The 55,199-nt window shown below is 68.4% G+C and carries 56 protein-coding genes (2 of these 56 cut by a window edge); 21 read left to right on the forward strand and 35 right to left on the reverse strand.

Features of this window, described 5'->3' with window-relative positions; translation table 11 throughout:
- A protein-coding gene (locus NBE95_RS18915; RefSeq protein WP_289896008.1) for an ankyrin repeat domain-containing protein crosses the window boundary here: on the reverse strand, positions 1–255 show its 5' portion. Its footprint begins 435 nt before the window's first position; only the first 255 of its 690 coding nucleotides appear in the window; its start codon is at positions 253–255; its stop codon lies beyond the left edge, outside the window.
- A gap of 97 nt (positions 256–352) precedes the next feature.
- Entirely contained in the window at positions 353–1,495 is a 1,143-nt protein-coding gene (locus NBE95_RS18920) for an alpha-D-ribose 1-methylphosphonate 5-triphosphate diphosphatase (RefSeq protein WP_289896009.1), read from the reverse strand.
- 92 nt (positions 1,496–1,587) lie between these two features.
- On the opposite strand from NBE95_RS18920, the gene NBE95_RS18925 reads away from it, so the two are divergent.
- Positions 1,588–2,283: a DUF1045 domain-containing protein gene (locus NBE95_RS18925; RefSeq protein WP_289896010.1), complete on the forward strand. Its 696-nt coding sequence runs from the start codon at positions 1,588–1,590 to the stop codon at positions 2,281–2,283.
- Here NBE95_RS18925 and phnN read toward each other — a convergent pair.
- The 7 genes from phnN to phnG all read right to left on the reverse strand — a co-directional run bounded on the left by phnN (position 2,250) and on the right by phnG (position 7,317).
- Complete coding sequence (gene phnN, locus NBE95_RS18930; protein ID WP_289896011.1) at positions 2,250–2,798, reverse strand: phosphonate metabolism protein/1,5-bisphosphokinase (PRPP-forming) PhnN; 549 nt, start codon at positions 2,796–2,798, stop codon at positions 2,250–2,252. The genes NBE95_RS18925 and phnN overlap by 34 nt on opposite strands.
- Positions 2,795–3,478, reverse strand: coding sequence for a phosphonate C-P lyase system protein PhnL (phnL, locus tag NBE95_RS18935; RefSeq protein WP_289896012.1), 684 nt, complete (start codon positions 3,476–3,478; stop codon positions 2,795–2,797). The genes phnN and phnL overlap by 4 nt, the downstream gene beginning before the upstream one ends.
- Before the next feature lie 4 nt (positions 3,479–3,482).
- Positions 3,483–4,256 carry a phosphonate C-P lyase system protein PhnK gene (phnK, locus tag NBE95_RS18940; RefSeq protein WP_289896013.1) on the reverse strand — a complete coding sequence of 258 codons (774 nt, stop codon included), beginning with the start codon at positions 4,254–4,256 and terminating at the stop codon, positions 3,483–3,485.
- Positions 4,256–5,119: an alpha-D-ribose 1-methylphosphonate 5-phosphate C-P-lyase PhnJ gene (locus NBE95_RS18945; RefSeq protein ID WP_289896014.1), complete on the reverse strand. Its 864-nt coding sequence runs from the start codon at positions 5,117–5,119 to the stop codon at positions 4,256–4,258. The genes phnK and NBE95_RS18945 overlap by 1 nt, the downstream gene beginning before the upstream one ends.
- A gap of 85 nt (positions 5,120–5,204) precedes the next feature.
- Positions 5,205–6,287 (reverse strand): carbon-phosphorus lyase complex subunit PhnI, encoded by a 1,083-nt coding sequence (locus NBE95_RS18950; RefSeq protein WP_289896015.1) that lies wholly within the window; start codon positions 6,285–6,287, stop codon positions 5,205–5,207.
- Positions 6,287–6,862, reverse strand: a complete 576-nt coding sequence (gene phnH / locus NBE95_RS18955) for a phosphonate C-P lyase system protein PhnH (RefSeq protein ID WP_289896016.1) — start codon at positions 6,860–6,862, stop codon at positions 6,287–6,289. Before phnH ends, NBE95_RS18950 begins: the two co-directional genes overlap by 1 nt.
- Complete coding sequence (phnG, locus tag NBE95_RS18960) at positions 6,859–7,317, reverse strand: phosphonate C-P lyase system protein PhnG (protein ID WP_289896017.1); 459 nt, start codon at positions 7,315–7,317, stop codon at positions 6,859–6,861. Before phnG ends, phnH begins: the two co-directional genes overlap by 4 nt.
- Positions 7,318–7,404: 87 nt before the next feature.
- Between phnG and phnF the strand changes: the two genes are divergently transcribed.
- Positions 7,405–8,121 carry a phosphonate metabolism transcriptional regulator PhnF gene (gene phnF, locus NBE95_RS18965; protein ID WP_289896018.1) on the forward strand — a complete coding sequence of 239 codons (717 nt, stop codon included), beginning with the start codon at positions 7,405–7,407 and terminating at the stop codon, positions 8,119–8,121.
- A gap of 9 nt (positions 8,122–8,130) precedes the next feature.
- Here the strand turns inward: phnF and phnE (NBE95_RS18970) are convergent, their stop codons facing one another.
- The 4 genes from phnE (NBE95_RS18970) to phnC all read right to left on the reverse strand — a co-directional run bounded on the left by phnE (NBE95_RS18970) (position 8,131) and on the right by phnC (position 12,178).
- Positions 8,131–9,462 carry a phosphonate ABC transporter, permease protein PhnE gene (gene phnE / locus NBE95_RS18970; protein ID WP_289896019.1) on the reverse strand — a complete coding sequence of 444 codons (1,332 nt, stop codon included), beginning with the start codon at positions 9,460–9,462 and terminating at the stop codon, positions 8,131–8,133.
- Positions 9,459–10,337 carry a phosphonate ABC transporter, permease protein PhnE gene (gene phnE / locus NBE95_RS18975; protein WP_289896020.1) on the reverse strand — a complete coding sequence of 293 codons (879 nt, stop codon included), beginning with the start codon at positions 10,335–10,337 and terminating at the stop codon, positions 9,459–9,461. Before phnE (NBE95_RS18975) ends, phnE (NBE95_RS18970) begins: the two co-directional genes overlap by 4 nt.
- A gap of 71 nt (positions 10,338–10,408) precedes the next feature.
- Entirely contained in the window at positions 10,409–11,311 is a 903-nt protein-coding gene (gene phnD, locus NBE95_RS18980; protein ID WP_289896021.1) for a phosphonate ABC transporter substrate-binding protein, read from the reverse strand.
- A gap of 48 nt (positions 11,312–11,359) precedes the next feature.
- Positions 11,360–12,178 (reverse strand): phosphonate ABC transporter ATP-binding protein, encoded by an 819-nt coding sequence (gene phnC / locus NBE95_RS18985; RefSeq protein ID WP_289896532.1) that lies wholly within the window; start codon positions 12,176–12,178, stop codon positions 11,360–11,362.
- Positions 12,179–12,410: 232 nt separating this feature from the next.
- Here phnC and NBE95_RS18990 point away from each other — a divergent pair, with 232 nt between their 5' ends.
- Complete coding sequence (locus NBE95_RS18990) at positions 12,411–12,650, forward strand: hypothetical protein (protein WP_289896022.1); 240 nt, start codon at positions 12,411–12,413, stop codon at positions 12,648–12,650.
- 91 nt (positions 12,651–12,741) lie between these two features.
- Here NBE95_RS18990 and NBE95_RS18995 read toward each other — a convergent pair whose 3' ends face one another.
- The 5 genes from NBE95_RS18995 to NBE95_RS19015 all read right to left on the reverse strand — a co-directional run bounded on the left by NBE95_RS18995 (position 12,742) and on the right by NBE95_RS19015 (position 17,251).
- Positions 12,742–12,894 carry a hypothetical protein gene (locus tag NBE95_RS18995; protein ID WP_289896023.1) on the reverse strand — a complete coding sequence of 51 codons (153 nt, stop codon included), beginning with the start codon at positions 12,892–12,894 and terminating at the stop codon, positions 12,742–12,744.
- A 131-nt stretch (positions 12,895–13,025) separates the two neighbouring features.
- Positions 13,026–14,543, reverse strand: coding sequence for a tripartite tricarboxylate transporter permease (locus tag NBE95_RS19000; RefSeq protein ID WP_289896024.1), 1,518 nt, complete (start codon positions 14,541–14,543; stop codon positions 13,026–13,028).
- 3 nt (positions 14,544–14,546) lie between these two features.
- Positions 14,547–15,041 carry a tripartite tricarboxylate transporter TctB family protein gene (locus NBE95_RS19005; RefSeq protein ID WP_289896025.1) on the reverse strand — a complete coding sequence of 165 codons (495 nt, stop codon included), beginning with the start codon at positions 15,039–15,041 and terminating at the stop codon, positions 14,547–14,549.
- Complete coding sequence (locus NBE95_RS19010; protein WP_289896026.1) at positions 15,038–15,979, reverse strand: tripartite tricarboxylate transporter substrate binding protein; 942 nt, start codon at positions 15,977–15,979, stop codon at positions 15,038–15,040. Before NBE95_RS19010 ends, NBE95_RS19005 begins: the two co-directional genes overlap by 4 nt.
- Positions 15,980–16,162: 183 nt before the next feature.
- Positions 16,163–17,251, reverse strand: coding sequence for an ABC transporter substrate-binding protein (locus tag NBE95_RS19015; RefSeq protein WP_289896027.1), 1,089 nt, complete (start codon positions 17,249–17,251; stop codon positions 16,163–16,165).
- Positions 17,252–17,375: 124 nt separating this feature from the next.
- On the opposite strand from NBE95_RS19015, the gene NBE95_RS19020 reads away from it, so the two are divergent.
- From NBE95_RS19020 to NBE95_RS19085, 14 genes are all read left to right on the forward strand, one after another.
- Positions 17,376–18,047 (forward strand): response regulator transcription factor, encoded by a 672-nt coding sequence (locus tag NBE95_RS19020; protein ID WP_289896028.1) that lies wholly within the window; start codon positions 17,376–17,378, stop codon positions 18,045–18,047.
- The gene (locus NBE95_RS19025) at positions 18,044–19,456 is read left to right on the forward strand and encodes a sensor histidine kinase (protein ID WP_289896029.1); all 1,413 of its coding nucleotides are present in this window, start codon (positions 18,044–18,046) and stop codon (positions 19,454–19,456) included. Before NBE95_RS19020 ends, NBE95_RS19025 begins: the two co-directional genes overlap by 4 nt.
- A gap of 73 nt (positions 19,457–19,529) precedes the next feature.
- Complete coding sequence (locus NBE95_RS19030; protein WP_289896030.1) at positions 19,530–20,372, forward strand: LysR family transcriptional regulator; 843 nt, start codon at positions 19,530–19,532, stop codon at positions 20,370–20,372.
- A gap of 261 nt (positions 20,373–20,633) precedes the next feature.
- A complete protein-coding gene (locus NBE95_RS19035; RefSeq protein WP_289896031.1) occupies positions 20,634–21,470 on the forward strand; it encodes a methylamine utilization protein MauF in 837 nt (278 codons plus the stop codon).
- 175 nt (positions 21,471–21,645) lie between these two features.
- A complete protein-coding gene (mauB, locus tag NBE95_RS19040; protein WP_354670377.1) occupies positions 21,646–22,848 on the forward strand; it encodes a methylamine dehydrogenase (amicyanin) large subunit in 1,203 nt (400 codons plus the stop codon).
- A 1-nt stretch (position 22,849) separates the two neighbouring features.
- Positions 22,850–23,410, forward strand: a complete 561-nt coding sequence (locus NBE95_RS19045) for a MauE/DoxX family redox-associated membrane protein (RefSeq protein ID WP_354670378.1) — start codon at positions 22,850–22,852, stop codon at positions 23,408–23,410.
- A gap of 1 nt (position 23,411) precedes the next feature.
- Complete coding sequence (gene mauD / locus NBE95_RS19050; protein ID WP_289896034.1) at positions 23,412–24,011, forward strand: methylamine dehydrogenase accessory protein MauD; 600 nt, start codon at positions 23,412–23,414, stop codon at positions 24,009–24,011.
- 43 nt (positions 24,012–24,054) lie between these two features.
- Entirely contained in the window at positions 24,055–24,621 is a 567-nt protein-coding gene (gene mauA / locus NBE95_RS19055) for a methylamine dehydrogenase (amicyanin) small subunit (protein ID WP_289896035.1), read from the forward strand.
- Between the two features lie 77 nt (positions 24,622–24,698).
- Positions 24,699–25,097, forward strand: a complete 399-nt coding sequence (locus NBE95_RS19060) for an amicyanin (protein ID WP_289896036.1) — start codon at positions 24,699–24,701, stop codon at positions 25,095–25,097.
- Positions 25,098–25,118: 21 nt separating this feature from the next.
- A complete protein-coding gene (gene mauJ, locus NBE95_RS19065) occupies positions 25,119–26,015 on the forward strand; it encodes a methylamine utilization protein MauJ (RefSeq protein ID WP_289896037.1) in 897 nt (298 codons plus the stop codon).
- A gap of 5 nt (positions 26,016–26,020) precedes the next feature.
- Positions 26,021–27,235 (forward strand): cytochrome c peroxidase, encoded by a 1,215-nt coding sequence (locus tag NBE95_RS19070; protein ID WP_289896038.1) that lies wholly within the window; start codon positions 26,021–26,023, stop codon positions 27,233–27,235.
- A 19-nt stretch (positions 27,236–27,254) separates the two neighbouring features.
- Positions 27,255–27,920 (forward strand): ferredoxin-type protein NapG, encoded by a 666-nt coding sequence (gene napG / locus NBE95_RS19075; RefSeq protein ID WP_289896039.1) that lies wholly within the window; start codon positions 27,255–27,257, stop codon positions 27,918–27,920.
- Positions 27,917–28,810, forward strand: coding sequence for a quinol dehydrogenase ferredoxin subunit NapH (gene napH, locus NBE95_RS19080; protein ID WP_289896040.1), 894 nt, complete (start codon positions 27,917–27,919; stop codon positions 28,808–28,810). Before napG ends, napH begins: the two co-directional genes overlap by 4 nt.
- 110 nt (positions 28,811–28,920) lie before the next feature.
- Complete coding sequence (locus NBE95_RS19085) at positions 28,921–29,607, forward strand: fumarylacetoacetate hydrolase family protein (RefSeq protein ID WP_289896041.1); 687 nt, start codon at positions 28,921–28,923, stop codon at positions 29,605–29,607.
- A gap of 123 nt (positions 29,608–29,730) precedes the next feature.
- Here the strand turns inward: NBE95_RS19085 and NBE95_RS19090 are convergent, their stop codons facing one another.
- From NBE95_RS19090 to NBE95_RS19120, 7 genes are all read right to left on the reverse strand, one after another.
- Positions 29,731–30,909 carry a Hint domain-containing protein gene (locus tag NBE95_RS19090; protein WP_289896042.1) on the reverse strand — a complete coding sequence of 393 codons (1,179 nt, stop codon included), beginning with the start codon at positions 30,907–30,909 and terminating at the stop codon, positions 29,731–29,733.
- 393 nt (positions 30,910–31,302) lie between these two features.
- Complete coding sequence (locus NBE95_RS19095; RefSeq protein WP_289896043.1) at positions 31,303–32,901, reverse strand: GMC family oxidoreductase N-terminal domain-containing protein; 1,599 nt, start codon at positions 32,899–32,901, stop codon at positions 31,303–31,305.
- Positions 32,902–32,947: 46 nt separating this feature from the next.
- The gene (locus tag NBE95_RS19100; RefSeq protein WP_289896044.1) at positions 32,948–33,946 is read right to left on the reverse strand and encodes a branched-chain amino acid ABC transporter permease; all 999 of its coding nucleotides are present in this window, start codon (positions 33,944–33,946) and stop codon (positions 32,948–32,950) included.
- Position 33,947: 1 nt separating this feature from the next.
- Positions 33,948–34,835: a branched-chain amino acid ABC transporter permease gene (locus tag NBE95_RS19105; RefSeq protein WP_019352514.1), complete on the reverse strand. Its 888-nt coding sequence runs from the start codon at positions 34,833–34,835 to the stop codon at positions 33,948–33,950.
- A gap of 1 nt (position 34,836) precedes the next feature.
- The gene (locus NBE95_RS19110; RefSeq protein ID WP_289896045.1) at positions 34,837–35,541 is read right to left on the reverse strand and encodes an ABC transporter ATP-binding protein; all 705 of its coding nucleotides are present in this window, start codon (positions 35,539–35,541) and stop codon (positions 34,837–34,839) included.
- Positions 35,538–36,314: an ABC transporter ATP-binding protein gene (locus tag NBE95_RS19115; protein WP_289896046.1), complete on the reverse strand. Its 777-nt coding sequence runs from the start codon at positions 36,312–36,314 to the stop codon at positions 35,538–35,540. The genes NBE95_RS19110 and NBE95_RS19115 overlap by 4 nt, the downstream gene beginning before the upstream one ends.
- Positions 36,314–37,513, reverse strand: coding sequence for an ABC transporter substrate-binding protein (locus tag NBE95_RS19120; protein WP_289896047.1), 1,200 nt, complete (start codon positions 37,511–37,513; stop codon positions 36,314–36,316). Before NBE95_RS19120 ends, NBE95_RS19115 begins: the two co-directional genes overlap by 1 nt.
- Before the next feature lie 183 nt (positions 37,514–37,696).
- On the opposite strand from NBE95_RS19120, the gene NBE95_RS19125 reads away from it, so the two are divergent.
- Positions 37,697–38,602, forward strand: a complete 906-nt coding sequence (locus NBE95_RS19125; RefSeq protein ID WP_289896048.1) for a LysR family transcriptional regulator — start codon at positions 37,697–37,699, stop codon at positions 38,600–38,602.
- 139 nt (positions 38,603–38,741) lie between these two features.
- Here the strand turns inward: NBE95_RS19125 and NBE95_RS19130 are convergent, their stop codons facing one another.
- The 5 genes from NBE95_RS19130 to NBE95_RS19150 form a co-directional block, all read right to left on the reverse strand.
- The gene (locus NBE95_RS19130; RefSeq protein WP_289896049.1) at positions 38,742–39,755 is read right to left on the reverse strand and encodes a GSU2403 family nucleotidyltransferase fold protein; all 1,014 of its coding nucleotides are present in this window, start codon (positions 39,753–39,755) and stop codon (positions 38,742–38,744) included.
- Between the two features lie 147 nt (positions 39,756–39,902).
- Positions 39,903–40,178: a cell division topological specificity factor MinE gene (minE, locus tag NBE95_RS19135; RefSeq protein ID WP_019352063.1), complete on the reverse strand. Its 276-nt coding sequence runs from the start codon at positions 40,176–40,178 to the stop codon at positions 39,903–39,905.
- 2 nt (positions 40,179–40,180) lie between these two features.
- A complete protein-coding gene (gene minD / locus NBE95_RS19140; protein WP_019352062.1) occupies positions 40,181–41,002 on the reverse strand; it encodes a septum site-determining protein MinD in 822 nt (273 codons plus the stop codon).
- 23 nt (positions 41,003–41,025) lie between these two features.
- The gene (gene minC, locus NBE95_RS19145; RefSeq protein ID WP_354670374.1) at positions 41,026–41,733 is read right to left on the reverse strand and encodes a septum site-determining protein MinC; all 708 of its coding nucleotides are present in this window, start codon (positions 41,731–41,733) and stop codon (positions 41,026–41,028) included.
- A 622-nt stretch (positions 41,734–42,355) separates the two neighbouring features.
- Positions 42,356–43,216 (reverse strand): DMT family transporter, encoded by an 861-nt coding sequence (locus tag NBE95_RS19150; protein ID WP_289896051.1) that lies wholly within the window; start codon positions 43,214–43,216, stop codon positions 42,356–42,358.
- A 124-nt stretch (positions 43,217–43,340) separates the two neighbouring features.
- On the opposite strand from NBE95_RS19150, the gene NBE95_RS19155 reads away from it, so the two are divergent.
- The gene (locus NBE95_RS19155) at positions 43,341–44,738 is read left to right on the forward strand and encodes a PLP-dependent aminotransferase family protein (RefSeq protein ID WP_289896052.1); all 1,398 of its coding nucleotides are present in this window, start codon (positions 43,341–43,343) and stop codon (positions 44,736–44,738) included.
- Positions 44,739–44,934: 196 nt separating this feature from the next.
- Here NBE95_RS19155 and NBE95_RS19160 read toward each other — a convergent pair whose 3' ends face one another.
- Together NBE95_RS19160 and NBE95_RS19165 are read right to left on the reverse strand one after the other, a co-directional pair.
- Complete coding sequence (locus NBE95_RS19160; protein ID WP_289896053.1) at positions 44,935–46,713, reverse strand: amidohydrolase; 1,779 nt, start codon at positions 46,711–46,713, stop codon at positions 44,935–44,937.
- Positions 46,714–47,292: 579 nt separating this feature from the next.
- Positions 47,293–47,973: a TetR/AcrR family transcriptional regulator gene (locus NBE95_RS19165; protein ID WP_289896054.1), complete on the reverse strand. Its 681-nt coding sequence runs from the start codon at positions 47,971–47,973 to the stop codon at positions 47,293–47,295.
- Positions 47,974–48,200: 227 nt separating this feature from the next.
- Between NBE95_RS19165 and NBE95_RS19170 the strand changes: the two genes are divergently transcribed.
- Both NBE95_RS19170 and NBE95_RS19175 read left to right on the forward strand, forming a co-directional pair.
- Positions 48,201–49,421 carry an HlyD family secretion protein gene (locus NBE95_RS19170; RefSeq protein WP_289896055.1) on the forward strand — a complete coding sequence of 407 codons (1,221 nt, stop codon included), beginning with the start codon at positions 48,201–48,203 and terminating at the stop codon, positions 49,419–49,421.
- A gap of 3 nt (positions 49,422–49,424) precedes the next feature.
- Complete coding sequence (locus NBE95_RS19175; protein WP_289896056.1) at positions 49,425–51,011, forward strand: DHA2 family efflux MFS transporter permease subunit; 1,587 nt, start codon at positions 49,425–49,427, stop codon at positions 51,009–51,011.
- A 3-nt stretch (positions 51,012–51,014) separates the two neighbouring features.
- Here NBE95_RS19175 and NBE95_RS19180 read toward each other — a convergent pair whose 3' ends face one another.
- The 3 genes in view from NBE95_RS19180 to NBE95_RS19190 are tightly spaced (at most 55 nt apart) and all read right to left on the reverse strand, a layout consistent with a single transcriptional unit that may run on beyond the window.
- On the reverse strand, positions 51,015–52,280 hold the full coding sequence (locus NBE95_RS19180) for an MgtC/SapB family protein (RefSeq protein ID WP_289896057.1): 1,266 nt from the start codon (positions 52,278–52,280) through the stop codon (positions 51,015–51,017).
- A 55-nt stretch (positions 52,281–52,335) separates the two neighbouring features.
- Positions 52,336–53,466 (reverse strand): DJ-1/PfpI family protein, encoded by a 1,131-nt coding sequence (locus NBE95_RS19185; protein ID WP_289896058.1) that lies wholly within the window; start codon positions 53,464–53,466, stop codon positions 52,336–52,338.
- 24 nt (positions 53,467–53,490) lie between these two features.
- A protein-coding gene (locus tag NBE95_RS19190; protein ID WP_289896059.1) for a glucoamylase family protein crosses the window boundary here: on the reverse strand, positions 53,491–55,199 show its 3' end. 6,634 nt of this gene lie beyond the right edge of the window; only the last 1,709 of its 8,343 coding nucleotides appear in the window; its start codon lies beyond the right edge, outside the window; the stop codon is at positions 53,491–53,493.

Consider the following 55,199-nt stretch of genomic DNA (forward strand, 5'->3'; position numbering starts at 1 on the left):
CGCGCGGGCCGCATCGACGGCATTGGCATGGGTCGCAGAGAGCAGCGGCGTCGCGCCGCTGGCGTCGCGCGCCTCGATCGGCGCACCTGCCGCCAGCAGCCGGGCGATCCCGGCGGCATCGTTGCGGCCGGCCGCCCGGTGCAAGGCCGTCCCGCCCGTGACCTCGGCCTTCGCCGGCCGGGGCAGGTTCGTCAGCAGCAGCAGCGCGGCGGCGCCTGCCAGGATCGGACGTCGAGCGATGCGCACCTTTTCCATCATCCTTTCGAGATAAGGCCGCAAGGCAGCGTTTGAAAATCAAATATGCGCGGGCCGCCTTCCGCCGCGGTGGCGACGCGGCGGAAGGCCGCCGCGCTCAGGCGATGCGGTTGCCCTGCACCCAGACGCCGCGCACCGCGCTGGCATTGCCCAGCCGCGCCACCCGGATGACGTCGGCCCGGGCCCCGGGCCGCAGCGCGCCGCGGTCGGTCAGCCCCGCCGCCGTCGCCGGGGCCGAGGTGACGGTCGCCACGCCGCGCGGCATGTCGTCCCACAGGTCGCCCAGCATCAGCGCCGCCGTCAGCAGCGACGAGGGCACGTAATCCGAGGACAGGATGTCCAGCAACCCGGCCTCGGCCAGGACATGCGCGGCGACATTGCCGGAATGCGAGCCGCCGCGGATCAGGTTCGGCGCGCCCATCATCACGGCAATGCCCTGGTCGCGGCAGGCCTGGGCGGCTTCGGAGGTGGTCGGGAACTCGGCCAGACGGGCACCGTGCCGGGCCGAGACCGCCACCTGCCCGGCGGTGGTATCGTCATGGCTGGCCAGCACCGCGCCATAGCGGCGCGCCTCGGCCACGGCGGTCGCCTCGTGCAGGGCGCCCAGCCGGTCGCGCAGCGCCTGCTGGCTTTCGACATGGGCGTCGAATTCCGCATCCGACAGGCCGCGCTTGCCCATCACGTAGTCGCGCAGCTTGCCGATGTCGCGGAACTGGCGCTGGCCCGGCGTGTGATCCATCAGGCTGACGATGCCGACGCGATCCTCGGGGCCGAATTTCGCCATCTCCTCGACCAGGGTTTCCGAGCAGATCTCGGCCCGCAGGTGCAGGAAATGGCTGATGCGCAGCGCGCCCTGCGCCCGCAGCTGCAAGACCTCGGTCGCCAGCGCCCGGGCATATTCGCCATAGCCGACATTCGGGCTGGTGAAGACCGAACCCACGCGCAGCGCGTCAAACACCGTGGTGATCCCGGTCGAGGCCAGCTCGGCATCATGGGCGACGATGGCGGCCTGATGCGGCCATTCGACCTTGGGGCGCGGCTGCAGGTGCCGCTCCAGATTGTCAGTATGCAGCTCGACCAGACCCGGCAGGACCAGATCGCCCCCGCAGTCGATGGCCCCGGCGGGAAGCGAGGCGTCCTCGGCGATCTCGGCGATGCGGCCGTCCGCCAGATGGATCCGGCCGCGGAGGACCTGGTCGGGCAGGATCAGCGTGGCGTTGGCGAGTATGGTCTGGGTCATCGGTCGATCCTGTCTTTCTGTCCGGTCCGTGGGCGGGCTGATTGCCACCGGGCTGTCACAGGAGTGTGACAGTCCGGCTCTAAAGAGGCGCGATGTTGGATATGAAACGCTTCGCCGTCTATTACGCGCCGCCGCCCGGCGCATTCGCCGATCTTGCGGCCCGCTGGCTGGGCTGGGATGCCGTCAGCGGCCAGGCCTGCGCGCCGCCCGATCTGGACTTGCCCGTGGCCGAGATTACCGCGGAACCGCGCCGCTACGGCTTTCACGGCACCGTCAAGCCGCCCTTCCGGCTGGCGCCCGGCGCGACGCCCGGCGATCTGGACGCCGCGATGAAGGGGCTTGCCGCCCGGCTGGCGCCGGTCCTGCTGCCCGGCCTGCGGCTTGCGTCCCTGGACGGCTTCCTGGCGCTTGTGCCCGAGGGGGACACGACGCCCTTGCAGCGCCTGGCGGCGACGGTGGTGCGCGATCTGGACCCGCTGCGCGCGCCGCTGATCGAGGCCGAGATCGCCCGCCGCCGGCCCGAGCGGCTGACGCCGCCCCAGCGCGCATTGCTGGAGCGCTGGGGCTATCCCCATGTGATGGAGGAGTTCCGCTTTCACCTGACCCTGACCGACCGGCTGCCGGTCGGGATGGCTGGGCGGGCGCAGGCGGCGCTGGCGGCGCATTTCGCGCCGGTGCTGCCGCGCCCCTTCGTCATCGACGCGCTGTGCCTGTTCGGCGAGCCAAAGGATGGGGGGTTCCGGCTGCTGCATCGCTACGACCTTGCCGGCAGGGACGTGGCGGGCTGAAGCGCCGCCAGGAACCGCGCCAGCCCGATTTCGGCGCTGGCGTCGTTGATCACGGTTTGATGGGCGATGCCCTCGGGCAGGGCGAAACCGGCCCGGACCAGACGCCGCTCGCGGTCCGCGGCGTCCTCGCGGCCGCGCTCGGCCAGCCGGGCTGCCAGAACCGGTGCAGGGGCGGTGACCAGCAGAACGGTCAGGCCGGGCAGGCGCGCGGCGGCCTCGGCCAGGATGGCGCGGCTGGCATTGAACAGCACCGTGCCCGGCCCGGCGAGTTCGCCGGCCGGGATGCCGTAATCCAGCCCATGCGCGTGCCAGTGCAGGGCGAATTCGCCGGCAGCCTGGCGGCGGGCGAATTCGGCCGGGGTCACGCCGTCGAAATCCTCGCCGCCGGCATCGGCGGGGCGGGTGATGACCCGGCGGGTGGCGCGAATCCGGTCGGGCTGGGCGGCACAGGCCATCGCCATCAGCGTGTCCTTGCCGGCGCCCGAGGGGCCGACGACGGCGACCAGCCGGGTCATGCCGCGGCCCCGGGCGTGAAGCCGGTGACATCGACCAGCCGGTCGCAGACCCGGACCCGCGCCGCCTCGTCATGGAAGATGCCCAGGATGGCGGCGCCGCGGGCCTTGGCCTCCTCGATCAGCGACAGGACCACCTCGCGGTTGGCGGCATCCAGGCTGGCGGTGGGTTCGTCCAGCAGCAGCACCGGAAAGGGATGGGCAAAGCCGCGGGCGATGTTCACCCGCTGTTGTTCGCCGCCCGAGAAGGTGGTGGGCGACAGGCCCCACAGCCGTTCCGGGATGTTCAGCCGCGCCAGCAGCGCGGCGGCGCGGGCGCGGGCCTCGGCCTCGGGGGTGCCGAGCCGGCGCAGCGGTTCGGCCACGACCTCGATGGTGGGCACGCGGGGGACGACGCGCAGGAACTGGCTGACATAGCCCAGCCGGTCGCGGCGCAGGGCGATGATCTGGCGCGGCTGGGCCGTGACCACATCCAGCCCCGCCACCCGGATCGAGCCCGAGGCGGCCAGGTAATTGCCATGGATCATCCGCATCAGCGTGGATTTCCCGGCCCCCGACTGCCCGGTCAGCCCGACGCATTCGCCGGCCTCCACGGTCAGGTTCGCGCCTTCCATCAACCGCAGGACGGCGCCGGCCTGATTGTGCAGGGTAAAGGTCTTGGACAGATTCTCGATGCGGATCATGGGATTACACCTGCAGGACAGAGGATACGAGAAGCTGGGTATAGGCGTGCTGCGGATCGTCCAGCACCTGGTCGGTCAGCCCGGTTTCCACGACGCGGCCCGATTTCATCACCATCAGCCGGTCGGCCAGCAGCCGCACCACCGCCAGGTCATGGGTGACGATCACCACCGACAGGCCAAGATCGCGCACCAGTCCGCGCAACAGGTCCAGCAGCCGCGCCTGCACGCTGACATCCAGCCCGCCGGTCGGCTCGTCCATGAAGACCAGCCGCGGGCCGGTGACCAGGTTGCGGGCGATCTGCAGCCGTTGCTGCATCCCGCCGGAAAAGGCCGAGGGCCGGTCGTCGATGCGTTCGGCGGCGATCTCGACCCGGCCCAGCCAGTCGGTCGCCGTGTCGCGGATGGCGCCGTAATGGCGCTGACCCACGGCCATCAGGCGTTCGCCGACATTGCCGCCGGCACTGACGCCCATGCGCAGCCCGTCGCGCGGGTTCTGGTGGACATAGGCCCAGTCGCCGCGCAGCAAGCGGCGGCGCTCGGCCTCGGAAAAGCCCAGCACGTCGCGACCTTCCCACAGGATCGCGCCCTCGTCGGGCCGCTGCATGCCCGCCAGGCAGGACAGCAGCGTCGATTTGCCCGAGCCGCTTTCGCCGACGATGCCCAGCACCTCGCCCGGCCACAGCTCGAATGCGACCTCGGCGCAGCCGATGCGCGGGCCGTAGCGTTTCGTCAGCCCCTGCACCGACAGAAGCGGCATGGTCAGGTTCGCGCCATCCATCACGCCACCTCCTGCGCGGACAGCCGACCACGATGGCCGTCCTCCTGCCGCGAATTGCAGAAATCCGTGTCCGAGCAGACGAACATCCGGCTGCCGCGGTCGTCGGTGATCACCTCGTCCAGATAGCTGCCGGAGGCCCCGCACAGGTCGCAGTCGTGATCGGCCTTGGAGGCCATGAAGGGATGATCCTCGAAATCCAGGCTGACCACCTGGCTATAGGGCGGTACGGCATAGATGCGGCTTTCGCGGCCGGCGCCGAACAACTGGATCGCCGGATTGTCCGCCAGCTTGGGATTGTCGAATTTCGGGATCGGCGAAGGGTCCATGACATAGCGCCCCTCGACCTTCACCGGATAGGCGTAGCTGGTGGCGATCTCGCCATGGCGGGCGATGTCTTCGTAAAGTTTGACGTGCATCAGCCCGTATTCCTCAAGCTCGTGCATCTTGCGGGTCTCGGTCTCGCGCGGCTCCAGGAAGCGCAGCGGTTCGGGGATCGGCACCTGGTAGACCAGGATCTGCGCCTCGGTCAGCGGCTGTTCGGGGATGCGGTGGCGGGTCTGGATCAGCGTGGCCTCGGCGGTGCGCTCGGTGACCTCGACCCCGGCGGTGCGCTGGAAGAAGCGGCGGATCGAGACGGCGTTGGTGGTGTCGTCGGCGCCCTGGTCGATGACCTTCAGCCGGTCCTCGGGCGTCAGGCAGGCCGCGGTCACCTGCACGCCGCCGGTGCCCCAGCCGTAAGGCATCGGCATCTCGCGGCTGGCGAAGGGCACCTGATAGCCGGGGATGGCCAGCGCCTTCAGCAGCGCGCGGCGGATCATGCGCTTGGTCTGTTCGTCCAGATAGGCGAAGTTGTAATCGCTCACAGCGGCCCCCTTTCGGTCAGGGTGGTTTCCGGGGCGCGCCGCCCGGTCGTGCGGCGGCGCGGCGCGTGACGGGTGCGAGGGGCGCTCATTCGGCGGCCTCGTGCAGGGCCGTGGCCTCGGCGCGCAGGCGGCGCACCAGTTCCAGCTCGGACTGGAAATCGACGTAATGCGGCAGCTTGATATGTTCCAGGAAGCCGGTTGCCTGCACGTTGTCGCAATGCGACAGCACGAATTCCTGGTCCTGCGCCGGGGCGCCGGTGAAATCCTCGCCCAGTTCCTGCCAGCGCAGAGCGCGGTCCACCAGGCTCATCGAGATGGCCTTGCGTTCCGACTGGCCCATGACCAGACCATAGCCGCGGGTGAATTGCGGCGGCTCGGTCTTCGAGCCCTTGAACTGGTTCACCGTCTCGCATTCGGTCAGCTCGACCTCGCCGATCTCGACGGCGAAGCCCAGCTCGGGCAGATCGACCTCGACCGCGACGCGGCCGATGCGCAGCTCGCCCACGAAGGCATGGGTGCGGCCATAGCCGCGCTGCGTGGAATAGGCCAGGGACAGCACGAAGCCCTCGTCCCCGCGGGTCAGCGCCTGCAGGCGCAGCGCCCGGTCGGCCGGCAGTTCCAGCGGCGTCCGGGTCAGGTCGGCGGGCGCGTCGTCGCCGGGCGGCTCGGCCTCGATCAGCCCGTCGCGGTCCAGAAGCCCGGTGACATGCGGCACCGGCTCGGCCGCCGCCGCGGCGGTCGGGGCGGGCGGCACCTCGCTCTCGGCCATCAGGGCGAAATCCAGCAGCCGGTGGGTATAGTCGAAGGTCGGCCCCAGCACCTGCCCGCCGGGCAGATCCTTGAAGGTCGCCGAGACGCGGCGGTCCACCGCCATCGCCGCCGTGTCCACCGGCTGCGACGCGCCGAAGCGCGGCAGCGTCGTGCGATAGGCGCGGATCAGGAACACCGCCTCGATCAGGTCGCCGCGGGCCTGCTTGATCGCCAGCGCTGCCAGGTCGGGATCGTAGAGCGAGCCCTCGGCCATCACCCGGTTCACCGCCAGCGCCATCTGTTCGCGGATCTGGGCGACGGTCAGTTCGGGGATGGCGGGATCGCCGCGGCGCTCCTCGGCCAGCCAGGCGTGGGCGGCGTCGATGGCGCGTTCGCCACCCTTGACGGCGACATACATCAGCAATCCTCCACGATGGTGCTGCGGGGCAGGGCGGCCAGCCGGTCGCCGCAGGTCAGGATGGTGTCGAAGCCCAGCGGAAACAGCGCCCGGTTCGCCCGGAAGGCGGCGGTTTCCGGCAGCGACAGCCGGGCGGCGTCGCGGATGCCGGGGCCGGTCAGCCGCGCACCGTCGACCTCCAGCCGCTCGACCTCGACGATCAGCGTGGCCGAGCGGTCGGGAAAGGCGGGCTCGCCGATGCGGAAGCGCGTCACCGGCTGCAGATCGGGCCAGCGGCCGAGCGCGAAACCGGCATCCGCCGCGGCGGCCTGCGGCGCGCCGGTGTGAAAGGCGATCCAGCGCCGCAACGCGTCGTTGTCGAGGGCGCCGGCCAGGTGCAGGGGCGTCGTGGCATCGGTCAGCGTCAGCAGCACCGTGGCCGCCGCCGCCGACAGGCCGGGCGCGGCGGCGCCGGTCACGGCATGGATGCGTCCGGGGCGGGCCATCGCGTCCAGCACGGCGCGGAAGGCATGGGCGGCATCGCGGGCGGGATCGGCGAAGCCGCCGGCAAGCGGCGTGGTCAGCGGGGCGTTCATTGGTCCTCTCCGCGCAGCATGGTGAAGAATTCGACCCGGGTGGCCGCGGCCTTTTCGGCGCGGGTGCCGCGGCGGGCCTGCGCTTCGGCGCGCAGCGGGGCCATGACCTGAGCCTCGATCCGGGCGGCCTGCTCGCCCTGCATCAGCGCGTCCAGTACCGCGGCGCGACGGGCATGGTCGCGGTCGCGGCCCTGCACCCAGGCATGGCCCACCGCATCGCCCAGCCGGACCGAGCAGCGCGTCACCGTCATCTCGCCCAGGTTGAAGCGGTTGCCGGTGCCGCCGACCCGTCCCTCCAGCATGACGGCGCCGATCTCGGGCGCGCGCAGCAGCTCATGGGCCGGCAGGTCGGGGGCCAGGGCGGCAAGCCGGGCGGCCGGCGCCTTGGCAAGAAGCGACATCCAGTCGCGGCGGAGGGCGGTTTCTTCGATCTGCGACATTGCGTGCCTCGACATCTTGCCAGCTTGTCTAGTTTCCTATACAACTAGACAAGTGATAACCCGCCGGCGCCCCCGGCTCAAGCCCCGAGTTGTGAATTTTCGATGACGACCAAGCAGCCGATCTGGAAATCCATCGCCGCCACGCTGGCGGCCGAGATCGCCGACGGGCATTACCGCCCCGGCGACAAACTGCCGTCGGAAGCCGAGCTGGCCGTCCGGTTTGGCGTCAACCGCCACACGGTGCGCCATGCCCTGGCCGCGCTGGCCGAGGCGGGGACGGTGCGCAGCCGGCGCGGCGCCGGCGTGTTCGTCGCCTTGGTGCCGACCGATTATCCGCTGGGGCGGCGGGTCCGTTTCCACCAGAACGTCGCGGCTTCCGGGCGGGCGGCCTCGCGCCGGCTGACGCTGCTGGACACCCGCGGCGCCGATGCGAAAGAGGCCGAGGCGCTGGCGCTTGCCGCCGGCGCCCCCGTGCATGTCATCGAGGGCGTGTCGCTGGTGGACGGCCAGCCGCTGGCGGTGTTCCGTTCGGTCTTCGATGCCGGGCGCTTTCCCGGGCTGCTGGCGCAGCTCGAGGCGCATCCCTCGGTCACGCGCGCGCTGGCGGAATGCGGGCTTTGCGACTATACGCGGGCCTCGACCCGGCTGACGGCGAAGATCGCGCCGGCCACCATGGCGCTGATGCTGGAACTGCCGCAGGGCGCGCCGGTGTTGCGCTCGGTGGCGATCAATGTCGATGCCGAGGGGCGGCCGGTCGAGTTCGGCACCACCTGGTTCGCGGGCGACCGGGTGACGCTGACCGTCGCGCCCGAGGGCTGAGGGCGCGGCTTACGCGCCCCTGATCAGCTTGCGGCGCAGCCAGCCCGACAGGCTGTCCATGGCGATCACGGTCAGCACGATCAGCACCATGTAATAGGCCACGTCCTCCCAGTCCTTCTGGGTCTGGATGGCCTGGGTCAGCAGCAGGCCGATGCCGCCGCCGACGATGGCGCCGATCACCGTGGCGCCGCGGGTGTTGGATTCCAGGAAATACAGCACCTGCGACAGCAGCACCGGCGTCACCTGCGGGATCACCCCGAAGCGCGCCCGCTGCAGCGCGTTGCCGCCGGTCGAGCGGATGCCCTCGACCTGCTTCTCGTCGATGTTCTCCAGCGCCTCCGAGAACAGCTTGCCGAAGCTGCCGGTATCGGTCAGCAGGATCGCCAGCGCGCCGGTCATCGGGCCGGGGCCGAAGGCGCGCGCCAGCACGATGGTCCAGATCAGCGCGTCCACGCCGCGGATGAAGTCGAAGATCCGGCGCAGGCCGAAGCGCAGCACGCCGAAGGGGTTCATGTTCGAGGCCGCCATGAAGGCCAGCGGCAGCGAGATGATCGCCGCGCCGAAGGTGCCCAGGAAGGCCATCAGCACCGTCTCGAACATGGCCCAGATCACGTCGCCATGCCGCCACATGCTGTTGGTCCAGAAGTCATGGGCCATGGCGGTGATGTTCGGCCGGCCGGGATCGAGCCGTTCCTCCCACAGCGCCGAGGCGGCCAGCTCCGGCCAGCTCATATGCGCGAACGGGCTGTCCAGCGTGAAGAAGAACAGCGGCCAGCCGGCCGAATAGCGGAAGGTTTCGACCTTGCTGCGCGTATAGGCGAAGCGCCCGGCCGGGGTGGTGATGCTGACGCGGCTGTCCGAGGCGTTGATCCAGTCGGGCAGCGGCTGCGGCGCATCCAGCAGCAGCCGGTCGCCGTCCGGGCGGATGGCGATGGTGCCGGCGTCGGGGTGGATATAGCGCGCGCCCTGGCCGTCATAGATCACACGATGGCCCTGGCCCAGGTCGATGGTGGTGGTGTCGCCGGCGCTGGCAACGAAATCGGGCAGCCGGCCCTCGGGCCAGATGCCCTTGGCCTCGCCCTCGACGGCGACGGTCAGCTTGCCGCTGCGGTTGTCGCGGGTGACATGGGTCTTGTGGCGCCAGAAATCCGACATCAGCACCGCGGCATTGTCCATCCGCGCCCGGCCCGCCAGTCCCGCCAGGTCGAAGGCGACGGCGGCATAGGCCAGATAGGCCAGGATGGCCAGCGGCACCGCGAAAGAGATCGTCCGGCGGCGCGCGAAACCCGCCAGGATCGGCGCGGCGGGATGGGTCGCGGGCATCAGGGTTGCATCGGTCATGCGTTGCGGCCTTTCACCAGGCGGGCGCGGGCGTGGTCGGACAGCCGGTCGATGGCCACGATGGTCACGAACAGCAAAAGGAAGATCGCCACCACCTCGTCATAGCGGCCCTGGCCCCATTGCATGGCGATCTTCAGGTCATAGCCGATGCCGCCCGAACCGACGAAGCCCAGGATGGCGCTGGCCCGCACGTTGATCTCGAACCGCATCAGCGCATAGGACAGCCAGTTCGGCGCCACCTGCGGCAGGACGCCCAGCCACATCCGCTGTCCCCAGGTGGCGCCGACCGAGGCCAGGCCCTCGACCGGCTTCGGATCGGCATTCTCGGCCACCTCGGAAAACAGCTTGCCGAGCGCGCCCCCGGTATGCAGGGCGATGGCGGCGACCGCCGGCACCGGCCCGCCGCCCAGAATGTAGATCAGCATCAGCGCGATGACGATTTCCGGAATGGCGCGGGTCGCGTCCATCATCCGCCGGAACAGCGGCGTCAGCCGCGGCCAGCGGGCCAGTCCGCGCGTCGAAAGCAGTGCCAGCAGCATCGCCGCCAGCCCGCCCAGCAGCGTCGAGACGGCGGCGATGTTCACCGTCTCGACCAGCGAGGGCAAGTGTTCGAGGAACATGCGGGGCAGGTTGGCGCGGTTGCGCCAGGCCTCGGACAAAACCTCGGCCGGAAAAGACAGCAGCATCGGCAGCCCGTCGATGAAGCCGCCGGCATTGCGCGACTCGGCCAGCCGGAAGCCGGACGCCATCAGCGCCACGAACAGGATCAGCAGGATGCCGCCATACATGCGCCGCCGGCGCGTCAGCTCCAGATAGGCGGTCTCGACCTGGCCGAGCCGGGGGTCGGGCGGCGGTCCGAAGGCGGTGTCGGCCATGTGTTCCTCGGGGTCGGAAAGCGGATGGCCGCGCCCGGTGCCGGACGCGGCCAGGGGACGGAAAGGGCCGGTCAGCTGTTCGATTCTTCCAGCTTGCGGGCGGCGACGACGCCCTCGAAGGCGCTGTGATCGACCGGCACGAAATCCTTGGCCTCACCATGGGCGACACCGAAGGCGCAGGTCTTGTCGGTCTCGTGCAGGTCGGCGGTCAGCTGGATCACCTTGTCCTTGACCTCTTGCGGCAGGGCGTTGCGCACCACCATCGGGCCTTCCGGGATCAGCTTGGACTTCCAGATCTCGACCATGTCGTTCATGTCGATCAGCCCAGCATCGGCGGCCTTGCGCAGCGCGCCGGAATTGTAGCCGTCCTCCCAGTCGCCCAGGCCGTCGGCCCAGGTCACGCCGGCGTCGAAATCGCCATTGGCGACGCCGACGATGGTCTGCTCATGCCCGCCCGAGAAGCGCACCTCGCTGAAATATTCGTCCAGCGGGCCGTATTGCCCGGTCAGCTCGGCGCCCGGCACCAGGTAGCCCGAGGTCGAGTTCGGATCGGCAAAGGCGAAGCGCTTGCCCTTGGCATCGGCGATCGAGGTGATGCCGCTGTCCTTGCGCGCCAGGCCGATCGAGTAATAGCCGGTCGAACCGTCGATGTTCTGCTTGGTCAGCACCGGCGTCACGGCCTGCGGATCGGTCAGGTAGATCTTGGCATAGCCCGAGGCGCCCATCCAGGCCAGGTCCAGCGTGCCGCCCAGCAGGCCCTGGATCACGCCGTCGTAATCGGCCGGGGTGAAGACCTTGACCGGGACGCCCAGGGCCTGCTCGATGGCGGCGCGGTAGCATTCGTTCGAGCTCATGCGGTCCTGGGCGTTCTCGCCGCCCAGGATGCCGATGTTGAATTGCTTGATCTCCTGCGCGGCGGCGGCGATCGGGGTCAGGGCGGTGGCGGCGGCAAGCGCCAAGGCAAGGGTTTTCATGGTCTCTCCATGGGGTGGTGGTACCGCGGCCGGCTGGCCGGGGCGGATTCAGGCCAGCATTCGCGCCGCATAGGCGTCGTCCGGGGCCATGTCGGCGGGGATCGAGGTCGAGGTGGCGTCCTCGTTGAAACTGTCATCGGCGCCGTAGATGTCGCGTGCCACGCCGGTCGAAAGCTGGTCGGGCGTGCCGTCGAAGACGATGCGGCCGTCGCGCATGCCGATCACCCGGTCGCAATAGCGCCGGGCGGTGTCCAGCGTGTGCAGGTTCGCCAGCACCATGCGGCCGTCCTCGACATTGATGCGTTTCAGCGTGTCCATCACCACCTGCGCATTCATCGGGTCGAGGCTGGCGATGGGTTCGTCGGCCAGGATGATCCGCGGGTCCTGCATCAGCGCCCGGGCGATGGCGACGCGTTGCTGCTGACCGCCCGACAGCGCCTCGGCCCGCTTGGGGGCCTGTTCGGCGATGCCCAGCCGTTCGAGAATGGCGATGGCCCGCAGGATGTCCTGGCGCGGCCACAGGTTGAACATCGTGGCCATGGTCGAGCGGCGGTTCAGAAGGCCGTGCAGCACGTTTGACACCACGTCCATGCGCGGCACCAGGTTGAACTGCTGGAAGATCATCGCGCAATCGCTTTGCCATTGCCGGCGGGCCGCGCCGCGCAGCGAAAGGATGTCGCGCCCCTCGACCAGGATCTGCCCGGCGCTGGCATCGGTCAGCCGGTTCATCATGCGCAGGAAGGTGGATTTCCCGGCACCGGACCGGCCGATCACGCCGACAAAGGCGGGCCCCCCGACCGAGAAGCTGACATCGTCCACCGCGGCCTTCCGGCCGAAAATCCTGGTCACGTTCCTGACTTCAAGCACCGATGGCCCCTTTTCGTCGTCCACGGGGCTGATAGGCCGTCGATGTTTCAGTTCTTCGGCATTGCGGTGAAGTTTCCGTGACGGTCGCGGGGCGGGCCAAGGGCGCGGGCCGCAAGGGCTGAGCCGGCTTCAGCCGGTTGCCCGCCGGGTTGCCCGGGGAAACGGCAGACGGCCGGTGCGCGGGCGCGATCCGCGGCCGAAAAGGTGGCGGCGGGGCCGGAAAAGCGCGACAATGATTCAGGAAGCCAGGAACGACTCGACGGGGCTGGCCATGATCGAACTCGTCTTCATCGCCTGTATCAGCGGCACCCGGGCCGATTGCCGGGAACACAGCCTGATCTATACCGAGATGACGCCCATGGTCTGCATGCACGGCGCGCAGCCGGCGCTGGCGCGATGGGTCGAGACGCATCCGAACTGGCGCATCGCCCGCTGGTCCTGCCAGCCCTTGCGCCGCGAACGCAGCATCTGACGGTTTCGGCCGGACCAGCCCGGCGGAGGCCGGAAATGAAAATGCCGCCCGAAGGCGGCATTGGAACTTGATGCCGCAAGCCGGCCCGTGATCACAGATGGATGCTGCGGAATGCCGATTGCGAGATGCCGAGTTTCTTCAGGTCGCGGGCATCCGGGGTGCGGTGCATGTCCACCGCGGCCGCGGCATGGATGGCGGCGCGGAAGGTGCCGAAGAACGAGCGGAGGGACTGAAGGGCAGTCATCTGATTTGCCTGTCTGGTCAATGTTTCGATGACAGACAGATGGGCGCGCCGGCCCGCTTCTGCAACGCAGCATCTGGTCAAGGCCGCCATGACCTCAGATCATGGCGGCCCGGTTCCGCTGCGGCCCGGCCTCAGTCCTCGTCGCCGGCCAGTTGCGCCAGCACCTGGCCCTTGCCGCGCGCCCGCAGGATCAGCGGCACGATCAGCGCCAGCGCGGCAATCCCCAGCAGCACCGCGGCGATGGGCGACTGCACCAGATAGACCCAGTCGCCCTGGCTGATCGACAGCGCCCGGCGCAGTTGCTGCTCGGCCATCGGGCCCAGGATCAGGCCGACGACGATGGGCGCGATGGGATAGCCGAACAGCCGCATCACATAGCCCAGTACCCCGAAAGCCAGCAGCATTCCCAGCTCGAAGGTCGAGGGGTTGGCGCCGATGGTGCCCAGCGTCGCGAACAGCAGGATCCCCGCATAGAGCCAGGGCTTGGGAATGGTCAGCAGCCTGACCCAGAGCCCGATCAGCGGCAGGTTCAGCACCAGCAGCATGGCATTGGCGATCAGCAGGCTGGCGATCAGCCCCCAGACCAGGGTCGGGTTGGTCGCGAACAGCAACGGCCCCGGTTGCAGGCCGAATTGCTGGAACCCCGCCAGCATGATCGCCGCCGTGGCCGAGGTCGGCAGGCCCAGCGTCAGCAGCGGCACCAGCGTGCCGGCGGCCGAGGCGTTGTTCGCCGCCTCCGGGCCGGCGACGCCCTCGATGGCGCCATGGCCGAATTCCTCGGGGTGCTTGGTCAGCTTCTTTTCGGTCGCATAGGACAGGAAGGTGCCGATCTCGGCCCCGCCGGCGGGCATGGCGCCGATGGGAAAGCCGATGACGGTGCCGCGCAGCCAGGGTTTCCACGACCGCGCCCAGTCCTGGCGGTTCATCCAGACCGAACCCTTGACGGCGGTCACCTCGTCATCGACCTGCACGCGCTGGCCGGCGATGAACAGCGCCTCGCCAAGCGCGAACATGGCGACGGCCATGGTGGTGACCTCGATCCCGTCCAGCAGCTCCGGCACGCCGAAGGACAGTCGCGCCTGGCCGGTCAGCTGGTCGATGCCGACGCAGGCCAGCGCCAGGCCCAGAAACAGCGAGGTCAGCCCGCGCAGCGCCGATTCGCCGAAGGCGGCCGAGACGGTGACGAAGGCCAGCACCATCAGCGCGAAATATTCGCGCGGGCCGAAGACCAGCGCCAGCTTGACGATGGTGGGGGCCAGGAAGGCCAGCAGCAGCGTCGCGATCAGCCCGGCGATGAACGATCCGATGGCGGCGGTGGCCAGCGCCGGCCCGCCGCGGCCCTTGCGGGCCATCTTGTTGCCTTCCAGCGCGGTGATGATCGAGGCGCTTTCCCCCGGCGTGTTCAAGAGGATCGAGGTGGTCGAGCCGCCATACATGCCGCCGTAATAGATGCCGGCGAACATGATCAGCGAGCCGGCCGGGTCCAGCCGGTAGGTGACGGGCAGCAGCAGCGCCACGGTCAGGGCCGGGCCGATGCCGGGCAGCACGCCCACGGCGGTGCCCAGCGTCACGCCGATCAGCGCGTAAAGCAGCAGCATCGGGTCGGCCGCGGTGGCCAGCCCCTGCAGCAGGAAGTCGAAGGCGCCCATGGCTCAGCCCCCCGGGAAGAACAGCTGCTCCAGCGGCCCGGCGGGCAGGTGCAGCATCAGCAGTTGCGAGAAGATCGTCCAGACGACGAAGGCGAAGACGATGCCGATGGGAATGGTCATGGCCAGGTTGCGCTTGCCGAAGGCCCGGGCCGTAAAGGCGAACAGGATGCCGGTGGCGATCGAGAAGCCGGTGACATGCAGCAGCATCAGCTGCACGGCCAGTCCGGCCACGATCCACAGCACCGGCGCCGGGTTCTGCGCCGGGCGCTGGGGGAAATCGCCGCGCAGCCCCTCGACCGCGGTCCAGCCGGCCAGGCCGATCAGGCCCCAGGCCACGACGCGCGGCACGCTGGCCGGCCCCACGCCCGAATAGCCGCCCAGATCGGCCAGGCGCGCGCTGTCCCACAGCATCACGCCGCCGATCACCGCCAGCCCGGCCGCGATCACCAGCGCCGCCGTATCCCGGCGGCGCGGTTGTTCATGGCGCTGGACGCTCATTTCACCAGACCGATGTCCTTGAGGATGGCGGCGGTCGATTCGACGTCCTTGTCAAGCTGGGCCTCGAATTCGGGGCCGGCCAGCCAAGTGTCCATCCAGCCCTTGTCGGCCAGCTGCTTCTGCCAGTTTTCCGATTTGGCCATCTTCTCGATATCGGCGGTGACCTTGGCCTTCTGCTCGTCCGAAAGACCCGGGGCGGCGGCGACCATGCGCCAGTTCTCCAGCGTCACGTCCAGCCCGGCCTCTTGCAGAGTGGGGGCATCGACGCCTTCCAGCCGCTCGGGCGAGCTGACCGCCAGCAGGCGCAGGGTGCCGGCCTGGATCTGGGCCTCGAACTCGCCCAGCGAGGAAATGCCCGCGGTCACCTGATTGCCCAGGATCGCCGCCAGCGCCTCGCCGCCGCCGGAATAGGCGATGTAGTTGATCTTGGTCGGGTCGACGCCGGCCGCCTTGGCGATCAGGCCCACGGCGATATGGTCGGTGCCGCCGGCCGAGCCGCCGGCCCAGCTGACCGCGCCGGGATCGGCCTTCAGCTTTTCGATCAGCCCGGCCATGTCCTGGATCTCGGACGCGGCGGGGACCACGATCGCCTCGTATTCGCCGGTCAGCCGCGCGATGGGCGTCACGTCCTTGAGCGAGACGGGCGAGTTGTTGGTCAGGATGGCGCCGACCATCACATAGCCGCCGACGATCAGCGCGTCTGGGTTACCCTTGTTCTGGCTGGCGAATTGCGCCAGGCCGATGGTGCCGCCGGCACCGGGGACGTTCTGGACCTGCACCGATTTCGAGATGCCTTCCTCTTGCAGCACGGTCTGCATGGTGCGCGCGGTCTGGTCCCAGCCGCCGCCGGGATTGGCCGGCGCGATGATGGTGTAATCGGCCATGGCCGGCATGGCGACGGCGCCGGCGAATAGGCTGGCAAGAACGAGATGCTTCATGGTTTTCCTCCGCATCGACCGGGCGCATCGGCGCCGGCCGCGTTTCCGTTTTTTCTGGCTGCGGCCCGCATCTCTCCCGGAATGCGGGCGGTCCTCCGTGAGCCCGGGAACCGGACCCTGCGCCCTTTCCAGCACAGAAACCTGTCACGGACCTGACATGCCGCGAAAAAGGCGGAAGAAAATCTAGCGGCCCGACAGCGCGCGATTCCAGCGCGCCAGCAGCCGGGCGCGCGTCGCCTGGTCCAGATAGGCCAGCAGGCCGGGGCTGACCGGCACCGGCTTCAGCCGCAGCCCGGCCAGATCCTGCATCCCGCCCGCCGGCGTCGGCTGGCCCGCCACCTCGAGGCTGACGGCGGATAGCCGCAGCGTCTCGGACAGCAGCTCCTGCCCCTCGGGCGACATCAGGAAGGCCAGGAAGCCCGCGCCCCGCGCCGGATTGCGCGCGGCCGTGGGCACCAGCGCCACGCGCGAGACGACGACGGTGAAGTCGCGCGGCAGGATCAGCCCGATATCGGGATGCCGCCGCGCCCAGTCGGTCACGTAGGAGCCGAGCAGGTTGTAGCCGAGCGCCAGCCGGCCGTCGGCGATCCGCTCCAGCAGTTCGCCGGTGGTGGCGTATTGGCGCACCCCGGCGCGGCCCATCGCCTCGGCCACCGCCCAGATGCCGGGATAAAGCTCTTGGTCGCGGGCCAGGAACAGGTAGCCCACGCCCGAGCGCGCCGGGTCGTAGGTGCCGATGCGGCCCTGCGCTTCCTCGGGGTGCTCGGCCAGCCAGCGGATCAGGTCGGCGCGGGTGGCGGGGGGCGGGTGCCCGGCGAAGCTGGGCTTGTGATAGGCGAAGACCGCCGGTTCGAAGGTCAGCGCATAGACGGTGTCGCGCCAGTTCGCCCAGTCGGGCCAGTTCGCCGTATCGGGCGTGACCACCGGCCGGGCAAAGCCGTCGTTCGCCAGCTTGACCTGCAGGTCCATGGCCGAGGAAAAGACGAAATCGGCGGTGCCGCCGCCGCCGCCCTCGCTTGCCGCCTGGCTTTCGGCGACGATGCGGTCGTGCAGCGCGCCGGTCAGCAGATCCTCGTAGCGCACCGCCAGATCGGGATGCGTCCTCTGGAAGGCGGCGATCAGCGGCCGGGCCAGGTCGCTGTCCAGCGAGGAATAGATCAGCAGCTCCTCGTCCGTCCGGCCGGACGGGGGTGGGAAAAGCGTGGTCTCGGCAAGGCTCGCCCCGGCGGCAAGGACAAGGGCGACGGCTGGCAGAAGGGCGGGCAGGCGCATGATCGGGCCAGATTGCCCGAGCCGCGCCCGGTTCACAAGCCGCCGGTTCATCGGCCTTGGGCTACCTTGGCCCGGTTCACAAGGCCCCCGCGCGCCGCTAGGCTGACGGCCGGAAGGGGGCGGCATGCGCATCTTGCTGGTCGAGGACAATCTTTCGCTGGCCGAAGGGCTTGCACAGCTGCTGCGCCAGTCGGGCTATGCGGTGGACGTGGTGCATGACGGCGCCTCGGCCGAGGCGCTGGCGGCGGCCGAAAGTTTCGACCTGGTGATCCTGGACCTGAACCTGCCGCAGATGGACGGGCTGACGGTGCTGCGCGCCATGCGGGCACGGCGCAACCCGGCCGCGGTGATGATCCTGACCGCGCGCGGCACGCCCGAGGAGCGGGTGCGCGGCCTGGACCTGGGCGCCGACGACTATCTGATCAAGCCCTTCGACATCGGCGAGTTCGAGGCGCGCATCCGCTCGCTGCTGCGCCGGCAGGCCGGGCTGCGCACCGCGACGGTCAGTTTCGGCGGGCTGACCTTCGACCAGAACAGCCGCAGCTTTGCGGTGGGCGCGCAGGCCCTGGACCTGCCGGCGCGCGAACGCGGGCTGCTGGAACTGCTGATCACCCGCGCCGGCAAGGTGGTGCCGCGCGAAAGCATCGTGCAGTCGCTGACCTCGCTGGAAGACGATCTGTCCGCCAACGCCATTGAGCAATATGTCAGCCGGCTGCGCAAGCGGCTGGCCCCGGCCGGGCTGACGGTCAGGACGGCGCGCGGCATCGGCTATTTCCTGGACCGGGCCGAACCTTGAGCGCCGGCCCGCCGCCAGGGCCCCGCGGGGCGCATCCGCCGGGCCGCCCCTTCTCGATCCGCCGCCGGCTGCTTTTGTGGCTGCTGGTGGCCACGGCGGTCTTCGGGGCGCTGGCGCTGGTCGATACCTGGCGCGAGGCCAAGCGCATGGCAACGGCGCTGGCGGACCGGGTGCTGGCCGGCTCGGCCCTGGTGATCGCCGAGCGCGCCTCGCTGGACGAGGACGGGCTGATCGCCATCGAGATCCCCTATGGCGCGCTGGAAATGCTCAGCTCGGCGGCCGAGGACCGGGTGTTCTATCGCGTCGACGGGCCGCCCGGACGGCTGGTCACCGGCTATGGCGACCTGCCGGTGGCAGCGGCCGTGCCGGGCGGCGACCCGGCCTTTTCGGATGGCAGCTTCCGCGGCGAGCCGGTGCGGGTGGCCAGCCTGGCCCGCGCCGCCTCGACCGGCATCGACGAGGTGCCCTTCATCGTCACCGTGGCCGAGACCACCAGCGCGCGCGAGGAACTGACCCGCACCATCCTGATGCGCTCGGCGCTGCGGCTGCTGCTGATGATGCTGGGCGCGGCGCTGATCGTCGGCATCGCGGTGACCGTCTCGCTGCGGCCGCTGCACCGGCTGGGCGAGGCCATCGCCACCCGCAGCCCCGACGATCTGGGCCCGGTCGAGACGCCGGTGCCATCAGAGGTGCGCGGGCTGGTCGGCACCATCAACGGCTTCATGCTGCGGCTGAAATCGGCGCTGGACGGGCTGCGCAACTTCACCGGCAATGCCGGGCACCAGCTGCGCACGCCGCTGGCGGTGGTGCGCACCCAGCTGGCGCTGGCGGCGCGGGCGCCGACCCTGGCCGAGGCGCAGGCCGCCGCCGCCAAGGGCGATGCCGCCGTCGCCCATGCCGAGCGCATCCTCGCCCAGCTGCTGCTGCTGGCCAAGGTGGATGCGGCGGCCGGGCGGGCCTTGGCGCCCATCGACCTGGCCGGGCTGGCCCGCGACCTGGCTGCCGACCAGATCCCCGCCGCCGCCGAATCCGGCATCGACCTGGGCTTCGAGGGGCAGGGGCCGCTGCCCATCCGCGCCGAGCCGCTGCTGCTGGGCGAGGCGCTGCAAAACCTGGTCTCGAACGCGATCCTGCATACCGGCCGCGGCGCCGTGGTCACCATCCGCGTGCGGCGCGAGGCCGGCACGGCTGTGGTCGAGGTCGAGGATGACGGGCCCGGCATTCCCGCCGAGGCCCGCGCCGCCGCCGTGGGCCGCTTCGCCCGCGGCCAGACCCAGGGACCCGGCATGGGGCTGGGCCTGCCGGTGGTGGAGGAGATCGCCCGGCTGTTCGGCGGCGCGCTGAGCCTGCACCAGGGCGCGGGCGGGCGCGGGCTTTGCGCGCGGATCCGCTTCCCGCTGGCCGACTGACCGCCCCGCCCCTTTACATGGCCGGCAATTCGGCCCAAGGGCTTACAAACTGGGCAGTTGCGGCGCTACCGTGATGAATTGGGATGATTTCCGCATAATCTCCGCGATCTGCAAGACCGGCTCCTTCGCCAGGGCGGCACGGCTTCTGCAGATCGACGAAACCACGGTCGGCCGCCGGGTGGCGCGGATCGAGGCGGGGCTGGAGATGCCGCTGTTCGAGCCCGCCGACGGCATGCGCCGTCCGACGGGCGGCTGCCTGGCCATCCTGCGCCCGCTGCAGGAGATGGAGGCGGCCGCCGCCCGCATCCAGCGGGCGCTGCGCCAGCAGGACTATGCCGACCGGGTGTTTCGCATCTCGACCGTGGCCGCCATCGCCGAACACTGGCTGGCGCCGCATCTGCCGCATCTGCTGCAGGAATTGCCGGAACTGTCGCTGAGCATCGACACCTCGGACGACAATGTCGAGATGTCGCGATGGGAGGCCGATTTCGCGCTGCGCCTGGGCCGGCCGAAATACGGCACCTTCCTGATGCGCCGGATCGGCGAGATCGGCTTCTCGCTGGTCCGGCCGCGCGACCTGGCGCCCGAAGCCGAGGTGCTGGCCGCCTATCCGCAGATGCTGGCCGACACCCCCGAGATGCTGGGCCTGCTGTCGAGGTTCCGGGGCCGGGCCATCCGGCTCGAGACCGCCAATCTGAACCTGATCCGCGCCATGCTGGACAGCGGGCGCGGCATCGGCATCCTGCCCGATCTGATGGTGCAGGGCCTGCTTCGGCGGGACGATGTCAGCGTCACTCCGATGCCGATCACGCGCGAGGTCTGGCTGCTGTCGCAGCCGCATCTGCGCAATGACGAACTGGCCCGCAGGCTGTCCGAATGGTGCGCCACGCTGTTCCCCGCACGGCGGGACGCCTAGGCATCCACCACCAAAGGATGAATTGCCCGCCGCTTTCCGCGACTCTCGATTTTTTTGCCAATGAATTGTTTTTAATTCATAAATCAAGGCGCTTAATGGATTCCCTTTGCTCCTGCATTTTCGCAGCCCCGGGCTGCAGAGAAACTCATTTCACCTTCGGGAAACAGCACGCAGTCTGCGGTTGAAACGGGTCCAAGCGGTATTGTGACGCTGCGACGGGAGGCCGCGACGACCCGTGAACCGAACGAGAGGAGGCGTGCGGTGACTTCCATTGATGATTTCCGGTTGCAGACGGGCGAGACCGTCGGCGTCCCCGATTGCGACGTCTTTCCCGACAGTTTCTCGCGCGGCAGCCGCCTTGCCGTGCTGGGCCTCAGCCTGGCGGCCGGGCTGGCCGGCGGCCTGCTGCTGAGCGAGGCGGGCTCGGGCATGGCGCTGTGGGGCTGCATCGGCCTGGCGGCCTTTGCCGGCGGCCTGCTCTCCACCTGGTCGCCCTGCGGCTATTCCTCGATCTCGTTGCTGCGGCCGACCGGCAAGGGGGCCAAGGCGCTATTGGGCTGGCTGCCGACCTTTGCCATGCACGGGCTGGGTTATGCCGCCGGCGCGCTGATCCTTGGCGCGCTGCTGGGGGCGATCGGCATGATGGCCGGGTTCTCGGGCTTCGCCACCGGTTTCGGCCTGGCGGTGCTGGCGCTGATCGGCCTGGCCTATGGGGCGCATCAGCTGGACTTCCTGCGCGTGCCCTATCCGCAGCGTCGGGCGCAGGTGCCGCATGACGCGCGCCAGCGCTTTCCGAAATGGGTGGTCGGCGGGCTTTACGGCCTGTCGCTGGGCCTGGACTACCTGACCTATGTGCAGACCCCGCTGCTTTACATGATGACGGCGGCCGCCATCCTGACCGGCAATGTCGCCGAGGCCATCGCCATCATCGCGCTGTTCAATCTGGGGCGCTTCCTGCCGGTGGCGGTGAACCTGTTCCCGGTGACGGATTACGCCATCCAGGCCTGGCTGGGCCGCCATCAGGAGCGCGCGGCCATCGTGGACGGCGCCATCCTGACCGCGCTGGGGGCCGGGTTCGCCGTTCTGGCGCTGGTCTGACTATCCGCTGAACTACCCTGTTTTTCTGCATGACCCACCATCCGGCTGCCCGGATGGTCCGGGTCGGATACACACGAGGGAGGAAACCATGGCTCTTTCACGCAGAGCGACCATCAAGGACACGAGGCTTCTGGGCCTGTGCGCGACCTCTTTCCTGCTGGCTGCCGGACCCGCCATGGTCCAGGCCCAGGAAAGCGGCGCGGCGGAACCGGCCGCGGCCACGGCTGCCGCTGAAACGCCCGAGGCCGGCCAAACCGAGGGCCAGCGCGCCGCCGCCGAGGCCGCGCAGCAACTTGCCGCCGGCGAGGCCGACGAGCCGGTGATCCTGAACGCGCCCAAGCCCGATGCCCGGCGCGTCTATGTGCAGGATCCGGCGCATTTCGCCGCCATCACCCAGCAGTTCGTCATCGACGGTTCGAGCGGCGAGGTGCTGGGCATGACCGATGGCGGCTTCCTGCCGCAGCCGGTGGTGGCCGATGACGGCTCGCTCTTTGCCCAGGCCAGCACGGTGTTCTCGCGCATCGCCCGGGGCACCCGCACCGATTACATCGAGGTCTTCGATCCGGAGACGCTGCAGCCCACCGCCGATATCGAGCTGCCCAAGGACGCGCGCTTCCTGGTCGGCACCTATCAGTGGATGAACGCGCTGACGCCGGACAACAAGTCCTTCCTGTTCTACCAGTTCTCGCCGGCGCCCGCGGTGGGCATCGTCGATCTGGAGAACAAGAAGTTCGACCGCATGGTCGACGTGCCGGACTGCTATCACATCTTCCCGGCCAGCCCGACGGTGTTCTACATGAACTGCCGCGACGGCAGCCTGGCGCGGGTCGATGTTTCCGAGGCCGAGCCCAAGGTCTCGAACAGCAAGGTCTTCCACACCGAGGAAGAGCTGCTGATCAACCACCCCGCCTATACGACCCGCACCGGGCGGCTGGTCTGGCCGACCTATACTGGCAAGATCTACCAGATGGACCTGACCGCCGAGGAACCCAAGTTCCGCGAGCCGATCGAGGCGCTGACCGAGGCCGAGCGCGCCGACGGCTGGGCGCCGGGCGGCTGGCAGCAGGTCGCCTATCACCGCGGCTCGGACCGCATCTTCCTGCTGGTCGACCAGCGCGACCAGCACAAGCACAAGACCGCCAGCCGCTTCGTCGTGGTGCTGAACGCCGCCACCGGCGAGCGCATCGGCAAGATCGAGATGGGCCACGAGATCGACTCGATCAATGTCAGCCAGGATGCCGAGCCGCTGCTCTATGGCCTCTCGTCGGGCAGCCAGACCCTGCACATCTACGATGCCGCCTCGGGCGAGGAACTCCGCAGCGTGAACCAGCTGGGCCGCGGTCCGCAGATCCTCCTGACCCATGACATGGAGTCATGAGATGACGGCGCTTTTGCAGGAACCCCTGATCCTCTGGACCCTGCGCAGTTTCCTTGCGGCGCTGTTTGCGACCGCGGCGGTCTCGAAGCTGACCGGGATCGAGGAGTTCTACGGCGTGGTGCGGAATTTCCGCCTGCTGCCGGACGGGCCCAGCCGCGCGGTGGCCATGGTGCTGCCGGTGGCCGAGCTGGCCATCGCCGTGGCCCTGCTGGTCCCGGCGCTGGCCCGGCCCGCCGCCGTCGCTGCGGCGGGGCTGCTGGCGGTCTTCGGTCTCGCCATCGCCGTCAACGTGCTGCGCGGGCGCACGCAGATCGACTGCGGCTGCTTTCGCGGCGGCATGAAGCAGCACATCAGCTGGCTGCTCGTCGGCCGCAACGCCGGGCTGACCGGGCTGGCCCTGGCGCTGGCCGCGCTGCATCCGGTCGCGCGCCCGGCCGGGGCGGTCGAACTGACCACCGGTCTGATCGCCGGCGCGGTGCTCATGCTTCTCTATTTCAGCGCATCGCTGCTGGGCGGGCTCTCCGCCACGCAGAACGCAACCTCTACAGCGAAAGGCCGCTGACATGACGTTTCTGATTGCCTCGAACATCCTGCTTTGGATCGCCTTCCTGGGCGTGACGGTGGTCATGCTGGGCCTGATGCGGCAGATCGGGCTGCTGCACGAGCGCTCGTCGCCCATGGGCGCCATGATCACCGATCACGGCCCGGATATCGGCGACCAGGCGCCGGAATTCGACCTGCCCGACTATTTCGGCCGCTCGGTGCATATCGGCGGCGCCTCGGCCGAAGGCCGGCCGACGCTGCTGATGTTCACCGCGCCCACCTGCCCGGTCTGCGACAAGCTGTTCCCGATCATCAAGTCCATCGCCAAGGCCGAGAAGATCGGCGTGGTGATGATCAGCGACGGCGCCCCCGAGGAGCACGCCCGCTTCCTCAAGAACCACGAGCTGGGCCAGATCCGCTATGTCGTCTCGGCCGAGATCGGCATGGCCTTCCAGGTCGGCAAGATCCCCTATGGCGTGCTGCTGGATGCCAAGGGCGAGATCAAGGCCAAGGGGCTGACCAACACGCGCGAGCACCTGGAAAGCCTGCTGGAAGCCGACAAGACCGGCTTTGCCTCGCTGCAGCAGTTCATGGCCAGCCGCAAGAAGAACGCGGCCTGACCCGGCCGTTCCCGTCTCGACCCAAGCTGAGGGAGGATCAACGATGCTGGGGAACTTCAGATTCGATGCCATGGTCGAAAGACTGTCCCGCCGGGTGGCCGGCCGCACCAGCCGCCGCGGCGCCATCGGCCGGATCGGCACGGTGCTGGCCGGAGCGGCCATCGTGCCGCTGCTGCCGGTGGACCGGCGCGGCCGCGTCAGCCGCGCCAATGCGGCCTCGGCGCCGGAAGGCGCCGACCCGCGCGCCAAATGGCAGCCGCAGGACCATGACGTGCAGGCCTGCGACTACTGGCGGCACTGCTCGATCGACGGCAACATCTGCGACTGCTCGGGCGGTTCGCTGACCAACTGTCCGCCGGGCACCAAACTTGCCACCGCGTCCTGGGTGGCCAGCTGCTACAACCCGACCGACGGGCAAAGCTACCTGATCGCCTATCGCGACTGCTGTGGCGCGAACGTCTCGGGCCGCTGCCCCTGCCTGAACACCGAGGGCGAGCTGCCGGTCTACCGCCCGGAATTCGCCAATGACATCATCTGGTGCTTCGGCGCCGAGGATGACGCCATGACCTATCACTGCACCATCTCTCCCATCGTCGGCAAGGCCAGCTGACGATCCCTGCCGGACGCGACCTCCGCCCGGGCCAGCCCGGCCGCGTCCGGCACCCTTTCCCCGAAGAGGAGCTTTCCATGAATTTCGCAATGAAGTCGCGGGCCGTCCTGACCGCCCTGATGCTGACGGCCTCCGGCGCCACCGCAACCCTGGCGGCCGATGCGATCACCGTGCCCAACGCGGCCGCGGTGCCTGCCGCCGAAGTCCCGGCCGATGCCATCGTCGTCAATATCGACAAGATGAAATACGACCAGCCCGAGCTGAAGGTGAAGCCCGGCGACACCGTCTACTGGATCAACAAGGAAGTCATGCCGCACAACGTCGCCTTCAAGAAGGGCGAGGTGGGCGACGAGCCCTTCAAGGGCGACATGCTGAAGAAGGACCAGGCCTATTCCATCACCTTCAACGAGGCCGGGGCCTATGAATATCACTGCACCCCGCATCCCTTCATGCGCGCCAAGGTGATCGTCGAGTGAATCGCGGGAAAGGAACCGGCCATGTGGATCCCCTATGACATCCGCGCCGCGCTGAAGGCGGAAAGCAGCCGCGACAGCATCAGCCTGTCGCGGGCCGACATCCGCACGCGCGAATTCCTGGTCGGCTTCTTCCTGCGCAATCCGGTGACCCAACTGTGGGAACTGGACCTGCTGGTCCCCGGCGACCTGCCGCTGGCGGGGCCGGAAGCGGGCGGAATGCGGATCAGCCTGCACGGGAACGAGGGCGGCAAGCTGGCCGAGATCCTCTGCCGGCTCGATGCCGCCTCGGCCGAGGAGGCGCTGGACCGCGCCCATGCCGATATCGAGCGGCGCATCCAGCGTTATCTGGTCGAGACCGGGCGCGGCATGGCCATCGCCGGCTGGCGCATCGCCGACATGGCGCATGGCGCCCGCTGGCGCTGCACGCCCTTCCGTCCCAGCGCCATGCAGCTGGACTTCGCCGCGCTGGCCCCGATCGAACCGGACCTGGCGCCGGTCGTCGGGCTGTTCCAGCGCGCCCGCAATGCGCCCGATGCCGCCAGCCGCCTGCTGGCCGGCTTCGCCGTGCTGCACGCCGCCGCCAGCGGCCATGCCGCGCTGGCGCGCTCGGGTGCGGAAGCCCTGCGGGTCAGCGAGGAGATGCTGATCCATTCCGGCGCGCTGAACGCCCCCGAGGATCTGCTGGGCCTTGGCCTTGCGGATCTGATCGCGGTGCTGCGGCCGCATCACGACCGGCTGTTCGCGCCCGACGGGGTGCTGGCGCCGCTGGCGGACGGTCTGCCGGCGCAAAAGCACCTGTCGCAGCTTGCCAATCTGGCGGATCTGGTCGCGCATCGGCTGATCGCGGCCGAGATCCGCGCCCGCAGCAGCCTGGCCGCCTGCCGTGCCGGGGCGGCGGGGCAGGGGGTCGAGGTCTGATCGTCATGCCGCGTTTTCATCCCCTGCCGTCCCTGCTTTTGCCGCTGATGCTGGCCGGTGCCGTGGTGACGGTGGGTGCCGCGGCCGGGCGCGACCAGCGCCTGCCCTCGGGCGAGGCGGCGCCGGAACTGGCCGAGCTTGGCCGGCGGCTGTTCCACGACCCGGCGCTGTCGCGGGGCGGGACGCAGTCCTGCGCCACCTGCCACGACCCGGAACAGGCCTTCACCGACCCGCGCGAGGGCGCGGCGGGCCGGGCGGTGTCGCTGGGCGACGACGGCATCTCTTACGGCGACCGCAACACGCCGACGCTGAGCTATGCGGCGCTGAGCCCGGTCTTTCACCGCGACGAGAAGGGCCGCTACAAGGGCGGCCAGTTCTGGGACGGGCGTGCCGACGATCTTCAGGATCAGGCTGGCCAGCCGATGCTGAACCCGGTCGAGATGGCGATGGCCGACAAGGCGGCGGTGGTCGGACGGCTGCGCGACGATCCGGACTATCGCGACGGTTTCGCGACGCTGTTCGGCCCCGATGCGCTGGAGGATGTCGGCCGCGCCTTCGAGCATACCACCGCCGCCCTGGCCGCCTATCAGCACGGCGAGGAGTTCCTGCCCTTCGATTCCCGCTTCGACCGCTGGCAGCGCGGCGAGGCCAGCCTGACCGCGCAGGAGGAATTCGGCTATACCGTCTTCATGACCTGGAACTGTCGGCTGTGCCACCAGCTGCAGAAGCAGGGCGTGGTCGAGCGCGAGACCTTCACCAGCTTCGAGTTCCACAATATCGGCGTGCCGGTGAACCAGGCCGCCCGCGCCGCCAACGGTCTGGGTGCGGACCATGTCGACCGGGGGCTGCTGGCGCGGCCGGGGATCGACGATCCGGCCCAGGCCGGGCGCATCAAGGTGCCGACATTGCGCAACATCGCGGTCACCGGCCCCTATATGCACAATGGCGTGTTTCGGGATCTGCGCACCGCCGTGCTATTCTACAACAAATATACCAGCCGCCGGCCCGCTTCGCGCATCAATCCCGAGACCGGCGAGGATTGGGGTCCGCCCGAGGTGGCCGAGAACCTGTCTCTGGCCGAGCTGCAATCCGGGCTGATGCTGGACGAGGCCCGCGTCGATGCGCTGGTGGCCTTTCTCGAGACCCTGACCGACCGGCGCTACGAGCCGCTGCTGGCCGAGCAGAAACGCGCAGCCGAGGAGGCGGCCCGGACCGACTGAAGACCCGGAGGAGAGCAGGATGGCATCCAGCAAGCGCAAGATGAACCGTCGCACGGCCATGCAGGAACTGGCCCGCGGGGCAGGGGCGGCCTGTCTGGGCGGGTTCTCGCTGGCGGCGCTGGTCGAATCCACCGCGCGCGCCGATGCCCGCGCCCTGCGCCCGCCGGGGGCGCTGCCCGAGGAGGATTTCCTGGCCGCCTGCGTGCGCTGCGGGCTTTGCGTGCAGGCCTGCCCCTATGACACGCTGTCGCTGGCCGAATGGGGGCAAGAGGCGGCGGTCGGCACGCCCTTCTTCACCCCGCGCGCCGAGCCCTGCTACATGTGCAAGGACGTGCCCTGCGCAAGGGCCTGTCCGACCGGGGCGCTGGACCGCGACATCGCCTCGATCCGCGATGCCGACATGGGCGTCGCCGTGCTGGTCGGACACGAGGACTGCCTGAACTACAAGGGCATGAATTGCAGCATCTGCGTCCGGGTCTGCCCGATCCGCGGCGATGCGATCACGCTCGAGCCCGGCGAGGTCGACGGCCGCGCCATCATGATTCCGACCGTGCATTCCCAGCATTGCACCGGCTGCGGCACCTGCGAGAAGCATTGCGTCACCGGCCATGCCTCGATCCGGGTGCTGCCGCGCGACCTGGGGCTGGGCGGCGCCGGCCGCAACCGCGCGGGGAGGCCGGCATGATCGGGCCGCTGATTTCCGAGAACCGCCGGCTCAGCGTCGCGGCGCGCGGCTGGCTGCGCTCGCATAAATGGTGGCTGATGCGGCGGCTGACCCAGGTCTCGTTGCTGGGCCTGTTCATGCTGGGGCCGTGGCTGGGGATCTGGATCGCACGCGGCAATTTCGCCGCCAGCGACATCGCCGGCCTGGTGACGCTGGCCGATCCCTATATCCTGGTGCAGGGCCTGTTCGGCGGCACCTCGCCGACCTGGCCGGTGCTGAGCGGGGCGATCCTGATCGCGCTGGCCTATCTGGTGCTGGGTGGCCGGGCCTATTGCGGCTGGGTCTGCCCGGTCAATGTCGTGACCGACACCGCCTTCTGGCTGCGCGAGAAGACCGGGCTGACCCGCGACCGCAAGCTGGACCGGCGCACCCGGCTGTTCATTCTGGCCGGAACGCTGCTCGCCTCGTTCCTGACCGGCGCCGCGGCCTGGGAATTCGTCAACCCGGTCAGCCTGTTGCAGCGCGCCTTCATCTCGGGGATCGGGCTTGGCTGGGCGATCATCCTGGCGGTGCTCCTGCTGGACCTGTTCGTCTCGCGCCGGGCCTGGTGCAGCCATCTCTGCCCGGTCGGGGCCTTCTACGGGCTGATCGGCCGCTTCTCGCTGGTCCGGGTTTCGGCCGCGCGGCGGGACGCCTGCACCGATTGCGGCGCCTGTTTCAACATCTGCCCCGAGCCGCATGTCATCGTGCCGGCGCTGAAGGGCAAGGCCAGCCCGCTGATCCTGTCCGGCGATTGCCAGAATTGCGGCGGTTGCATCGACGCCTGCCCGGTCGACGTGTTCCAGATCTCTGGCCGCAAACCCTGGCTGCACGGCTCGCGGCAGGCCGCGCCGGTGTCGGAGACGCCCTGAGCACGGGCGACGCCTGCGCCGCCGGATTCGCCTCGGTTGCATCGCCGCTTTCCCCGCGCCGCGGAACCGGGCAGAGTCGCGGCATCGTCCCCCTGCCATGGATCCCCTGCATGTCTTATGTCCTGCCCGTTCCCGCCACGCCCTCGGTCCCGGTCACCGGCCGCGGCGAACGTTTCGCGGTGCGCCGCATCTTCTGCGTCGGCCGCAACTATGCCGATCATGCGCGCGAGATGGGCCACGACCCGGACCGCGAGCCGCCCTTCTTCTTTTCTAAGCCGGCCGATGCGCTGCTGACCGACGATGCGCCGCTGCCCTATCCGCCGCTGACCGCGGACCTGCATTACGAGGCCGAACTGGTCGTCGCCATCGGCCGCGGCGGCAGCGACATCCCGGTCGAGCGGGCGCCGGATCACGTCTGGGGCTATGCCGCCGGGAACGACTTCACCCGCCGCGACCTGCAGGCCGAGGCGAAGCGGCTGGGCCGCCCCTGGGACATGGCCAAGGGCTTCGACCATTCCGCCGCCTGCGGGGCGATCACCCCGGCGGCAGAACTGGGGCGGCTCGACCATGGTCGCATCGTCTCGACGGTCGATGGCGTGCTGCGCCAGCAGGGCGACCTGAGCCAGATGATCTGGTCGGTGCCCGAGATCGTCGCCATCCTGTCGCGCCATGTCGCCCTGGCGGCCGGCGATCTCATCTTCACCGGCACACCGGCGGGGGTCGGCGCGTTGTCCCGCGGCGCGCAGGTGGTGGTCGAGATCGACGGCCTCGCCCCGCAGCGCACCCGGGTGATCTGAGATCGCGGCCTGCGCGCCGTTGCCGGATCGCGCGGGCCGGGTCGCGATTGTTCGGCACCGCTGCCGCAAAGCAAAACGACCGCGGATCGCTCCGCGGTCATCCTTTGGGATCAGCAGCCCGGTTCAGCTAAAGACGGGACGGCTGTGCTGAACGTGACGGACGGTCATCCGCCGCGATTTCCGGCCCGAAGGGATCGGACGCGCCGGAGACGGAGCGAAATCCGCATCGCGCAGTTGCGGGAACAGCGCGAAAATCTCTTCCCGGGCCGCCGCGCCGACCGATTTGAGCGCCTCGGTGCCGGTATAAAGCGATTCGGTGGCGGCGCCGTTGGAATTCACCACCTCGTGGTTCTCGAACAGGATGTGGAAATACTCCACCTCGGCCACGTCCTCGGCAATATCGACGCCCTCGATCTGCAGAAGCTGCTTGGCGGCGACAAGCACCTCCATCGCCCCGAACATCTTGAGCGCGATCTTCGAGCGCACCAGGACGCGGTGCTGCGGCGAAACCACCAGGTCGGTCGAAGGCGTCAGGTCGCCAAGCGCGCCGGCCTTGATGCGGATCGGGCGCAGTTTCGGCTGCGCGGTCAGGGCGGCGGCGGCCAGTTTGACCGAGCCGATCCAGCGCACCGGCTGCAGCCCGTGATCGCGGGTGCGGACCAGATCGCCCACCGTCAGCGTCTCGACGGCGACGAAACCGTCCCGGGTTTCGATCAGGGTGCCGGCGGTGAAGCAGGGCACGACATCCTCGTCATCCAGCGGCAGCGTGCCTTCGGGATCATAGGCGACGTTGACGACCAGGGTGTCGAGCGTCTGCTGCAGCGTGCTGAGGATCGGCGCCAGCAACGGATTGCTGTTGAGTTCGGACAGGTTGATGTCCGCGAGGTTGACGGGAAGCCCAGCCACGGTGCCTTGGATATTCAGGCCGATATGGCTGGCATCCAGCGGCTCGTCGGTGACGAAATAGGTGTTGCCATCCTCGCCGACGACATAGGAACCGCTGATGGGATTGAGCTGGATGGTTATGTTCGCCAAAAGCGGGATGCCGATGGATGCCGTCGCCGTCGAAAGCGTGCCGGTGCCGGCGAAGGTGCCGGTCAGTTCCGGATTCTGCTCGGTATCCACCAGCGACACGTCGTCGCCGCGGGTCAGGGTGGTGGCCGAATTGGCGTCCACGTCATACTGGCTGAATTCGTTCGAGCCGCTCAGTTCGTTCAAGAGCAGGTTGTTGCCCAACGACAGAACCGGCGTGGTTGCGGTCAGGTCGATGGTCGCATCAGGGATTTGAGTATAATATGCCATGTTTCACCCAAAGTCAGACCGGTGGTCAATCACCGAGTCGAGGTTTTTCAAATGTCCGAACAGGGGAAATGCACACCCGACGGACGCCAACACATGGTACGCTAAGAACACGCGCCGCGCGGGAATCAATACGCCAAAAAGTTGATTCAGCGACGACGCATACTCTCTATGCGTCTTTTCCCGTGAGCACGCAACTGTTTTGAGGCCGTCAAGCCTTCCAAGAATTCTGCAAGAAAGGCGGATGATTCGGGCAGATAAACGAAAGGCATAGGGGAATCGGGTTTTCTGCGTAAACCGCAGTTATTTTCACCGCCTCCGCGGTCACGCGGATCTTCTGGCAGACCAAAAACCTTTTGAAAGTCAGGCGACGCCGGACCGGCACGGGGCAGCGGGTCAGCCCCGCGCATCCTCAAGCATCATCCGCGCCGCCTTTTCCGCGATCATCATCACCGGGGCGTTGGTATTGCCGCTGGTGATCGTCGGCATCACCGAGGCATCGGCGATCCGCAGCCGGCCAAGCGCCCGCATCCGCAGCCGCGCATCGACCACCGCGCCGTCATCGGCGCCCATGCGGCAGGTGCCGACCGGATGGAAGATGGTGGTGCCGACGGCGCCGGCCGCCCTGGCCAGATCCTCGTCGCTCTGGAAGGCGATGCCGGGGACGTGCTCCTCGGGGTTGAAGCGGTTGAAGGCCGGCTGCGCCGCGATCTTGCGTGCCAGGCGGATGGCACGCACCGCAATCTCGCGGTCTGCCTCGGCCGAAAGGTAATTCGGGCGGATCGCGGGATGGGCGCGGAAATCCGGTCCGGCGACATGGACCGAGCCGCGGCTTTCCGGGCGCAGGTTGCAGACCGAGGCGGTCATGGCCGGGAAGGGATGCACGGGGTCGCCGAACTTGTCGAGGCTGACCGGCTGGACGTGGAATTCCAGGTCCGGGGTCGCCTTGTCCGGCCCCGAGCGGGTGAAGATGCCGAGCTGGCTGGGCGCCATCGACATCGGGCCCGAGCGTTTCAGCAGATATTCCAGCCCGATCGCCGCCTTGCCCATCAGGCGCGAGGCTTTCTCGTTCAGCGTCGGCACGCCGCGCACCTTGTAGACCAGGCGCAATTGCAGATGGTCCTGCAGGTTCTCGCCCAGGGACGGAACCTCGACCTGCGGGGTGATGCCGGCGGCCTGCAACATCTCGCCACGGCCGATGCCGGAATGTTCGAGGATCTGCACCGAGCCGATGGCGCCCGCCGCCAGCACCGTCTCGCGCATCGCGCGGACCTCGCGGCGCTGGCCCTGATGGTGGAAGACGACGCCCGTGACCTCGCCCGCCTCGATCACCAGCCGCTCGACCTCGGCGCCGGTCAGGATGCGCAGGTTGGGGCGGTTCCGCACCGGGCGCAGGAAGGCGCGGGCCGCGCTCCAGCGCCAGCCGCTGCGCTGGGTCACGTCGAAATAGCCGCCGCCCTCGTTGTCGCCCCGGTTGAAATCCTCGGTCCGGGGGATGCCGGCCTGTTCCGCCGCATCCATGAAGGCGTCGAGCACCGCCCAGCGGACCCGCGCCGTCTCGACCCGCAATTCGCCGCCGGCGCCGTGCATGGCATCGCCGCCGCGATAATGGTCCTCCTGCGCCTTGAACAGCGGCAGCACGTCGTCCCAGCCCCAGCCGGTGCAGCCAAGCTGGCGCCAATGGTCGTAATCCGCCGCCTGCCCGCGCATGTAGATCATACCGTTGATCGAGGAGCAGCCGCCCAGCACCCGGCCGCGCGGGTAAAGCAGCGCGCGGCCGTTCAGCCCCGGCTCGGGCTGGGTGCTGTAGCCCCAATCGGTGCGCGGGTTGCCGATGCAATAAAGATAGCCGACCGGGATGTGGATCCAGTGGTAATTGTCGCGCCCGCCGGCCTCCAGCAGCAAGACCCGGGTGCCGGGATCGGCGCTGAGGCGATTGGCCAGCACGCAGCCGGCGCTGCCCGCGCCGATCACGATATAGTCGTAGCTTTCCATCGGATACTCCATGCAGGGCCCCCGCTTGCACGCGGGGGCCGCACCATCACGATTCGGAGCGGAACCCCAGTTTCCGGCCGAGCTTGGTTGCGAAGAACTCGCCCACCAGGCCGCGGCGGAACAAGAGCACGCAGACCATGAAGACGAGGCCGGTGATGATCGTCACCGGGAAGTCCGAGGTGGCGAGAAAGTTCTGCAGGCTCACCACCAGCCCGGCGCCGACGATGGGACCGAAGAGCGTGCCGATGCCGCCCAGAAGCGTCATCAGGATCACCTCGCCCGACATCTGCCAGGCCACGTCGGTCAGGGTGGCGAACTGGAAGATCAGCGCCTTGACCCCGCCGGCCAGCCCGGCCAGCGCCGCCGACATCACGAAGGCGCCCAGCTTGTAATGCTGCACCGAATAGCCGAGCGAGATCGCGCGTTGTTCGTTCTCGCGGATCGACTTCAGGATCATGCCGAAGGGCGAGTTCACGAAGCGCCGGATGATCAGCAGACCGATCACGAAGACCGCCAGCACGAAGTAATACATATTCATCGGCCGGTTCAGGTCGATCAGCCCGAACAGATGTCCGCGCGGCACCGACTGGATGCCGTCCTCGCCATGGGTGAAGGGGGCTTGCAGACAGAAGAAGAAGAACATCTGCGACAGCGCCAGGGTGATCATGGCGAAATAGATGCCCTGGCGGCGGATGGCGATGGCGCCGATCACCAGCCCCAGCCCGGCCGCGCCGGCGACGCCCAGCAGGATGCCCGCCTCGGGCGGCCAGCCCCAGACCTTGACCGCATGGGCGGTGAAATAGGCCGCGCCGCCGAAGAAGGCGGCATGGCCGAAGGACAGCAGCCCGGTATAGCCCAGCAGCAGGTTGAAGGCCGAGGCGAAGAGCGCGAAGGCCAGCAGCTTCATCAGGAAGATCGGGTAGAGGAACATCGGCGCCACCAGCAGCCCGGCCAGGGCCAGGGCGATCAGCAGCAGCCGGGCCTGGCCGGCGCGGGGATGGGCCGCGACCGGATCCGGGGCGGCGGTTTCGGTTTTCCCGGCCATGTCAGGCCTCCTTTCCGAAAAGGCCCGCGGGCCGCAGGATCAGGACGATCGCCATGATCACGAAGATGACGATGTTCGAGGCCTCGGGGTAGAAGACCTTGGTCAGCCCCTCGACCACGCCCAGCAGATAACCGGTGACGATGGCGCCCAGGATCGAGCCCATGCCGCCAACCACCACCACCGCGAAGACGATGATGATCAGGTTCGAGCCCATCAGCGGGCTGACCTGATAGACCGGCGCCGCCAGCACCCCGGCGAAACCGGCAAGGCCCGCGCCAAGCGCATAGGTCAGGGTCAGCAGCAGCGGCACGTTGACGCCGAAGGCCTGCACCAGCGTGGGATTCTCGGTCGCGGCGCGCAGATAGGCGCCAAGCTTGGTCTTCTCGATCAAGAGCCAGACCCCGATGCAGACCGCGAGCGAGGCGACGACGACCCAGCCGCGATAGATCGGCAGGAACATGAAGCCCAGGTTCACCGCCCCGGTCAGTTGCGAAGGCGGCGCATAGGGCTTGCCCGAGGCGCCGAAGAAGTAACGAAACGTCCCCTCGATCGCCAGCGCCAGGCCGAAGGTGAACAGCAGGCCGTAGAGATGGTCGAGCTTGTAGAGCCGCGACAGCATCGTGCGCTCGACCACGGCGGCAAGGATGCCGACGATCAGCGGCGCCAGGATTAGCGCCAGCCAGTAGTTGATGCCGCCCCAGTTCAGAAGCAGCAGTGCCGCGAAGGCGCCCAGCATGTATTGCGCGCCATGGGCGAAGTTGATGACCCGCAGCAGGCCGAAGATCACCGCCAGGCCCAGGGACAGCAGCGCGTAGAAGCTGCCGTTGATCAGCCCGACCAGCAGTTGCCCCATGAGCGCCTGGACGGGAATGCCGAAGATCATGGTCATGTCATACCCCCAGTTCGCGATGCAGCAGATCCATCTGCTGCGGCAGATCCCCGACCGGGAATTCCGCTGTCATCCGGCCGTGGTCCATCAGGTAGAAGCGGTCGGCGACCTTGGCGGCGAAGCGGAAGTTCTGCTCGACCAGCACCACGGTCATGCCGCGGGATTTCAGCTTCCGCAGCACCTCGCCGATGGCCTGGATGATGACCGGGGCCAGGCCCTCGGTCGGCTCGTCCAGCAGCAGGCAGCGCGCGCCGGTGCGCAGGATGCGGGCCATGGCCAGCATCTGCTGTTCGCCGCCGGACAGCTTGGTGCCCTGCGAATTGCGGCGTTCGTGCAGGTTCGGGAACAGCGCGTAGATTTCCGCCACCGACATGCCGCCTTCGGCCACCTTCGGCGGCAGCATCAGGTTCTCCTCGACCGAAAGGCTGGCGAAGATGCCGCGTTCCTCGGGCACGAAGCCCAGACCGGCACGGGCGGTCTGGTGCAGGGGGACGCCCATCATGTCCTGGCCGGCAAAGGCGATCTTGCCGGTCCGCTTCCTGAGGATGCCCATGATGGTTCGCAGGGTGGTGGTCTTGCCCATGCCGTTGCGGCCCAGGATGCAGATCATCTCGCCTTCGTGGACATGCATGTTCACGCCATGCAGCACATGGCTTTCGCCATACCAGGCCTGCAGGTTTTCGACGGACAGCAGCGGCGCGGTCATGCCTCGGACCCCATATAGGCGGTGCGCACGCGCAGATCGGCCGAGACGGTGGCGTAATCGCCCGCCGCGATGATCTCGCCCCGTTGCAGCACGGTGACGCGGTGGCAGATGTCGGCCACGACGTTCAGGTTGTGTTCCACCATCAGTACGGCGCGTTGGCGGGCGACGTCGCGGATGATCCTGGCGACCATGGCCACGTCCTCCTGGCCCATGCCGGCCATCGGTTCGTCAAGCAGCAGCACCTCGGGATCGAGCGCGAGCGTGGTGGCGATCTCCAGGACACGCTTCCTGCCATAGGACAGGTCGGCGGCGCGATGGTCGCGCCAGGGGGCAAGGCCCAGCTGCTCGATCAACTGGTCGGCGCGGGCGTCGAGCCGGTCGAGCGACGAGAGCGGCAGCCAGAACTGCACCGCCAGCCCCGCCGGGCGTTGCAAGGCGACCTTGACGTTCTCGCGCACCGTCAGGTGCGGAAAGACCGCCGAGATCTGGAAGCTGCGCACCAGCCCCATGCGGGCGACCTTGTCGGGCGGCGTGCGGGTGATGTCCTGGCCCAGAAGCGTGATCCGCCCCCGGGTCGGCTGCAGGAACTTGGTCAGCAGGTTGAAGACCGTGGTCTTGCCGGCGCCGTTCGGGCCGATCAGGGCGTGGATCCGGGCATGCTCCACGTCCAGGTCGACATTGTTCACCGCCGTGAAACCCGCGAAATCCTTGCCGAGGCCGCGGGCGGAAAGCACCACCCGCGGCTCGGCCTGCATAGCAGGGGCGGCCGCCATCACTGGACCAGCGGGCAGCCGCTCTTGGCCGGATCAAGGAAGGCCTGGTCGCCGGGGATGGTGGCCAGGACGTTGTAATAGTCCCAGTCCTCCTTGATGTCGGCCGGGGCCTTGACCTCCATCAGATAGGCGTCCTTGATCAGCCGGCCGTTGGCGCCGACCTTGCCGCTCTGGGCAAAGACGTCGTCGACCGGCATCTCGTGCAGCTTCTTGGCGACAGCCTCGGTCTCGTCGGTGCCGGCCTCCTGGATCGCCTTCAGGTATTGCGTCACCGCCGAATAGGTGCCGGCATGAACCATGTTCGGCATCACGCCGGTGCGTTCCATGAAGCGCTTGCCGAACTCGGCCGATTGCGCGTCGCGGTTCCAGTAGAAGCTCTCGGTCAGGGTCAGGCCCTGTGCCGCCTCGGCGCCGAGGCCATGCACCTCGGCGATCGAGAACAGCAGCGCCGCCAGCTTCTGCCCGCCGGCGGTGATGCCGAACTCGGCTGCCTGCTTGATGGCGTTCTGCGTGTCGAGGCCGGCGTTCGCCAGGCCGATCACCTTGGCGCCCGAGGACTGCGCCTGCAGCAGGAAGGACGAGAAATCGGTCGTCGCCAGCGGGTGGCGCACGGCGCCGACCACGGTGCCGCCATGTTCCTTGACCACGTTCGAGGTCTGCTCCTCCAGCGAATAGCCGAAGGCATAGTCGGCGGTCAGGAAGAACCAGCTGTCGCCGCCCTCTTTCACCAGCGCGCCGCCGGTGCCGACCGCCAGCATGTGGGTATCATAGGCCCAATGGAAACCGTAGGGCGTGCAGGCCTTGCCGGTCAGCTCGGTCGTGGCGGCGCCGGTGTTGATGGTGATCTTCTTCTTTTCCTGCGACAGCGCCTGCACGGCCAGGCCGACCGAGGAGGTGGTCAGCTCCATGATGCTGTCGACCTGCTCGGTGTCATACCATTGCCGGGCGATGTTCGAGGCGATGTCGGGCTTGTTCTGGTGGTCGGCGCTGACGATCTCGATCGGCGCGTCCAGAACCTTGCCGCCGAAATCCTCGACCGCCATTTTCGCGGCCTCGACCGAGTTCTTGCCGCCGAAATCGGCATAGACCCCGGACTGGTCGTTCAGGATGCCGATCCTGACCTTGCCGTCGGAAACCTCGGCCAGCGCGGGCGCGGCGGCAAGACCGACCGCAGCGGTCGTGAGCAGAATGTTTCGCACGTTTTCCTCCCAAGGATGGTCCCTTCCGGCGGTCCGTTCTGCCGGCCGGTTCGGGACGCTTTCTGTCATGGGGGCCGCCTTTATGCCGGCCGCCTCCCTGAGGGAACGATGCAGCGGAATCGCCTTTGACACAAGCGTTCAGAGAAGTTTAATTTCATACAGATCCTGTGCATTTTTGAACAGATGGCCAATCTCGACTGGGACGACCTGCAATTCTTTCTGGCGGTGGTGCGAGAGCGGCAGCTTTCCCGCGCCGCGCGGCTGCTGGGCACCTCGCATGTCACGGTCTCGCGGCGGATCGACCGCCTGGAACAGGCGCTGAACACCCGGTTGTTCGAACGCAACCCCCGCGGCTACGAGCCCACCGCCGCCAGCCTGCGGCTGATCGAGACCGCCGAGCGCATGGAGGAGGCGGCAAGCCAGATCCCCCTGGACCGCGGCACTGCGGCGGGGCAGGTCCGTTCGCTGCGCCTGGCGATGCCGGAAGGGTTCGCCAGCCTGTTCTCGACCCATCTGCTGCCCGAGTTCATCGCGCGGTTTCCGCTGCTCTCGCCCGAACTCATCACCATGCCGCAGGTGCTGTCGTTGTCCCGGCGCGAGGCAGATATCTGGATCACCCTGGACCCGGTGACCAACGGGCCCTACCGCTCGGAACGGCTGGCGGACTACACCCTGCATCTTTACGCGACGCGGGACTATCTGCAGACCATGCCGCCGGTCCAAGCCCCCGCGGACCTGCGGCCGCACCGCATCATCGGCTATATCGAGGAGATGATCTTCGCGCCCGGGCTCGACTACCTGGGCGAGGTGCATCCGTCGCTGCGGGCGATGGTAAAAAGTTCCAGCATCTTCAACCAGCTCGCGGCGGTTCGCAATGGGCTGGGGGTCGGCGTGCTGCCCCATTACATCGCCAGGAAGTATCCGGAGTTGCAGATCGTGCTGCCCGATCAGGTGCGGCTGACGCGGACCTATTGGCTGACCTGCCACCGCGACGTGCGCATGATGCAATGGGCGGGCCAGGTCATCGCTTTCCTGGCTGCCAGCCTGCGGGCACGGGGCGAGGAACTGGCATTGCAGTTGCCGGAATGAAGCCCGGCAAGGGTGCTGGAAAAATTGTCGATTGTCTATCTAACAGATTGATTAAAATATATTAATCAATAAAACGCAGTAGAGCGTCCCGCCAATTGTAATATTTTCCCAATTCTTTCATGGAATTGTGTCAGAAATCTCATATGGATTCGAGACTATCCCGCAGGTGCGGCAGCCGGTTCAGGCTGGATTGCAGCCGCGCCCGCCATGAGGGGCCTTTCTGCCTGGCTGTCTCATAGGCCTCGCGCAGGTCGTCCGGGCGTTCCCGCGACAGCACCGAGATCAGGAATTCCGCCTGCGCGCGGTCCTTGCGGGCCTTGAGCGCGTCGGGTCCGTCGCGTCGCCGGTCGGCGACGATCAGCTTGTGAATGGCATAGCGCTCGGGCCGGGGCACCTGGATCAGGAAACCGGCGCGATAGAGCAGCGGCACCTGGATCGGCTCGGCGATCAGGTAATTGAGGTAGTGCAGGCTCTGCGCCGAGACGCCGAGTGCCGGCAGTTCGCGCAGGCCCTCGTTCTCGTCGAAACAGGGGGTCAGGAACTCGACCAGCGTCTGCTGCGCGCTCTGGCGCCAGCGCCAGACATGCTGGCCGTCGACCGAGGGCAGGGGGGCGAAGCTGAGGTCGCGGAACACCTCGGCCAGCGGCTCGGTTACCTGGTCGCCAAGGGCGATGGACAGCCGCTCGAAGCTGGCAATGTCCACGTCGTCGGTCATCGCCGCCTGGTCGAAGCCGATGCGCACGCCCAGCTCTCCCTCGTAGCAGCGAAAGGCCTGCGTCCCGATCAGCGTGCCGCCCAGCCGGAACACGCCGCTGCGCGCCATGGCCGAGATCACCTGGCCCGAACCGCGATCGGTCATCAGGCAGCCCTCGGCCCGCAGGATGCGCATCAAGCGCGAGCGTTCGGCCTGACTTTGCTTTTCGGCGGCGCGGATGCGTTCGGCGCGTTCAAGCCGGGTGCGCAGTTCGGGGTTGTCCTCGCCGATATAGCGGTCGACGGTCTGGTCGCCGATGCGGAAATGGTCGTACCAATAGGATTTCTGACCGACCTTCTTCAGCCGCGGCGTGCCGCGCAACTCGCCCACCGCCGCATCCCGCAGATGCCGCAGCAGGTCGGTCCAGGCGGCAACGGCCACCGGCGAGAGATCCTTCATCGCGCTTACCCCACGCTTCCCGATCTGTGGGGGGTATAGCATATTGCTCCTTACCCCACAAACTTTTTATCGTGGGGTAAGGTCGTGGCTGATGGCTGATGGCTGATGGCTGGCGGTGGTCGGGGCAGGGCGCCCCGCCGGCTGCGATCAGCCAAGCCGCTTCAGCGCCGTCTTGCCGCTGCCCGGCATCTCGATATTGATCTCGAGGCTCGACAGGTCGTCGCTGCGTTCCAGCTTGATGTCGACCGCATCGCCGTCGACATCCATATGGCGGCGGACCACCTCGAGGATGTCGCGCTGCAAAAGCGGCAGGAAATCGGGGCCGGAATTGCTGGTGCGCTCATGCGCAAGCAGGATCTGCAGACGCTCCTTGGCGGTCTGCGCCGAATTGGGCTTTCGCTGGCGGAACGAGAAACCGAACATGGTCAGGCCGTCCGTCCCAGCAGCCGCTGGAAGAAGCCGCGCCGCTGTTCGCCGGGATTGACCCGCATCTCGATCTGCTCGCCGACCAGCCGGCCGACGGCGTCCATGTAAGCCTTGCCGGCCGGTGATTTCTCGTCCAGCGACACCGGCGTGCCCTCGTTCGAGGCCTTCAGCACCGAGGTGCTTTCCGGAATGATGCCCAGAAGCGGGATGGCAAGGATTTCCAGCACGTCCTGCACGCTCATCATCTCGCCATTGGCCGAGCGGTTCTGGTCGAAGCGGGTCAGCAGCAGTTGCGCCTTGACTGCGCTGTCATCGCCCTTTTCCGCCAGGAAGGTCTTGGAGTTCAGTAGCCCCAGCACCCGGTCGCTGTCGCGCACCGACGACACTTCCGGGTTGGTGACCACCACCGCCTCGTCGGCGTAATACATCGCCAGATGCGCGCCGCGCTCGATCCCGGCCGGGCTGTCGCAGACGATATAGTCGAATTCCTCGCGCAGCTCGTCCAGCACCGTCTTGACGCCCTCGGTGGTCAGCGCGTCCTTGTCGCGGGTCTGCGAGGTCGGCAGGACATACAGGTTCTCCAGCCGCCGGTCCTTGATCAGCGCCTGCTTCAGCTTGGCGTCGCCCTGGATCACGTTGATGAAGTCGAAGACCACGCGGCGTTCGCAGCCCATGATCATGTCGAGGTTGCGCAGGCCCACGTCGAAATCGATCACGACCGTCTTGTGTCCGCGCATGGCGAGACCCGCGGCGATGGCGGCAGAGGAGGTCGTCTTGCCGACGCCGCCCTTGCCCGAGGTGACTACGATAACCTTGCTCACGAGCGTTTCCTTTCGATCATGGGTTATTTCAGCGATTCGATGCGCAGCCGCTCGCCGTCGAGCCAGACCTGCACCAGTTCCCGCGGCGTATCCGGCCCCAGATCCTCGCTGGTGCGGTAGAGCCCGGCGATGGCCAGCAATTCGGCATCCAGGGCGTGACAGAAGATCCGGGCCGAGCTGTCGCCGTTGACCCCGGCCAGGGCGCGGCCGCGCAGCCGGCCATAGACATGGATGTTGCCGGTGGCAATCACCTCGGCGCCCGAACTGACCGAGCCGACGATCACCAGGTCGCCGCGATCCGCAAAGACCAGTTGCCCCGAGCGTACCGGCTGGGCGATGAGCTTCGAGGCCTGCGGCAATTCCTTGACCACCTGAACCGCCTCGGGGCGGCTGCCCTGGCGCGACACCCGTTCCAGCGGCACGTCGCGGCCGCCGGGCAGTGAAATCAGCCCGGCCATGGCCGCGGCCCGCGCCTGGGCGGCGGTGCCGCTCTGCACGCCGAAAACCGAGAGCTTGCGCGCGCGCAGGTCTGCGGTGAACTGCAGCAGCTCGTCGGCGCTGTCCATGCCCTCGGCCTGTTCCAGGTCGACGACCAGCGGAGCATTGTCAAAGAACAGCGGCGTCTGCGCCAGCCGTGCGTCGAGCGCGTCGAAGAAGCTCCGATCCGGCCGTCCGGTCAGATGCAGGGCCACCGCCGTGAAGAAGCGGCCGCGGATTTGTAATGGTCTCACGGTCGCGACTCGTTCGGTCGCGCGTTTGCCGGATTGCATTCTCGTCTGCTCGGTTATGCTCGATTCTGTGCCGCGCTGGATTGCGGCGCTTTGATCCGTCTTCCTAATACGTCGAGACGGCAGCGTCCATGCGGTTCTGCCGCCGTTCACGATTTCGGCAGAGTCGCGCCGGCGTCCGGCACGCCTTGGGCGGGAATCCGTCATCCGGCGCCGGGACATATTTTATGACATAAGACGGATTATCCAAATATAATCCGTAGAAGCAAAGTAGAGTTGTCGCCTCTGCCCTGATGGCTGACGCTGCTGCTGCGCGGTGCAGCGTGGCAGGCTTCGGGCTTGTTCTGATGAGCGAGCGCGAGCTTCGACGAACAAACGGGGGGACGAATGCCCTGCCGGGACGGGGTGCGCATGAAGATGCTCTCTCGTGCGCAGGACAAGGCGGATATGGCCAGGGGGCGCGTCACAAAGAAAAAGAAGGAGATGCGGGGGATCAATGCCCCAGGCTTGGGGCAGATCTTGCAGAACGCGCGGCTTGGCAGGCATGGTCCAAGAAGCAGGCCTATGTGATCGGATATTCAGCCAGAATCCGCGATGGGGGTGGTCTTCCCGACCTGTCTGAGCGTCACGCGTATCGCCTGGCCCCGGCGACGCAGAGGACGACGATAACGGCAGAGGCGATCATGGGCCAGGCGATGGGCTCGTGCAGCAAGAGCGCTGCCAGCAGGAAACCGAAGAAGGGCTGCAGAAGCTGCAGCTGCCCGACACCTGCAATGCCGCCGAGCGCGAGGCCGCGATACCAAAAGATGAAGCCGACCATCATGCTGAAGACCGAGACATAGGCAAGGCCGATCCAGGCCGGCGCGGTGATCGGGGACCAGGCGCCGGGCAAGGTGAACAGCGCGATCGCCGCCATGACCGGCAGGGACAGCAGCAAGGCCCAGGAGATGACCTGCCAGCCGCCGAGTCGGCGCGACAGCGCGGCGCCCTCGGCATAGCCAAGGCCGCAGGCCAGGATTGCGGCGATCATCAGCAGGTCGCCCGCCGGCGTGCCGCCGCCGCTGCCATGAAGCGCGAAGCCCGCGACCGCCACTGCGCCGATCACCGCGAAGACCCAGAAGGCGGGCTCGGGCCGCTCGCCACCCCGCAGAACGCCGAAGATTGAGGTCGCCAGCGGCAGCATCCCGACGAAGACGATGGAATGCGCCGCGGTGATGTGCTGCAGCGCCAGCGCGGTCAGCAGCGGAAAGCCCAGAACGACGCCGAAGGCGACCAGCGCCAGCGAAAGAAGGTCGCGGCGTTCCGGCAGCGGCTGACGGAACGCGGCCAGGAAGGCCGCCCCCAGCAGCGCGGCGATCACCGCACGGGCCGAGGTCAGGAAGATCGGCGAGAAATCCGCCACGGCGACGCGGGTGGCCGGCAACGACCCGCTGAAGATGATGACGCCCAAGAGGCCGCTGCCCCAACCCGCCGTTCCGCGTTCCATGTGATCCCCTTGCATTTTCAGCGTCGTGCATAGCGATCCGGTGCTGGCCAAGACAGGAACAGCACAATACAATTCACGAAAACCGTATAGGCGACATGACCGATACAGTTGGGAGGTAAGGCGGATGGCGAAGGATCGGGGACTTACGCGGACCGAGGCGCTGATGGATGCCGTCCGCGCGCGGATCGCGAACCGGGCTCTGGCGCCCGGTGATCGCCTGCCCTCGGTCCGGGGCTTCGCGAGGACCATGGGCGTGTCGCCCTTTACCGTGGTCGAGGCTTACGGCCGGCTAGAGGCCGAGGGGATCATCCGCGCCCGGCGCGGCTCGGGCTTTTATGTGACCGGGGCCGACCTGCCGCCGATGGCCCTGGCCGGGATGGGGCCGACCCGCGAACGCGACGTCGATCCCTTCTGGGTCTCGCGTCAGTCGCTGGACGCCGACGCCTCGGTCCTGAAGCCGGGCTGCGGCTGGCTGCCGGCGGACTGGATGCCGCAGGGCGCGATCCGCAAGGGGTTGCGGGCGCTGGCCCGCACCGATGACGCCGCGCTGGCTGATTATGGCAGCACGCGCGGCGCGCCCGCCTTGCGGCGGTTGCTGTTGGGCCGCTTCGCCGACGAGGGCATCGCCGCCACGATGGATCATGTCCTGCTGACCGGCTCGGGGACGCAGGCCATCGACCTGATCTGCCGGCTGCTCTTGCGGCCCGGTGATACGGTGCTGGTCGACGATCCCTGCTATTTCAATTTCCAGGCTCTGCTGCGCGCGCATCAGGCGCGGGTGGTCGGCGTCCCCTTCGCGCCCTCGGGGCCCGACGTTTCCGCCTTCGAACACGCTCTCGTCCGCGAAAATCCGCGCCTCTACATCACCAATTCGGCACTGCACAACCCGACCGGCGCCAGCCTTTCGCCGCAGACCGCGCATCGGGTGCTCAGCGCGGCCTCGGCCCACGGGCTGACCATCGTCGAGGACGACATCTTCGCGGATTTCGAGCCGGCGCCGTCGCCGCGTCTTGCGGTGCTGGATGGGCTGAACCGCGTCATCAGGATCGGCAGCTTCTCGAAGACGCTGTCGGCTTCCGTGCGCTGCGGCTATATCGCGGCGCGGCCGGACTGGATCGAGGGGCTGGCCGATTTGCAGGTCGCGACCAGTTTCGGCGGTCCCAGCCCGGTTGCGACCGAACTGATCGCGGGCGTCCTGGCCGGCGGCACCTATCGCAAGCATATGGACGAGTTGCGCCAGCGGCTGGCCCGCGCCCGGAAGGATGCGGCGGACCGGCTGCAACCGCTGGGCCTGGTGCCCTGGACCATGCCGCGCGGCGGCTTCTACCTGTGGTGCCGCCTGCCCGGCGGCCATGATTCCGCCGCCATCGCGCGGCGTTGCATGGCGGAAGGCGTCGTGCTGGCGCCGGGAAATGTGTTCAGCGTCTCGCAATCGGCCGGCGGCTTCCTGCGCTTCAACGTCGCGCAATTGGACGCCGCGCGGATTTTCTCAGTGCTTCAGGCGGCTATCAGCGAAACATGACACAAGGGCGGTGAAGAAACCTCGTCCGCGATGCCTGGGGTCAGGGCCCATTGATCTGTCATATCCAGAAGATGACGGTTGCAGCGAGGGCTGAAGTCGACGGATCCTGACCCCAGGCGCGCCGACCGGCCTGAGGGCCGGCGCGGCGACAATTCCGGGGATGGCCCCGGTTGTTGCCGCCGTGCCGGGTGGGCCGTCAAAGATGCGAATGGGACACCGTCAGGGCGTGCTCCAGTGCCACGCGCATGAAGCCCGTATCGTCGGCGGGCCGCATGTTCCGCTGTGGCATCAGTGAGGCCCGTTTTTCCGGCTGCCCGGCGGGCAGCACTCGGCCTTCCATCACCGTGCCCCAGACGCCGATGTCCCTGAGGGCCTTCGGCTCGACCTCCAGCGGGTTCGCGTCGAGGATCGTCAGGTTCGCGCGCTTGCCGGGGACGATGCTGCCGATCTCGTCCTCCATCTTCAGCGAATAGGCTGCTTCGATGGTCACGCCACGCAGCGCATCCTCGACCGAAACGACTTGCTCGGGTGCTGCGACGCGCCCCGAAGCGGTGATGCGGTTGACCGCGCACCACATCAGGAACAGCGGGTCGCAGGGCGCCATGGGCATATCGGAATGAAGCGACCACCGGATGCCGGCTTTGGTCAGGTCGCCCAGACGAACCATGGAATCCGCCCGCTCGGGGCCAAGGCCCACCTTGGAATACTGGTCCGACAGCGCGGTGACGTAATAGGGATTGCCGCTGACGATGGCGCCCAACGCCTTGATCCGCTGCACCTGATCCGGGGCGCTGACCGCGAAATGCACGATGACCGTGCGGTGGTCGTAACGCGGGTTGCGGCGCAGGTTCGCCTCAAGCGTGTCGAGCACCCGGTCAAGCCCGGCATCGCCATTGACATGGACATGGATCTGATAGCCCGCGTCCCAGAAGATCCGGAAGGCGCGATTGAACAGATCCTCATCCATCATCCATTCGCCATGATGGTCGTCGAGATAGGGATCGCGCACTTGCATGAGCTGCGAATAGATCGCGCCGTCGGCGAACAGCTTGGCCTGCCGGGGCGCCAGGCTGGTCATGCCGCCATACCAGGGCGCCATCGCCTCGGCCGCCGCGACGACCTCGGCATCGTCCTCATGCGCGGCGGTGACGGTCTTGGCATCCACCATGAAGGACCAGCGGAACGGCATGTCGGGGCTGGAGAAGATCGCGTTTACGCCGTCCTGAACCGCTTTCGAGACGATCCCGCCCGGCTCGTTGCCGAAGGTGATCCCCTTGCCGTGCATGTAGGCGCGCGAGATTTCCAGCCCGACCTGCAGCCGCTCGGGCGAGGCGGCAAACGGGGCGATGTTCGGCAGAACGGCGAAGATGCCCTGTTCCCAGAAATGCCCTTCCTCGAAATTGGACTGCTTGCGTGCGGATTCGGCGAAGCCATCGACGACTTCCTGCGTCAAGCCGCCCGCCTCGAGGGCCGCGCTGTTCATGAACATCTCGTGGCAGGACCGTCCCCAGACGAAGATCGGGCGGTCCTTGCTGATCGCGTCAAGCTCGGCCTTGGTGAGCGGTCCGTAGAAAGCCGGATGATAGCCCCAGCTCAGCACCGGCTCCTTGGGATCGGTGCGTGCGTTCACCGCCTTCGTCAGCCGGTCGATGAAATCCTGCTTGTCCTTCACGGCCGGGACGGTGCCAGAGGGCAGAACCCAGTCCTCGATCGAGAGGATTTCCGACGACATCGACAGAGCGGCAAGGACGGGATGGTCATGCTGGGCGATGAAGCCGGGGATGATGACCTTGTCGGCAAAGCGGTCATCGACCCGATGAGGCCGATCTCCGACGGTCTGTTGGACCTCGTCCAAAGAGCCGACGGCAAGGATACGGTCGCCCGCCACGGCGATGGCCTTTGCGCTGGGACGGTCTGGATCGAGGGTGACGATCTCACGCGCCTGGTAGATCGTCGCCTCGGGCGCGGAGTTCATGAGGAGTCCCACATCCCGTCAGAGATTTTGTCTGACCGAAGGCTCGGGCGACAGGACCCAGCAATGCAATGCCAGCGACGCCCCCCAACAGGATGCTTCTGCGTGTAACGAGGGTCATAATGATGCTCCTTCTCGCCCCCTAAATGCGGCAAGCGTAACACAGGCTTTAACCGAATCAACGATTGTGCGTGGCCCTCCAAGCGGTCCCAAGAAACCTGCTGAGCGCTCGCTGGCCTGGAAAGGCCAGCCAACGATCCTGCCCGGCATTTTCGCTGACCCGTCTCCGATCTTGGAGACAGGTGCTGGGAGGACGAAGACCGCATTTGCGGGGACAGTCGGCAGGAATATTCAGCAGCGACGCCTTGCAGAGCTGCACCGAATGACGGGTTCGACCGCATGGCTGCCCCCGGGCTGCTTGCGCCGCCGTCCCCATCCCCGTCCCTGGGGCCCTTCGGATGGAAAGCGGGGCGGCTCAGCGCCTGGCGCGACCGCCCTGCCCCAAGGCGACATTTCCAGATTCGGTCCGGGGGCGTCATTTTATACTGGTGACACCATGCGCCGCCGGCGTCGCCAGCGGATTCACTGCCGGGGTTCGGGCGCCGTGGCATTCGGCGCGTACACGGCCAGGAAGCGCGCCACCCGACGGCGCACGAAGGCGTCGGTCCCGGCATCGGAAAGCGGCGGCATCATCAGCAACGCCCGGCGCTGCAGCCCGGCCAGCACCAGATCGACGAATTCGGCACCCGCCTCGCGGCAGTCCTGCATCGCCAGGTCGCCCCGGGTGACGCGCAGCGCGAAATACTCGGCCAAGGTCTCGATCGAGCGCATGGGCCCGGCCTCGTAGATCTTCCGGGCCAGGTCGGGGAATTTTTCGCCGGCACCGATCATCATCCGCATCGCTGCCATCACCTCGTCCTGCAGCAGCGTGTCGATCATGCTGCGGGCGATCTGGCGCAGCTCGTGTTCCACCCCCTCCACCCCGGCGCCAAGCTGGCGGATGGTCCGCTGCAGCCGGCCGCATTCGGTCAGCACCAGCGCCTCGAACATCGCCTCCTTGCTGTCGAAATAGACGTAGAGCGTGCCCTTGGACACCCCGGCCGCCCGCGCCACGTCCTGCATCGAGGCGCCCTCGAAGCCCTGGGCCAGGAACATGCGCCGCGCGCCGTCCAGGATCTGCCGGCGCTTGGGGCTGTCCTCGGGTTCGGGCGGGCCGCATCCGCCCGGGTCGCGGGATGCGCGCTGGCTGCTGGGATCGCTCAACTGGGCCTCCTGTCGCTATGCCCTCGAGGTTATGCCGCATGCGGCCGACGGGTCCATCCCCGACCTGCCGCCCGTCCCTGCGCCCGTTCGCTGAATGGCATCAGAATATATTGACCGAACGGTTCGGTCAATACTATAAGCAGGACAAACCCCCTTTCCGACTCGCGCCCGGCTGTGCTGCGGCTCCGGCCGCCTGCACCGGCAGCCCCATATCGAAAGGCCTGAACATGGCATCGACCGGCAAAGATGCGTCCGCGGCACCGGCGCAGAAATCCGGCTCCGGCAAGGCCAAGCGCATCCTGGCCGGGCTGGCATTGGTGGCGCTGGCGGCGATCGGCTACCAGGGCTGGCACTGGTTCAGCTTCGGCCGGTTCCACGAGGAAACCGACGATGCCTATCTGCAGGCCGATCTGGTGCAGCTGCAGGCCCGCGACACCGGCTATATCGCCGAGATCCTGGTGGCGCCGAACGCCCCGGTAACCAAGGACCAGGTGATCGCCCGCATCGACCCCGAGGATTACCGGCTGGCGCTGGAAACCGCCCGGAACGGGCTGGCCGCCGCCGAAAGCGCGGCCCGCCAGCTCGAGGCGCAGATCACCGCCGGCGAGGCGGCGATCCAGCAGGCGCAGGCGGCGCAGGTCGCGGCCGAGGCGACGAATGACGGCGCGCAGAAGGCGTTTCGCCGCGCGCGCGAGCTGCGGACCAGCTCGGCCGGCACCCAGGCCGCGGTGGACGCGGCCGAGGCCAGCGCGAAATCCGCCGCCGCCCAGGTTCAAAGCGCCAAGGCGGCGCTGGCCGAGGCGCGGGCGCAGCTGGTCGTGCTGAAGGCGCGGCTCGACAGCGCCCGGCTGGATGTGCAATCCGCCCATACCGATATGCGCAAGGCGCAGCGCGACCTGGACTTCACCCAGATCCGCGCCCCCTTCGACGGCATCCTGACCGAGCGGCAGGTCGAGATCGGCTCCTATGTCGCGCCGGGCAGCCGCATCGGCACGCTGGTGCCGGTCGGGAACCTGTATGTCGGGGCCAATTTCAAGGAAACCCAGATCGCCGGTATCCGGCCCGGCGCCCGCGTCTCGATTCGCATCGACGCCTGGCCGGACGAGATGCTGCACGGCACGGTGGAAAGCCTGACCGCCGGCACCGGGCAGGTGTTCAGCCTGCTGCCGGCCTCGAACGCCACCGGCAATTTCACCAAGGTGGTGCAGCGTGTGCCGGTGCGCATCGAGATCGACGCGCAGGACCGCGCCCGCCTGCCCCTGCGCCCCGGCATGTCGGTCATCGCCGAGGTCGATACCCGCACCGGCGAGGACCGGCCGCTGATGCCGGCGCCCGCGCCCACACAAAGCGCCCCGGCCCCGGCGGCCGATCCCGGCGCGGCCGCGACCAGCGCGCTGGACGGCACGGCGGCCGAAGGCATCCGGCAGGCCGCGCGGAACGGGGGCTGAACCATGCCCGCCGACAGCGCGGCGGCGCTGGCCCCGGCATCGGCAGCGCCCGATCAGGACCGCATCGACCCGCGCCGCCTGATCACCTTCCTGCTGATGGTGCTGGGCATGTTCATGGCGATCCTGGACATCCAGATCGTCTCGGCCTCGCTGTCCGAGATCCAGGCCGGACTCGCGGCTTCCAGCGACGAGATCCCGTGGATCCAGACCTCTTACCTGATCGCCGAGGTCATCATGATCCCGCTGTCGGGCTATCTGTCGCGGATGCTGTCGACGCGCTGGCTCTTCACCATCTCCTCGGGCGGCTTCACGGTGATGAGCCTGCTCTGCGGGTTGTCGAACTCGATGTCCGAGATGATCGTCTGGCGGGCATTGCAGGGCTTCATCGGCGGGGCGATGATCCCGACGGTCTTTGCCTGCGCCTTCACCATCTTCCCGCGCTCGAAGATGCATATCGTCTCGCCGATGATCGGGCTGGTGGCGACGCTGGCGCCGACGGTCGGGCCGACGCTGGGCGGCTATCTGACGGAATACATGAGCTGGCACTGGCTGTTCTTCATCAACGTCATTCCCGGCATCATCGTCACCAGCGCGGCCTTCCTGCTGATTGATTTCGACAAGCCGGACCTGAGCCTGTTCCAGCGCTTCGACTGGTGGGGCTTCCTGGGGCTGGCCTTGTTGCTGGGGGCGATGGAATACGTGCTGGAAGAAGGCGCGGGCGACGACTGGTTCGCCGATGGGCTGATCGTGGCGATGACCGGGGTGATGATCGCCGGCGGCTTCCTGTTCTTCTGGCGCGCCTTCACCGCCGAGGAGCCCATCGTGCGGCTGGACGCCTTTGCCGACCGCAACTTCACCATGGGCTCGGTGTTTTCGTTCGGCCTGGGCATCGGGCTTTACGGGCTGATCTACATCTTCCCGCTCTACCTGTCGGGGATCCGCGGCTACAATTCGCTGCAGATCGGCGAGGCGATGATGGTTTCGGGCATCTCGATGTTCCTGACCGCCCCCATCGCCGGGCGGCTGTCGCAAAGCGTCGATCCGCGGCTGATGATGGGCGCGGGCTTCGCGGTCTTCGCGCTCAGCTGCTGGATGATGACCGGGTTGACCGAAGACTGGGACTATTGGCAGATCTTCCTGCCGCAGATCCTGCGCGGCGTGTCGCTGATGATCTGCATGGTGCCGGTGTCGAACATCGCCCTGGGGATGCTGCCGCCGGAAAAGGTCAAGAACGCCTCGGGCCTGTTCAACCTGACCCGCAACCTGGGCGGCGCGGTCGGGTTGGCGCTGATCAACACCGTTCTGACCAATCGCGAGGATGTCCACTATGCCCGCATCGCCGAAAGCGTGACCGGCGGCAACGACGCGGCGGGACAGGCATTGGGGATGCTGGAACAGGCCTATTCCGGCCTGGGCGATGCGGCCGGCACCGCGGCATTGGCCACGCTGACCAACATGGCGCGGCTGCAGGCGGTGGTCATGTCGCTTGCGGACATCTTTGTGCTGCTGACCGGGCTTTTCGCCGCGCTCGCTTTGCTGCTGTTCTTCGTGCAGAAGCCGGCGCCCGGGGCGGGCGGCGGCGGGCACTGAGCTTCAAGGCAGCAGCGCCCGCGACAGGGCCATCGCCAGCCCGGCCGCGCCGATCCCCAGCCCGCTGACGGCGCCGACGATCAGCCCCAGCCTGGGCCCACCGACCCAGGCTGCAAGAACCGCCTTGGACACGGTGTTGACCGCGACCGCGATCAGGATCGCCTGGGCCGCGGTATCCAGCGCCAGCGTCCCGCCGCCCATCCGCGCCATCGAGATCGAGACCGCATCGACATCGGCGAGGCCCGAGATCGCCGCCACGATCAGCACGCCGATATCGCCCAGCCATTGGCGCAACCCCGCCGCGGCCAGCATCACCACGGCGATGAACCCCGCCAGTTTCAGCGCCGTTCCCACGGCCAGCGGATTGTCGATGGCGAGGACCGGCCGCGCCTCGCGCCGGGCGCGCCGCATCAAAAGCGCGGCGCCGCAGGCGGTCACCGCCGCCATCGCCGCCAGCGGCGGCGCCAGCCCGGCCAGCAGCGCCGGCTGCAACCCGATGGCGATCACGCCCACCCGCAAGACCATCACCACCCCGGCCAGCAGGATCCCCGCGCTCAGCAGCCGGGCCGAGTCCGGGCGATCCTTGCCCAGCCGCGCAAAGGCCAGCGTGGTCGCGGTCGAGGAGGCAAGCCCGCCGGCCGCCGCCATCACCATGATGCCGCGCCGTTCTCCGAACGCCCTGACCGCCATGTAGCCGGCGAAGGAAATCGCCGCGATCAGGATGGCCAGCAGCCAGATCCGATAGGGGTTGACCGCGCCCCAGGGGTCGATGGCGCGGTCGGGGATGACCGGCAGCAGCAGGAAGGACATCGCCGCCAGGGTCAGCCCGGCGCGGATCTCGATCCAGCTCAGCATGGCGACCCAGCGGTGCAGATGCTCGCGCAGCGCCAGCAGCAGGGTCATCGCCACCGCCGCCGCCACGGCCGGCCCCAGCTCTCCGCTGACGGCCAGCGCGCCGAGCAGGAAGACCAGCATCCCGGCCACGCAGGAGGTGGCGCTGACATCCTGGTCGAGCCGCGATTCGAGCCATTGGAAGGCGGCGAAGACCGCCGAGAAGGCGCAGAATACCAGCCCGATCAGCAGCCCGCCGAACTGCGCCGCCAATGCCCCGGTCACCCCGCCCAACAGCCCGGTCAGCGCAAAGGTCCGCAGCCCGGCGGCGCGGCGATGGTCCCCTTCCGCGCGGCTCTGCCAGCCGCGTTCCAGCCCGACGAGCAGGCCGATGGCCAGCGACACGGCAAGGCGGGTCAGGATGTCGGTCTGCTCCATGCCGCCACTTTGCCACCGGCCCGGCCCTTGGGCCAGAGGCCAGCGCCGCGGCGGTTCAGCGCGGATATTCCAGTTGCATGGCGACGATCCGCGCGGTCCGTTCGCCATGGCGCGCGGCGATGGCCCGCAGGGCCTGGTCAAGCGCCACGGCCGGGCTTTGGCCGGCAAGGTCGTAACGCCGCCGCTTCTGCGGCCATTCGGCCGCGGGGATCTCGGGCAGCAGGCGGATGCCGTTCCGGCTTTCGACCGCCGCCGTCGAGGCCGCGAAGGTCACGGCCCGCGACCGATAGGTTCGCGACCAGGCATCGGCGACCAGCGCCAGCGCCACCTCGTCCATGCCGGGGCGAAGCTCCAGCCCCACCCGCTCGCGCTTCCAGAAGGCCAGCCGGTTGCCCAGCACCGTCGCGGCGAAGGGCCGGGTCAGGCCGAAGGCGGCGCTGGCATGGCGGGCATCCCAATGCGCCAGACCCAGATCGCGGGCCGCCGCCTCGGCCTTGGCGCGGCCGGAAATGGCCTCGACCAGCACCAGCATCATCGGCATCGAGGCGGTGATGCCGGTGGTGGTGGCGACGCGGCCGTCGATCACCATGCGCCGGTCGGGCACATAGGCGATCGAGGGGCTGCGGTCGAGCAGCTGCTGCCGGTAATACCAATGCGTCGTCGCCCGCCTGCCGTCCAGCAGGCCGGCGGCGGCGACCACCTTGGCGCCGGCGCAGATGCCGATGATGGTCGCCCCGCCTGCGGCCTGCTGCCGCAGCCAGCCGATGACCGCCGGGTCGTCGTCGCGGCTCATGGCCGGAACGATGACGTAATCCGCGCCCTCGGGGTGGCGGGCGTCGAATTCCGCCAGCGTCGCGTCGGGCAGCGCCGCCAGCGCCGGGTAAAGCCGCACCCGGCCGGGCCCGGCCGCCAGCATGACCACATCGGCGATCCCGGCGCGGCGCAGGATGCCGGCGGGCATCAGGTAGTCGGTGGTTTCGGTGGCGTCGTTCAGGCCGACGACCGCAATCAGCGGCCGCTCGCGTTTCGGAGGCTTCAGCGCCGCCAGCATCGCCCTGGCCTCGGCCTGCGGCACCGGCGGGGGCTGCAGGGCGGCCGGGCCCGGCGGCAGGCTGTAGAGCCAGGCGCCAAGGCCCGCGAGGGGCAGCGCCAGAAGCACCAGGATGCCGATCATCAAGCGCCGCATGGGCCGCCCTCCCCTGCCTCGTCGTCAGCCGGACCGGATCTGCAGCGCGCCGGCCTTGTCGCGCGTCACCTCGACCTCGTGCCGGCGGTTGCCGATCATCACGCTGGCGCGGAAGCCCGGCCAGTGCGCGGGCAAGGCGGGCTCCACCTCCAGCCTGTCGCCGCCCTTGATGCGCAGGCCCAGGATATGCTCGACCGCGACCCGGTGCAGCCAGCCGGCCGAGCCGGTATACCAGGTCCAGCCGGCGCGGCCGGTCTTTTCCTCGGCGCCGTAGACATCGGCAGCGACGACATAGGGTTCGCCGCGATAGACCTGCAGCGTGGCCGCGTCGCTGGCATGGGTGATCGGGTTCAGCAGCCGGAACACCCGCCAGGCATCGTCGGCGCGGCCGGCCATGCACAGCGCCTGCACCATCCAGATCGCGGCATGGGTATATTGCCCGCCATTCTCGCGCACGCCGGGCGGATAGCCCTTGATATAGCCGGGATCCTGCGGCGCATCGGCAAAGGGCGGGGTGAACAGCCGCAGCAACATGCCGTTTTCGTCCAGCAGATGCTCCAGCGCCGCGTCCAGCGCCGGGTTGCGCCGCGCCGGCCGCCCGGCACCCGAGATCACCGACCAGCTTTGCGCGATGGAATCGATGCGGCATTCCTGCGACTGGGCCGAGCCCAGCGGCGTGCCGTCGTCATAAAGCCCGCGCAGATACCAGCCGCCGTCCCAGCCGTGCCGGTCCAGCGTCCGCGACAGCCGCGCGGCATGGGTGCGCCAGCGTTTGGCGCGCTCGGCCTCGCCCCGCGCCTCGGCCAGCGGCGCCAGCATGGCGATGGTGCGGGCCAGGAACCAGCCCATCCAGATCGACTGGCCGCGCCCGGCCTCGCCCACCCGGTTCATGCCGTCGTTCCAGTCGCCGCCCAGGAACAGCGGCAACCCCTCGGCCCCGGTGCGGGTGATGGCCAGCTCCAGCGCCAGCGCGGCATGTTCGTAAAGCGTCGCCCGGCGGTCGCTGATCTCGGGCCGGTAGAAGGCATCATGCTCGCCCGGCTCCAGCGCCCGGCCGAGAATGAAGGGCAAGGGCTCGTCAAGGATGCTGCGGTCGCCCGTCACCTCGACATAGCGGGCCAGCGCATGGCCCAGCCAAACCACGTCGTCGGCGATCATGGTGCGCACGCCGGCGCCGGTGCCGGGCAGCCACCAGTGCTGCACATCGCCTTCGGGGAACTGGCGCGAGCCGGCTTCCAGCAACTGGTCGCGGGCCAGCGCCGGGTCATAGACCAGCATGGCCGAGGTGTCCTGCAACTGGTCGCGGAAGCCATAGGCGCCCGAGGCCTGATAGAAGGCCGAGCGCGCCCTGATCCGGCAGGCGATGGCCTGATAGGGCAGCCAGCGGTTCACCATCAGGTCGAAGGCCGGGTCGGGGGTTTCCACCTGCAGCCGGCCGAAGACATGCTGCCAACGGTCGGTCTGGGCGGTGGCGGCCTGCCGGGCGGTCTCGGTCCGGGCCAGCAGCGGCCGGGCGGTTTCGCCGGGCGCGGCGGCCAGCCGGAAGGTGACGGTGCGGCTTTCGCCCGGCTCGATCTCGATCCGGGTCTCCAGCATCATCACCGGGTCGCCGTCATGGCGATGCACGAAACGGTGGCTGAGCGTGGAATCGAACCAGGCCGGCAGGCCGGCATCGCGGTTGCGGCCCTGCCAGATCGGCCGCGACAGGCACAGGCCCGTCACCTCGCTGTCCA

Origin of the sequence: Paracoccus sp. TOH (genome assembly GCF_030388245.1) — a bacterium.
Taxonomy (GTDB): Bacteria; Pseudomonadota; Alphaproteobacteria; order Rhodobacterales; family Rhodobacteraceae; genus Paracoccus; species Paracoccus simplex.

Excerpts from the sequence above, each read along its gene's own strand:
- phnG (WP_289896017.1), bottom strand. The coding sequence starts at position 7,317 with ATGTCGAGGCACGCAATGTCGCAGATCGAAGAAACCGCCCTCCGCCGC.
- phnN (WP_289896011.1), bottom strand. The coding sequence starts at position 2,798 with ATGACCCGGCTGGTCGCCGTCGTCGGCCCCTCGGGCGCCGGCAAGGAC.
- napG (WP_289896039.1), top strand. The coding sequence starts at position 27,255 with ATGGCATCCAGCAAGCGCAAGATGAACCGTCGCACGGCCATGCAGGAA.
- NBE95_RS19045 (WP_354670378.1), top strand. The coding sequence starts at position 22,850 with ATGACGGCGCTTTTGCAGGAACCCCTGATCCTCTGGACCCTGCGCAGT.
- NBE95_RS19170 (WP_289896055.1), top strand. The coding sequence starts at position 48,201 with ATGGCATCGACCGGCAAAGATGCGTCCGCGGCACCGGCGCAGAAATCC.
- NBE95_RS19085 (WP_289896041.1), top strand. The coding sequence starts at position 28,921 with ATGTCTTATGTCCTGCCCGTTCCCGCCACGCCCTCGGTCCCGGTCACC.
- NBE95_RS19150 (WP_289896051.1), bottom strand. The coding sequence starts at position 43,216 with ATGGAACGCGGAACGGCGGGTTGGGGCAGCGGCCTCTTGGGCGTCATC.
- mauJ (WP_289896037.1), top strand. The coding sequence starts at position 25,119 with ATGTGGATCCCCTATGACATCCGCGCCGCGCTGAAGGCGGAAAGCAGC.
- napH (WP_289896040.1), top strand. The coding sequence starts at position 27,917 with ATGATCGGGCCGCTGATTTCCGAGAACCGCCGGCTCAGCGTCGCGGCG.
- NBE95_RS19185 (WP_289896058.1), bottom strand. The coding sequence starts at position 53,466 with ATGCGGCGCTTGATGATCGGCATCCTGGTGCTTCTGGCGCTGCCCCTC.
- mauD (WP_289896034.1), top strand. The coding sequence starts at position 23,412 with ATGACGTTTCTGATTGCCTCGAACATCCTGCTTTGGATCGCCTTCCTG.
- NBE95_RS19160 (WP_289896053.1), bottom strand. The coding sequence starts at position 46,713 with ATGAACTCCGCGCCCGAGGCGACGATCTACCAGGCGCGTGAGATCGTC.
- NBE95_RS19105 (WP_019352514.1), bottom strand. The coding sequence starts at position 34,835 with ATGACCATGATCTTCGGCATTCCCGTCCAGGCGCTCATGGGGCAACTG.
- NBE95_RS19130 (WP_289896049.1), bottom strand. The coding sequence starts at position 39,755 with ATGAAGGATCTCTCGCCGGTGGCCGTTGCCGCCTGGACCGACCTGCTG.
- NBE95_RS18995 (WP_289896023.1), bottom strand. The coding sequence starts at position 12,894 with ATGACTGCCCTTCAGTCCCTCCGCTCGTTCTTCGGCACCTTCCGCGCC.
- NBE95_RS19125 (WP_289896048.1), top strand. The coding sequence starts at position 37,697 with ATGGCCAATCTCGACTGGGACGACCTGCAATTCTTTCTGGCGGTGGTG.
- NBE95_RS19020 (WP_289896028.1), top strand. The coding sequence starts at position 17,376 with ATGCGCATCTTGCTGGTCGAGGACAATCTTTCGCTGGCCGAAGGGCTT.
- NBE95_RS19030 (WP_289896030.1), top strand. The coding sequence starts at position 19,530 with ATGAATTGGGATGATTTCCGCATAATCTCCGCGATCTGCAAGACCGGC.
- NBE95_RS18920 (WP_289896009.1), bottom strand. The coding sequence starts at position 1,495 with ATGACCCAGACCATACTCGCCAACGCCACGCTGATCCTGCCCGACCAG.
- NBE95_RS19090 (WP_289896042.1), bottom strand. The coding sequence starts at position 30,909 with ATGGCATATTATACTCAAATCCCTGATGCGACCATCGACCTGACCGCA.
- NBE95_RS19010 (WP_289896026.1), bottom strand. The coding sequence starts at position 15,979 with ATGAAGCATCTCGTTCTTGCCAGCCTATTCGCCGGCGCCGTCGCCATG.
- NBE95_RS19015 (WP_289896027.1), bottom strand. The coding sequence starts at position 17,251 with ATGCGCCTGCCCGCCCTTCTGCCAGCCGTCGCCCTTGTCCTTGCCGCC.
- phnK (WP_289896013.1), bottom strand. The coding sequence starts at position 4,256 with ATGGATGGCGCGAACCTGACCATGCCGCTTCTGTCGGTGCAGGGGCTG.
- NBE95_RS19060 (WP_289896036.1), top strand. The coding sequence starts at position 24,699 with ATGAATTTCGCAATGAAGTCGCGGGCCGTCCTGACCGCCCTGATGCTG.
- NBE95_RS19175 (WP_289896056.1), top strand. The coding sequence starts at position 49,425 with ATGCCCGCCGACAGCGCGGCGGCGCTGGCCCCGGCATCGGCAGCGCCC.
- mauA (WP_289896035.1), top strand. The coding sequence starts at position 24,055 with ATGCTGGGGAACTTCAGATTCGATGCCATGGTCGAAAGACTGTCCCGC.
- NBE95_RS19110 (WP_289896045.1), bottom strand. The coding sequence starts at position 35,541 with ATGACCGCGCCGCTGCTGTCCGTCGAAAACCTGCAGGCCTGGTATGGC.
- phnH (WP_289896016.1), bottom strand. The coding sequence starts at position 6,862 with ATGAACGCCCCGCTGACCACGCCGCTTGCCGGCGGCTTCGCCGATCCC.
- phnF (WP_289896018.1), top strand. The coding sequence starts at position 7,405 with ATGACGACCAAGCAGCCGATCTGGAAATCCATCGCCGCCACGCTGGCG.
- NBE95_RS19070 (WP_289896038.1), top strand. The coding sequence starts at position 26,021 with ATGCCGCGTTTTCATCCCCTGCCGTCCCTGCTTTTGCCGCTGATGCTG.
- NBE95_RS19100 (WP_289896044.1), bottom strand. The coding sequence starts at position 33,946 with ATGGCCGGGAAAACCGAAACCGCCGCCCCGGATCCGGTCGCGGCCCAT.
- phnE (WP_289896019.1), bottom strand. The coding sequence starts at position 9,462 with ATGACCGATGCAACCCTGATGCCCGCGACCCATCCCGCCGCGCCGATC.
- NBE95_RS19115 (WP_289896046.1), bottom strand. The coding sequence starts at position 36,314 with ATGGCGGCCGCCCCTGCTATGCAGGCCGAGCCGCGGGTGGTGCTTTCC.
- NBE95_RS19000 (WP_289896024.1), bottom strand. The coding sequence starts at position 14,543 with ATGGGCGCCTTCGACTTCCTGCTGCAGGGGCTGGCCACCGCGGCCGAC.
- NBE95_RS19155 (WP_289896052.1), top strand. The coding sequence starts at position 43,341 with ATGGCGAAGGATCGGGGACTTACGCGGACCGAGGCGCTGATGGATGCC.
- mauB (WP_354670377.1), top strand. The coding sequence starts at position 21,646 with ATGGTCCAGGCCCAGGAAAGCGGCGCGGCGGAACCGGCCGCGGCCACG.
- phnL (WP_289896012.1), bottom strand. The coding sequence starts at position 3,478 with ATGATCCGCATCGAGAATCTGTCCAAGACCTTTACCCTGCACAATCAG.
- phnE (WP_289896020.1), bottom strand. The coding sequence starts at position 10,337 with ATGGCCGACACCGCCTTCGGACCGCCGCCCGACCCCCGGCTCGGCCAG.
- NBE95_RS19005 (WP_289896025.1), bottom strand. The coding sequence starts at position 15,041 with ATGAGCGTCCAGCGCCATGAACAACCGCGCCGCCGGGATACGGCGGCG.
- NBE95_RS18950 (WP_289896015.1), bottom strand. The coding sequence starts at position 6,287 with ATGTATGTCGCCGTCAAGGGTGGCGAACGCGCCATCGACGCCGCCCAC.
- minE (WP_019352063.1), bottom strand. The coding sequence starts at position 40,178 with ATGTTCGGTTTCTCGTTCCGCCAGCGAAAGCCCAATTCGGCGCAGACC.
- NBE95_RS19180 (WP_289896057.1), bottom strand. The coding sequence starts at position 52,280 with ATGGAGCAGACCGACATCCTGACCCGCCTTGCCGTGTCGCTGGCCATC.
- NBE95_RS18925 (WP_289896010.1), top strand. The coding sequence starts at position 1,588 with ATGTTGGATATGAAACGCTTCGCCGTCTATTACGCGCCGCCGCCCGGC.
- NBE95_RS18990 (WP_289896022.1), top strand. The coding sequence starts at position 12,411 with ATGATTCAGGAAGCCAGGAACGACTCGACGGGGCTGGCCATGATCGAA.
- NBE95_RS19095 (WP_289896043.1), bottom strand. The coding sequence starts at position 32,901 with ATGGAAAGCTACGACTATATCGTGATCGGCGCGGGCAGCGCCGGCTGC.
- phnD (WP_289896021.1), bottom strand. The coding sequence starts at position 11,311 with ATGAAAACCCTTGCCTTGGCGCTTGCCGCCGCCACCGCCCTGACCCCG.